This window comes from Nocardia sp. NPDC057455 (genome assembly GCF_042802775.1).
Lineage (GTDB): Bacteria > Actinomycetota > Actinomycetes > Mycobacteriales > Mycobacteriaceae > Nocardia.
Genome location: NZ_JBHVDM010000033.1, coordinates 1 through 57,486 on the forward strand (window position 1 = coordinate 1; position 57,486 = coordinate 57,486).

Genomic DNA, 57,486 nt, shown 5'->3' on the forward strand with positions numbered 1-57,486 from the left:
GCATGCTGCTGTTCGACAATGCCGGCGGTCTGGTGTCGCTCGATGACGAGGCTCGGCACCTGCTCGCCCAGATGCCGCGTGGGCCGATGACGCCGACCGCCACCGGCATCGCGTTGCCGCTGCCGGTCTGGATCCTCAGCACCGCGGGACGGGCCCGATTGACCGGTGAGAGCTCCCGGATCCGCATCCGGTCCAGCACCGGCCGTTGGCTGGTCTGCCACGCCTCCTGCCTGCGCGACGCCGACGGGCGTCCCGGGATGACCGCGATGGTGATCGCACCCGCCAAACCCTCCGAGATCATGTCCCTGGTGGTCGCCGCCTACGAGTTGACCACGCGCGAAATGGAAGTCACCGAACTGATCGCCCGCGGCCTGGCCACCAGCGATATCGCCGCCCAGCTCTTCCTTTCCGCACACACCGTCCGCGACCACGTGAAGGCCGTCTTCGAGAAGGTCGGCGTCGCCAGCCGCGGCGAACTCGTCGCCAAACTTTTCACCGACCACTGCGAACCCCTCTCCGCTCGCAGCACCGTTCGTGTGCTGGACGCTGGGGCGAGGTAGACGTGCCTGAGCATCCGCCCGGTCGGCACACTCGATCGGCCGACTCGAGTCACCGGAGCAGCCCCCGGCACAGGACAGGCGGCGGCGGAAAAATTGCTCCGGTCCGACCGGCGCGCTGCGATCTTCTCGTCGCTGGTGCCCCAGGGCGTGAATGATCGAGTGGTGAAGAAGACGGCGCACCCTGGCAACGAAAGCCCTGCGGAGACCGCAGGCGGCAGCCGCCAGGAACTGGACACCATCGGAAGCTTCCGATTCTGGTTCGCCGACCACCGCTGGGAGTGGTCGGATCAGGTCGCGAACCTGCACGGGTACGCACCGGGGACGGTCGAGCCGACCACGGAACTACTGCTGGCGCACAAGCACCCGGACGACCGTGCCACGGTCGCGGAGACGCTGGCCACGGCGGTGCGGACCGGCGAGCCGTTCTGCAGCAGGCACCGCATCATCGATTTGGGCGGCCGGGTGCATCACGTGCTGGTGGTGGGGGATCGGTTGCACGACTCGACCGGCGCGACCGTGGGAACCACCGGCTACTACGTCGATCTGACCGGCCGGCTGGACGAGAACCGGCAGGAAGTGCTGAAGGAGACGCTGCCGGAGGTCGTGGCCGCGCGCGAGGTCATCGAGCAGGCCAAAGGCGTCCTGATGTTCGTCTACGGCATCAACGCCGAACAGGCGTTCGGGGTATTGCAGTGGCGCTCCCAGGAGACCAACACCAAACTGCGCGACCTGGCGGCCAAACTCGTCGCCGCGGTCGTCGCGGCGGGCGGCGGGCCGGTTCAGCAGCGCACCCGATTCGATCATCTGCTCCTGACCGTCCACGAACGACCCTGATGAATCCGCCCGGGTGATCTCCGGCGCGGAGATTCACCGGGGCATCGGCCGCCTGTCTCGCCGATCGCTCGCGGCCGGTTCACGACTCCTCGATGTCCGGCGCGGGTGCGATGGCCGCCCCGGCCGCCAGCAGTCGCTGCGCCAGCGCGCGACTGCGTCGCCCGAGCTCGGGAGGGTCGAGTACCTCGAAGTCGTGCCCCAGCAGCAGCATGTGCACGAGCACGATGTCGAGGCTGCCGTCGGCGCCGCTGAGTACTTCGCACAATCCGCTGCCGCGCGGTCGCACCGCCGCCGCCGACGCCGGGATCTGCGCGCGCACGGTGTCGGCAGAGGCGTGCACCAGGAAGCGGGCTCGATGCGGGTAGACCCGGCTGGCCACCCCTTCCTGCACGTAGGCCGCTGCCTCGGGCGCCGCACGCGGACGGAAGCGCCACGTCCGTGCGGACACCTCGGTCATCCGGTCGACGCGGAAGCTGCGCCAGTCGTCGCGATCGAGGTCGAAGGCCAGCAGGTACCAGCGGCGGTCGGAGGCGACCAGCCGGTAGGGCTCCACTCGCCGCCGCCGTACCTCGCTCCCGGCGGGGTAGTCGAAGGCCGCTTCGACCTCGTCGCGGCAGGCTCTGGCCAGGCTCATGAGCACGCCCGGGTCGACCGGGGTGCGGCCGCCACCGAAGGACTCCACCGCGCCGGAGAGTGCGTGCACTTCGTGCCGTAACCGGGTGGGCAATACCCGGTCGAGCTTGGCCAGTGCTCGGAGTGCGGCGTCACCGGCGCCCGCGACCGCGCCACCCGCGCCGGCCAGGAGCGACAACGCGGTGACGATCGCTTCCTCGTCGTCGAGGAGCAGAGGCGGAAGGTCCTGCCCCGGGCCGAGCCGATAGCCACCGCCGACGCCCTGGTCGGCATGCACCGGATAGCCGAGCGCGCGCAGGCGCTCGACATCGCGCCGGATCGTGCGCGGTGTGACGCCGAGCCGGGCGGCGAGCTCGGGGCCGGTCCAGACCTCGCGTTGCTGCAGCAGCCCGAGCAGTGTGAGCACCCGCTCGGTCGTGCCCCGCTCGTTACCGCTCGCCACCTCCATATCGCTCAGCCTGCCAGAAATAGCGGACCGATTCTGTCCGCTAGGCATGTCAAGGTGGCGGCATGGACACAGACGAACTCGACTGGAACAAGACGTTGCGCGAACAGTGGGAGTTCCACTGGAACCATCAGCTTCGACCCCGGCTGCACAACCTCACCGACGACGAATACTTCTGGGCGCCGGTGCCGGAGGCCTGGAACGTGTGGCCGCGCGGCACTTCGACTGCGCCCATGCAGGCCGGTGCGGGCGACTTCACGATCGACTACGCCTTCCCCGAGCCGGTCCCGGCGCCGTTCACCACCATCGCCTGGCGTCTCGGTCATGTCATCGTCGGTGTGCTGGCCGCGCGTAACGCGGCCCACTTCGGCGCGCCCGCCGCGTCGTACGAGACATGGGATTACGCCGGCGACGCGGCCACCGCGCTCGACCAGCTCGAGGCCCAGATCGACACCTGGCTGACCGGAGTGCGCGGTCTCGGGGAGGCCGGCCTCCGGGTCCCGATCGGCTCGAAGGAACCCTTTCCCGAGTTGCCCATGGCCGACTTGGTGCTGCACATCCACCGCGAGCTGATCCACCACCTGTCCGAGGTCTGCCTGCTGCGCGACCTCTACCTGTATACCGATTCCGGCACCGTCAGGAGACCCGTGACCACGACGCATCTCGACCCCGAGGAACTGCACCGGAACCCGGCCTTCACACAGGGCGTGATCGCACCCGCCGCTCGGACGCTCTATGTCGGCGGCCAGCTCGGCACCGACCGCACCGGGAAGCTGCTCGACGGCATCGAAGCGCAAACCGTCCAGGCGATGCGCAACGTCCTGACCGTGCTCGCCGCCGCGAACACCGGTCCCGAGCACGTCGTCAAACTCACCATCTACCTCGTCGACGGGGTCGACGCCCAGGTGGGCTACGCGGCGTCGCGTTCGGTGTGGGGCGAACACCGCACCGCCATCACCGTCGTCTCCACGGCGGGACACGCGCGCCCCGGCGCCCTGGTCGAGATCGACGCGGTAGCGATCGTCCCCGACCAGACGGCTCCCGAATCCAGTCGAAACGGCGGATAGCGACTTCCCGGACGGCGAGGTGTTTCCCTCGACGACGTGAGGGTAGGACGTGCGCGAGAGCCGACCCACGACGAAGGAGCTGCCGATGCCGCGTTCGCTTGCCGATCAGACCGAAGCGGAGTTGGGCGGCCGGCGCAGTGTGCTGAGCCTGCAGCGCCGCGATCATCGACTCCTCGATGCCTTGCTGACCCGCATCGACGCCAGTGAGGGCGACGCGCGGCGGGATGCGCTGACCGCACTGTGCCGCCTGGTCTTCCCCCATGCGTTCGCGGAGGAAGCGGTGCTATGGCCGCTGGCCCGGCGGGTCCTGGCCGACGGACAGGAACTGACGCTGCGGGTCGAGCAGGAGCATCAGGAGATCAACGAGCTGTTCAGCGAACTGGAGACGATGGACGCGGACAGCCCCGAGCAGCACGGGCTGTTCGGGAGGATCGAGGAGCTGTTGCGTCAGGACGTACGGGACGAGGAGGACGTATTGCTCCCGAAGTTGCAGGAGGCACTCGACCTACCGGCCCTGCGCCGCGTGGGGTGGGCGTGGCTGGCCGTGCGGGTCACCGCGCCCACGCGGCCGCATCCGAGCGTCGCCCGGCGGCTACCGGGTAATGCGCTGGCAGCGGTGCCTCTCTCGCCGCTGGATCGCTCGCGCGACCGGCTCGACCAGGCGGCTCGCCGAGCACCTGGGCGATGGGCGGCGGGGTGCGCGCAGGCTAGTCATGCCCTGGCGTTGGCGGCGGGGGTGGTGGAGCACCTGCCGCCGTTGCGGCGAGGTGAGCACCCCTCCACCCGCGCCTGAGTCCGATCCGGATTATGCGCACTTCTGAGGTTTGCCACACGGCGAACCGTTCTATTAGTGTGCGCGAATTCCACTGAGTCGCACAGGAATTGCTCAAAAATCCATCTTTTCTCCGGGTTTGCTCCGGATCGGCGGAGGTATCCGCCCGACGGGGAGGAGATCCCGTTCGTCGTCTTGGAGGAATGCATGTTCCGTCATACCGATTATTTGCAGTTCGACGTTCAACCCGAGAAGCCCGACCCCGTGTACGCGCGAAAGCTCCAGGAGCTCATCGGCGGGGCGTTCGGCGAGATGACCGTCACGATGCAGTACCTGTTCCAGGGCTGGAACTGCCGGATGCCCGGCAAGTACAAGGACATGATCATGGACGTCGCCACCGAGGAGATCGGGCACGTCGAGATGATCGCCACCATGGTCGCGCGCTTGCTCGAAGGAGCTCCCGCGACACGCGCCACACAGGAAGCCGCGGCCGATCCGGTAGTCGCCGCCGTGCTGGGCGGAATGGATCCGCAGCAGGCGATCGTCTCCGGCGGCGGGCCCTCGCTGTCGGACAGCAACGGTGTGCCGTGGAACGGCCGATACATCGTGGCCAGCGGCAACCTTCTGGCAGACTTCCGCGCCAACGTAGCCGCCGAGGCCCAGGGCCGCATCCAGACCGCACGCCTGTACAACATGACCGACGATTCCGGCGTCAAGGACATGCTGAAGTTCAACCTGGCCCGGGACACCTACCATCAAAATCTTTGGCTCGCGGCGATCGAGCAGCTGAAGGAGGACGGTTTGGAGGACACCATCACCCCGAACGCACTGTTCGACGAGGAGCATTCCGAGCACGCGACGAGCCTGTGGCACCTGTCCGACGGCACCCAGTCCGACCAGGGCCGCTGGGCGACGGGTGTCGCCCCGGACGGCGTACACCAGAACGGCTTCCTCGCCGACCCGCAGCCGCTGGGCGACAAGGCCTCGGCCCCGCCGCCGGACCCGAAGCTCTACGCCACCTACGACGGCTCCCAGGGCAAGCCGCGCTCGGCTGCGTTCGGCACCGAGGCGGGACTTGTCGGCAAGGTCAAGGACGCGCTGGACCCGAACAAGCCCTGATCGGCAGCCGGCGCCACTCTCGTTCGACGCGAGCGAGGTCGGCGCCGGCGCGGGCGGGTGCCGCAGCCCGCGACGTTGCGCGCGCTTCGATACGTTCGCCGTCGGTCGTGGCCCGTCGGTTCAGCGGTGCGCGGCGCGATGAGCGCTGCTCTGGGACGCCACGATGCGAATCAGATCGCCCAATGCGATCTCCACGTCGGTGAGATGCAGACCCCAGGTCGCGTCCGGGACGGCATACAGCTCGGGGCTGCCCGGCGCGGGAGTCGCCATCAGCGCCGTCGCGCCGCCGTCACGCACGCACTGGAGCCGGTACTTCTCGGCGGGAACCAGCCACGGGGTCGCCGCGACAACGGCGGATGGCCCCTGCCGAAGCGCCACCTCGACGCCGAGCGGGCTGGGCACCGGGTTCGCGCGGAGCAGGGTCGCCGCGGTGCGAGATTCGTTGCGGCTCAGCGAGGCCGGATTGGTACAGGCGATCTCGTAGCCCGGGCCGTACGGCCGTGGCAGCGGCTCCGGGGTCATCGGGTTGCGGCCGAATCGGCTGTCGGGCGGCGGGGTCGTGCCGAAGGTCTGCCAGGCGAGCACGCATCGCGTCTGTCCCTCGCTGTGGCACAGCGGCAGGTACCGGAAGTCGCCGCCGACGTCACCGTGTTCGGGCACCACCACGTTGCCGCCCAGCAGGATCGCCGACAGGATCCGGTCGCGTACCGCCTGCTGCGGTTCGATCTCCTCCCTGATCAGCTGGCGCAGCATGCGCGCCCCTTGCGAATGCCCGATCAGCACGACCGGCCTTGCGCTTTCGCGCTCTGCGAGGAACTGCCGCCATGCCCGCAGGACGTCGTCGTAGGCGATCCGCGCCATCTCCGCGCGTTGCTCGGGGGTGTACGTCCGCTCCGTGGCCAACGCGGTGAGCGTCCGCTGCCGGTACACCGGCGCGAACACCTGACAGACCTGGGAGAATCGGGCCGCCTGTTGCTCGGCGACCGCCCGAACCTCCGGCGTCACGGCGGTATCGGAGTTGGGCGTCGGCTCCGATGACACCGTCGGATACACGTAGAAGCAGTCCACCCCCGAATCACCGGCAGGGGCGGGGTCCTCGCGCAGATCGGGTTGTCCCGCCTGCCGAACCGTCGTCGCCGAACTCCCTCGGCATGGATCATCCGCCCGATCCGGCCTGCACAACCACACGACACCGGCGTCATCGGCGGCGTCCGCCGCCGCGCTCACCGACGACCCCGCCACCAGTCCGACTCCGCATACGACGGCCGCGACCGCCCGCTGCCACCGGCTGTCCCGCATCACGCACACCTCACTGCTTCCGCGCCGGACCACGAGTGCCGGCCTTGCCACACCCGAACGGTGTTTCGGCGCTTTCGTCGGCGTCAGCCTAGCGGCGATCGCACGGGCCTGGACCTCGATCGCTCGTGCACGGTGTACCGCAGCCTCACGGCGCTCGAGGGAGGTCGAGGCTACGCGGCGAAATCCGGCTCGGCCAGCGGACACCGGTGGCGAGTTTCAGCCTGCCCCGGCGGCGTACAGGGGCTCGCGGTGCAGGACCAGCTTGGTGGTGTGCGCCGTGTAGGCATCGGGGGCGTCTTCCCAGTCGGCGGTGACGGTGGTGACTGTTTCAGCGGAAAAATTTGTCGCGCGACGAAATCCAGCACGTCGGGCAGGATCGACCGGACATTCGACACGCCGATCTTCAGCGTGGCGTCGTTGGCGTACATGTGCATCAGCGGAACTCTGGTTCCGGCTCGCAGGTAGTACCCGACGGGTTGGCAGATGCCGCCCGGTGCGAGCGAGCGCAGCGCCAGCTCGACCCCGATGGCGGAAGAGGTGCCCTCCACGGCGATGTCGTAGTCGGTGCGCGGGATGTCGGCGGGCCGCAGCTTGCCTTTGGACGCCGTGAAATGTGCTTGGGCACCGAGCTTTTCGGCGATATCGAGTCGCTCGGGGCGGTGATCGACGTAGTCGACGACCTCCGCACCGTGCCGGACCGTCAATCCGGCCGCGTACAGGCCGATGCTCTGTGCTCGGCGACGCACTCGTGGCCGATGCCGAACGGTCCCCGGAACGGGACGGGTCCGCAGATGCCGGCCACGATCGGATCTATCAATCCGGTTCGCATACCGAGTTGCATCGCCCGCGAGACGTGCCGGTGGATCGGCATGGTGTCCCCATCGCAACGTCCTGCGACGAAGGGGCGAACGAGTGCGTCGCGCGCATCGCGCAACACCGGCGTGGGCCGTTCCCGCCACTCCACACGTCCGGGGCGGAGGAATTGCAGCTCACGCATTCGCGCGCTGCTCCTGTGCGAGCGCGGCCAGTTCCTGGAACTTCACCACGTTGCCCGCCGCCCCCCAGGTGCCCTCGGGCTGCTCGTGGATCAGTACCCACACACGCAGGGCATCGCCCTCGGCGAGACCTGCCGCGACGAGCACTTGCTCGGTGACTTCCTCGATGAGTCCCGCTTTGCGGCGGTCGGACAGCGCGCCTGCCGGGACGGTTACGTCGATCCGGAAACGAGGCAGGTCGTCTCCGAGCGCCGCGAACCCGCCGTCGGCGACCTCTTCGAGACGGCACCAGGCCTGGGCGCGGAAGAAGGGGTTGTCCGGTGCGCCTTCCCACTTCAGCAGGGTTTCGGGCAGGGACTTCAGCAACCCTGAGCGCGCCTCCGCGGAGAGGGTCCCGGACGGCAGCGTGAGCTGGATCATCGGCATTGTTGTGCGCTCCTTCGGTATGTCGGCTCAGCGCTATAACGCTCGTTATAGAGCGTGACGCTACTCTATGACGCTCGTTATGGACAAGGGCAAGCCGGGTCACGGCCGGGCGGCGGGGTTTCGGCGGCGGCGCGGACCGTCGCGTTTGCGCGAGTGGCCGTGTTTCGTCGGTCCAGGGGGACGTAGGTTGCCCGAGGGGAGTCGAGGCAGCCCGGTGTGGAGGCGGGTGTCTCGGGGGCTGTGTGGCTGGCTGCTGTCCACCGGCTGCCCCTTCGGCGCGGCTCGGCTGTAGGAGCAAGATTGAGAATCACCATCAACATGACTGCTGTATCGGGCTGCTGATGTGTGCCTATTTCCTGCTCATATCCTGCACTTCAGGGCGTATTCGCCCGAAAGCCTTCCGTTCCTATGAGAATAATGACTAACATAGCTGCTCGGGTCCCGTTGGCCGATCCGGATGGCCGGACACCTGCCTCCGGCAGATGTCCCGGTCCCGTGCGCGCGGCGCGGATCGAAGCGAAAGGATGCATCGACGCATGCTCAAGAGACTCGACCGAATACTCGGTTACGAGATGAAGGTCTCCGAGTTCCTCGGCACCCTCATCATCATCGGCGTTCCCTACGGGGCGGCCGGGGTGATCTGGACGCTCACCCACACCGGTCATCTGCGCGATATGCACGGCATCGACCTGGTGATGTCGTTCCTGGGGTCCATCGTGTGCTGGCCGGTGCTCACGTTCTCGAATGTGTGCATGACCTGATGATGGCTTTGGTGTGGCTCATCGATGTTCTCGTGATCGTGGTGAAGATCCTCGGTGGGCGGATGAAGGTTCATCCCGTTCTTCGTGCCGGGGTGTGGGTGGCCGTGCTGAGCCTCTTGCTGGCCGGCTGTGCGGTGCTCGTCGCACTGGCGGTGTTGCTGCAACGGTGGTTGGAAGGCCTCACCTAGCGTCCTCTGCCGGCTGGCTGATCGACATCATAAGAGGGGAATGTGCGGTCACTTACCGATTCATCAACCGTCTCACGCAGGCGCGTTGGCACTTGAGTCTGGTGCAAGATTGCAGATCAGAGCGGTGTAATTCGGCGAGATGAGGTGAGCCGAACGACGGGCGGCGGTCTTGCATCACAAATAAATAGTCAATCACTTGTCTCTTGTATGACGTCTGTGCGGTGTGCAACACTTCACACGCTCCGCGCCCTCGAAGGGGCGGCCGCTGGTGCGGCGGACGAGAAATCGAAAGGAACGGCCACCAGTGACTGCCTCGCTGCGATCGCCAGCCGACAAGCAACCGCCACTGGAACCGGGCGAGATCGAGAAGATGGTCGCCGGCGCATCGGGATTGTGGCGACGCCACCCCCAGCGCTCGCTGGAAACGCTGGGCCGTCAAGTCACTTTGGGCCGCGAAGCGATTGTCCAACTGTTCGTTTCGCTGGTCCGGGGACGATTTCCCTACCAGGAGTTCATCAAACAGTGTGCCTTCATGGCCAGTGTGTCGGCCGCGCCGACAGTGTTCGTGGCCATTCCGATCGCCGTCGTGGTGTCCATCCAGGTCGGCGCTCTCGTGAACCAAGTGGGCGCCACGACATTCATCGGGGCGGTCGCGGGATTGGGCATCATCCGTCAAGGCGCGCCATTGGTGTCGGCATTGATGGTCGCCGGTGCGGTCGGCTCGGCCATCTGTGCCGATCTGGGATCGCGAACCATCCGGGAAGAAATCGACGCCATGATGGTGATGGGCGTCGACCCGGTACGTCGCCTGGTCGCGCCCCGTCTCGCGGCGGCGGTATTGGTGAGCGTCTTGCTCTGCGGGTTCGTCGTGTTCGTCGGATTCGCGACCGCCTACATGTTCAATGTGTACGCCCAGTCCGGCACGCCGGGCTCGTTCATCAGCTCGTTCGCCTCCTTCGCCGTGGCCGACGACTTGATCATCGCCCTGGTGAAAGCCGCCATCTTCGGGGTGCTGACCGCGGTGATCGCCTGTGACATCGGTTTGCACGCGCATGGTGGCCCAGGTGGGGTCGCCAACGCGGTGAACTCGGCGGTGGTCAGCTCCGCGCTGATGTTGTTCGCCACCAACATCATCCTGACCCAGCTGTACAACACGTTGTTCCCGGCCAAGGTGGTGTGAGGATGGCGAGCAGCTACACACCCCCGGCGCTGAAGCCGCTGCGCGCCGTCGGGCAGGCCGCGTTGGCACCGGTACACGCCAACCAACGCGTGGGGCACCAGGCCATCACATTCTTCCAGGCACTCGCCGCCATCCCGTTCGTCCTGCGCCACTACCGCCGTGAGGTCGCGCGGCTGACGGCCGACATCGGCTGGGGCAATGGTTCGCTCATCGTGGGTGGCGGCACGATCGGCGTCGTCGTGATCTTGTGCGCGTTCGGCGGCATCATCGTCGGCATGGAGTCGTTCACGGCGTTGAACCTCCTTACCATGTCGCCGCTCACCGGCGCGATCTCCGGCTTCGCCACCACCAGGGAACTCGCGCCGATTCTGGCGACCCTGGCTTTCGCGATTCAAGCGGGATGCAGATTCACCGCTCAACTCGGCTCCATGCGGATATCCGAGGAAATCGATGCGCTGGAGTCCATCGCCATTCGCCCGCTTCCGTATCTCATCAGCACGCGCATGATCGCCTCCACCCTGACCATCATCCCGCTGTACAGCATCGGTCTCGCGACCGCCTATCTGACCACCAAGATCACGGTGCTGTTCCTGGGCGGAACGGCGGCCGGTACCTACGATCACTACTTCTTCCAGTTCCTGATCGGCACGGACGTCTTTTTCTCACTGCTCAAAGTGGTGGTGTTCGTGATGCTGTCGACGTTCATCCAGTGCTACTACGGCTATGTCGCCACCGGTGGCCCGGAAGGTGTCGGGGTCGCGGCCGGACGTGCCATCAAGATGGTGATCGTCGTGATGGTGTTCGCCAATCTCTTTCTGACATTGACCATCTGGGGCATCGATCCCGGATTCCGGATCTCGGGGTAAGGCCGACAATGATTCTGGACCCCAGTGGCCGCGGACCGAGCGCCAAACAGTTGACCCTCGCCGGGCTGGCGGTGCTGACCACGGTCGCGGTTCTGCTGTACCTGCTGGCGCTGCGGTACACCGGCTACTTCGAGGACAAGGTGCCGGTGACCATCGTGCTCACCAGCACCGGCGACGGCTTACCCGGCCGGGCGGACGTCAAGTTCCGCGGCATGGTCGTCGGCCGGGTGGCCGCGGTGGATGTGGTGAACCGCGGTGCCGTGCAGCATGCCGACGTGGATCTGAAACCCGGCGTCGCCGAGACGATTCCGGTCAACGTGACCGCCCGGGTGATCCCGAACAATCTGTTCGGCGTCACGGCGATCGAACTCGTCGACAACGGACCGGAACCGAAGACGCTGCGCGCCGGTGCGACCATTCCGGAGGACACCGGCAGCGAGACGGTGGCGTTGCAGACCACGCTGAATGTGCTGCGCAACGTGCTCGACAACATCCAGCCCGAGAAATTGGGCCGAGTGCTGGCCACCCTCTCGGCGGCGCTGGAGCCCTCGGCGCGTGTGCCCGGCTCGACGATCGAGCGCTTGGACAACTGGATGACCGAGATAAGGGCGACGCCCGGCGTCGACGCACTGCTCGGGGATCTCGGGCGAGCGTCGATCGCGTTGAGCCAGTCGGCTCCCGAACTGGTCGGGGTGCTGTCGGAGTCGGTGACCACCGCCCGCACCCTGGCCGAACGGCGATCGGAACTCATCGACCTGCTGGCCACCGGAAACGCGACGGTCGACACGGTCAACGCGCTGTTCGCCCGTAATCCCGACGCGGGCAAGTTCCTCGTCGCCGGACTGGACGATCTGTTCGGCGGCTTGGCCAAGGACCCGGAAGCCATTCCCTACACCGCCGCGAACCTGAATGTGGCGCTGCAACGGCTGGCCACCACATTCCATTTCGGCCCGGCCAGGCAGATGGTGTGGAAGATGGATGTCTCGTTCACGCCCTTCCAGCAATACACGGCGAAGGACTGCCCGCACTACGGCGACCAGTACGGCCCCCGCTGCGGCGGCGCCACGGTTCCGGACGTGGCGCCGGAGCAGAACTATCCGCCGCAATTGGTGCCGAAGTGGCTCGATGCGGCAGGTCCCGCGCCGGTGCCTGCTTCCCCCGCTCCAATGGGCGCCATGGGTCTGGTGCTTCCCGGCCTGCCTGCGATCCCCGGCCTTCCCTTCCTTCCGGGTCTGCCGTCCATCCCCGGGCTCGCGCCGACGCCGAGCGCCGTCGCGCCGACGGAGCCCGGCACGCAGGATCCCGGCGCGACCGCGAAGCCGATCGCGCTGCGCGGATCCGATGCCGTGGCGGCGATCGTGGGAACGCGGCCGACCGTGGCGCAGTACCTGCTGCTGAGCCCGGTGCTGGCCGGCGGATCGGTCACCGTAGCCGCCGACGACGAAGGGCCGGGTAAATGAAATCAGCCAAGGCGCTGGCGGGATTCAGTGTGTTCGCGGTGGTGGCCGTCGCGCTCACCTGCACCATCTGGTCCACCTTGCAGCGGTCGGTCGCCGGCGACACCCATCGCTATTCGGCGATCTTCTCCGACGTGCTGGGGCTGCGCGTCGGGGACGACGTGCGCATGGCGGGCGTGCGGATCGGCCGCGTGGACAAGATCGATTTCGCCGACGGCTACCGCGCCCAGGTCGACTTCCGGATCGATGACCGCCAGCATCTCACCACCACGACGAAGGCGCTGGTGCGCTACCAGAACCTGATCGGGCAGCGCTACATCGCCCTGGCGCCGGGCAAGGAAGCGGGCGCCGTGATGGCGCCCGGGGCGCTGATTCCGGTGGAACGAACCGAGCCGTCGTTCGACGTGTCCGCACTCCTGTCGGGATTCGAACCGTTGTTCAGCGTGCTGCAGCCCGACCAGGTCAACTCCTTGTCCGAAACGCTGATCCAAGCCCTCCAGGGCAATCAGGTGTCGCTCGGCAACCTCATCGTGCAAGCATCCCAGCTCGCGGGCACCTTCGGGCAGCGCGACGAGATACTGGGGGAAGTCCTGGGCAATCTGAGCTCGGTGATCAGTGGTCTGGCCCATCGCAGCGGCGAGCTCGAGACACTGCTCACGCAGGCCAGGGCGCTGGTGGAGGCCCTCTACTCACAAGGAGAGAGTCTGAAGCACTCGGTCGACCGGGTAGCTCACACGACCGATTCGCTGACCGGGCTGATCATGCAGGTCAAGCCCGGGCTGGCGAAGGCGCAGAACGACGCCACCACGGGTGTCGCGTTGCTACTGCTCAACGGCGCCTCGCTGGACCGGGCCGCGGTCGAACTGCCCGCCGTCCTCAACGGCGTCGCCCGCTTCACCAGCAACGGCGCCTACGGAAACGCCTACCTGTGCAGCCTGGACGTGTCGTTGTGGGGTGTGCTGTTGCCTCCTGGGCTGTTCTCCCAAGTGGGCGGCAACTCGCATTCGGAGGTGTGCCGATGATCAAAAGTATTCCGGCGCTGGGATTCCTGCGGAATCGGTATCTGCGGCTCGGCTTGATCGCGGCGGCCACGGTGGCGGCGCTGTTGATCGGATCGAGCGTATTGACCCAAGCCCGATTGGGAGACAAGACGATTCACGCCGAGTTCGCCCAGGCTGCCGGTCTGCGTCCCGGTGCGACGGTCGACGTATCCGGAATAGAGGTCGGCGAGGTGCGCTCCGTTCGCCTCGATGGCACCAAGGTCCTGGTGGATCTGAAGGTCCGCCGCGATCTTCGGTTGGGGCCGGATGCGCGCGCGGCCATCAAGATGTCGACGATCCTCGGCCGGCTGCACGTCGACCTGGTGCCGGGAGATGGAAAGGGTCTGCCGGGCAACCGCATACGGATCGAGAACACCTCGGTGCCCTACAACCTGAGCAAGGTGATCCAGGACCCGAAATACAAGAACTCCTTCGAGCGCATCGAGCGCATCGATCCGCAGAAGCTTCGGCAAGCGCTGGATCTGGTCGACCAGCAGATGGGGCAATCCCCACAGCTGGCGGTCCAGGCGCTCGACAGTATCGGTGCACTCGCCAAGGTCGTCAGCGATCGGCGTGACGAGGTGGATTCGCTGCTGAAGAGCATGGATCAGGTGTCCCAGCTCGTCTCGGACAACCAGAACAGCGTGCTGCTGTTGCTGACCCGCGGAGAAGCGATCGGCGACGCCGTCCGGCAGCGGCAGGATCTGCTGAAGCAATTGCTCGACAACGTCGCGGCACTGTCGAGATTGCTGCAGCAGATGGGTCTGGAGAACAACGGACAGCTCGCGCCCCTGATCCACGATCTGAACACCATGTCGGAGGGGCTGGAGAAGAACCGCGACAATCTGGACCGCCTCTACGAGAACATGCCCATCGCTTTGCGTCAGTTCAACAACGCCGTCGGCAACGGGCCCTACGGAGACGTGTGGGCGCCATGGTTCTTCCCGGACAACTGGTTGTGTTTCGCTCGAGCCGTACAGGGGTGCAACTGATGAGAACACGACGATTCGCCCGAATCGGTGGGCTGATCGTGGCCGCGCTGGCCACCGCGAGTTGCGCGCTCGTCCCGGACAGCCTGTCCTCGCTGCCGAGGCAGTACCTCGGCGAGCACGTGCGCATCAGCGCCGATTTCGAGAATGTCGCCGGGCTCTACGCGGGCAACGAGGTCGCGGTACTGGGAGTTCCGGTCGGCCGGGTCGACACCGTGGCGGCCAAGGGCAGCTACGTCCAGGTCACCATGAGCTTGGAGAAGGGAACGAAGATCCCGGCCGATGCCATCGCAGCCCTGGTGTCGCCGCAGCTGATCACCAACCGCCACGTCGAACTCGCGCCCGCCTACGGCGGCGACGGACCGATCCTGGCCGACGGAGCGCACATCCCGCTGGCCAGGACCCGGACACCGGTCGAGCTCGACCGCATCCTGCAGAACTTCGACCAGCTCGGCGCCGCCCTGAAAGGCGACAACGACAGCGGCCCCATGGCCAGCCGGGTCCTGTTCCCGCTCCTGGACGGCAATGGCGACCGCCTGCGCGAGACGTTGGACGCACTGTCCTCGGCCTTCGAGGTGACCTTCGCGAACAAGGATCAGATCTCGAACACGATCATCAAGCTGAACGAGATCACCCAGATCATCGCCCAGAACGACCAGACCGTGCGCGATTTCAGCGGCCGCCTCACCGAGTTGGTGCAGCTGATGGGTGACCAGGCGCCCGGCCTGCAGGCGGTACTGCAGCAGCTGGACCAGTTCGTCACCAACACCGGCACGCTGGTCGGCGAGAACTCCGATCAGCTCGCCGGTGCGCTGGAGCGATTCACGACGATTACCGAGCAGATGCGTGCCAACGCCCGCGGACTCACCGAGATCGTCGACGTCGGACCACTGCTGTTCGAGAACCTGTCCAACTCCGTCAGCCGGGAGCACGAAGCGCTGCGCCTGCACGCGCTGACCGACAAGGTTCTGCTCGACAATGAAGTCGTGTCGCAGTTCTGCGAACGGATCCAGCTGCGCCTCGACGGTTGCCGTACCGGGAAGATCCAGGACTTCGGGCCCGACTTCGGGCTCACCGCAGCACTTCTGGGGATCACGAAATGATCGGAACGAATGGGCTTCGACGCACCGCGATGGCCGCCGCGCTGGTCGCGACGGTGAGCACCGCGACCGGTTGCACCGTGACGGTGTCCGATCTGCCGATGCCGAAACCCGGTATCGGAGCGCCGGGCTACACGATTCGCGCGGCGTTCCGTGACGCGCTCAATCTGCCCGATCACGCGCACGTGAAGATCGGTGGGACCGATGTCGGAGTCGTCACCGCGATCAGCACGACCAACTTCATCGCGGAGGTGGAAATGCTGATCAGGGAGGATATTCAGCTCCCACGGGGTACCACCGCCGAACTGCGTCAGGCGACGCCGCTCGGAGACATCTTCGTCGCGATGACATTGCCCGCGGCGCCGGCGGGGAGTGAGAATCTGCGCGCCGGTGACATCATCGGCACGGAGCACACCTCGGCCGCCGCGTCCGTCGAGCAACTGATGATGTCGGTCTCGATGCTCATCAACGGCGGCGGCATCAATCAGGCCGCGAAGATCACCTCCGAGATGGATTCGATGTTCGCCGGTCGCGCCACGGAGTTGGCGCACTTGATCAGCGAGATGACGGCCGTCATCGCCGCGCTGAACCAGCGAACCGGAGACATCGACAACACCCTGACCGGCCTCAACGTGCTGACCGGGGAATTGGCCGGACGGAAAGCCGAGCTGGGCGATGCCGCCGACACGTTCCCGGCGCTGTTGGCCCTTTTCGCCGAGAACAACCAGTCCATCGTCGACCTGCTCGACAAAGTGTCGACGACGATGACCGCGCTCGGTGACTTCACCGAGACGACCGGACCTCGAGCCGTCAGCCTCTTCGACAGCATCCAGCGATTGATGGCGGGCTTCACCCAGATGGGTGACGACCTGGGTGGAACATTGAACGGCCTGCACACCCTGTATCCGTCGTTGATGGCGAGCCTGGATGGTCCCGCCTTGGCGGTCGCCGCGACGGTGTCGTATCTCAGTGTCGGCGCCTTGACCGATCCCAGCGGCAGCAGATTGCCCGAACTCGGCGACGTGCCGGCGTTCATCGGCAGCCTGGCGCAGGTCATCGAGAAGGTGATCGGGCGGGTCACCAGTCCTCCGCAGCATCCGGAGCAAGGGGGAGACCGATGAATCCTCCCTTGTGGCAATGGCTCGTACGGCAACGCATCGTGCTCGCCAACGTGGGATTGGTCGTGGTGCTGGTTCTGGGCGCGGTCTATCTCGGCGCCGAAGTCCTGCGGATCAACCCGCTGCCCAGTACCTATTCGGTGACAGTGGAACTCCAGTCGTCGGGTGGGCTGTCGGCAGGCAACGACGTCACCTTCCGCGGTACCAGGGTGGGGAAGGTCCGCGAGGTGAAAGTCGCGGGCAGCGGCATCGCGGCCGTCGCCGAGATCGACTCCTCGGCGAAGATCCCGGTGGGCGGCACGGTCGCCGTCGGCCGGCTGTCGGCAGCGGGCGAGCAGTACCTGGATTTCCGTCCGGATTCCGATACCGGTCCCTACCTCACCGACGGGGCGTTGGTGGAACGGTCCCAAACGACCGTCCCGGTGACGGTGCAGTCGGTGCTGACCAATCTCAGCGGCTTCATCGGGGGATTGAACCCGGAGCGGCTGACCATCATCGTCGACGAACTCGACAAGGCGCTGGCCGGCGGCCCCGACCAGTTGCGGAACATGGTGTCGGGCATCAGCCGTGCCATGGCCGGGTTGACCGATCTGCTTCCGCAGACACGGCAACTGATCGAGAACCTCGAGGTGATCGCGGAGACGACCTCGCATGCACAACCGGATCTCGCGACACTCACGCGCACGGGTGGTGTGCTGTTCGAGCAGCTGACCGCGGCGGACCAGGAAGTACGTCACCTCCTGGACGAGGGGCCGGTCCAGTTGCGCACCCTCGGCGGTTTCGTGTCCCGCACCCAGGACCCGCTCACCGATCTGATCACGAACTTCGTCGCGATCACCAAGGCCGCCAAGCTGCGCGCCCCGGCCATCTCGGCCCTGTTCCCGGCACTGCGGGTCGGCTCGGAGGCGCTGGGCATACCCGCCCACGACAACGCCTTCCACACGCTGGTCGACATCTGGCCGCGCCCCACGTGCGAGTACGACACCATTCCCGTCGTGCCCACGGACAAGATGACCGACACCCGGATCCGGCTCTACAACTACTGCGTCACCAGCGATCCCGCCCTGCAGGTGCGCGGTTCGGCGAATGCGCCACGTCCCGACATCCCGGACAACGGGTCGACCCGACCGCCGGGCGTCACCGGCGACGAGTTGTCGCGCCCGGTCCCCGGCAACTAGGAGATTCCGATGAAGAGTGAAGACGTCGAGCCGACCGCCGAAGCCGAGTCGCCCGCGACGCAGTCGGAAGAGCGCGCTGTCGAGCCGGTACAAGCCGGCTCCGAGGACACGACGGCTGTGCGGGTGGACGGCGGCGCGGAGTCCGATGCGAGCCTCGCGGCGTCCGCCGGCCGGTGGGATCGACTGCGCCGCCTGCCGATCGGGCGTCCCGGGCCGATCGCACTGCGCTCGGCTGCCGCGATCCTCGTGGGTGTGTCGGTGGCCTCCGCCGGTTACTGGTACGTCCAGAACGACAACAGCAAGGACCTGCTGGCAGCGCAGGAGGACGCGCGCGCCGCGGCCTGCCGTTATGCGCCCATTCTGGCGAACTACGACTCGAAGAATCTCGACGCCTATTTCGCCGCGGTCGGCGACGGCGCCACCGGCGACTGGAAGAAACAGTTCGAGTCCACCAGCGCCGAACTGCGTGAGGTGCTCGGCCAAGGCCAGGTCACATCGGCCACGCGCGACGTGCAGTGCGCGATCCGCGCCGGGGACGAGCACTCCGCCGAAGCGATCGTGGTCATCGGCCAGACCATCACCAGTCTCGGCACCAAGGGCAAGCCCGCGCCGGGGCAGCTTTCGATGGTGATGCGCCTGGAGAAGGTCGGTGACCGGTGGTTGGTGAACAAGGTCAACTCGCCGTTGGCGTTGCCGCCGCAGTCGTGATCGCATGCCGGGCTCGGCTCTTCGCCGCGCCCGCAGCTGAGTCCCGACTATTGCCCCATCTTGGCAGACCGAAGGAACTAGCGGAAACATATGTTCTCGATAGCCTGTAAATAAGCATTTAGCATGCTATTTTGCCTTCGAAACGAGTCGGCAACGTAGTAGAATGATCAGTAACATAGTTGCCGGTTGGCCGTTCGGGCCGTCGACAGGGGAGTCCGATGCGCGCCATTGCTTTCGCGGATGGACGGTCGCGGTGGGGGCGTGTCGGGCTCGGCCGGATTCCGGCTCCGGAATCCACGGGACGTCTCGGCACGGCATCGACCGTCAGCGCTGTGCTCGGAGCGGAGTTGACCGTCTTCGAGTTCCTCGTTGCGCTCTCCGCCACCGGGCTGGTGTTCGGCGGCGTCCGGCTGATGTCGACGCGACTGATTCGCCTGGTCGCGCGACGTGTGAACGCAGATGGAAGGACATCCCGATGACCGCAGTCGCTCATCAATCCGATCGAGACCACGGTGTGCCGCTGACCAAGGACCGCACCCGGATCGGTATCAGCGTTACGCATCAACCGTTCACCAAACGGCCCATCAAGCTCACCGACGCTCTGGACTTCTGGTCCTTCGCCGGTGCCGCGGCGAACGTCGTCATGCAGATGGCCCGGCCGGGTGTCGGCTACGGCGTGGCCGAGAGCAAAGTCGAATCCGGGTCGCTGATGAAGCATCCGTGGAAACGCGCGCGTACGACGACGCAATATCTCGCGGTCGCCATCCTCGGCACCGAGGAAGAGCGCAACGCCTATCGCGAAGCGGTGAATGTGGCGCACCGGCAGGTGCATTCGGCTCCGGGTGCCGCGGTGAAGTACAACGCCTTCGACCGCAACCTTCAATTGTGGGTGGCCGCTTGTCTTTACATCGGCTTCGAGGACACTTACCAGCTGTTGCACGGAAGAATGAACGACGAGCAGGCCGAAGCGTTCTATGCCTCGTCCTCCACCCTGGGCACCACCCTGCAGGTAACGGAGGACATGTGGCCCGCCACCAGAGCCGCATTCGACGAATATTGGAACACCGCGTGCGAGCAAGTCGTGCTGGACGACTATGTCCGGGGCTATCTCGGGAACTTGCTCGAGCTTCGTATGATCCACTGGTCTCTGCGGCTGCCTTTCCGGAGCCTGCTCCGGTTTCTCACCATCGGATTCCTCGCCCCGATCTTCCGGGAACAACTGCGCGTGGAATGGACCGCCGCCGACCAGCGGCGCTTCGAGAACCTGTTCGTGTTCGTCTCCTTCGTCAACCGTTTCATTCCGCGCTTCATCCGCCATGGGGGATCACACGGGCTGATGGTCGACCTGCGACGGCGCATCCGCAAGCAGAAGAACCTCATCTGAGGTCGTCCGCCGGGCGGTGTCGGTTCTCGCGACGGTCGAGACAAGTCGCTCGCTAAACGATTCGGCCGCTGCGGGACTCGGATTTGGCGATCCCGCACGCTACCCGGTACATTCGACAGGTCAAAGCTACCGAGCGATCGGTGGATAGGCACGAATACCCCCGAGCGAGCCCCGAACCGATGCAGACCGGTGCGGGGCTCGGTTGGTTTGCGTGGTCTTTCGAGCAATCCGGCCGCCGCACGCTCGAGCGACGGCCTGCTCCGGTACCGCCGGCGGAAGCCGAACAAATCAGTCCCGCGGTTCTTGCGCCTCATCGGTGGTCAGTTCCGGGGCTATCTCCCGGGTCGCCATTCCACCGTGTCGGTTCTGATCGGTCGGGCCCGGCCTGCCTCCCTTGGGCTCGCCGCTGTTCTGGTCCTTCTTCTCTTTCTCGCGTGCCATGACAAACCTCTTTCCGTGTCGCTTCGATCTACCCGCCCCGGCTCAGTTCAATCGGCGGGGTGGAATGGCCGGTGTAATCACCTCAACGGTGGCCTTGGATCGGGCGTTCGTGCACGGTGAGCAGCACGTGGTCGAAGCGGGTACGCGTCTGCACCCCGGCGCCACCGAAATCGGTCAGCGCGGCCACCAGTTGCTCGGCCAGAACGCGCAACTTCGTGTTCGTCTCCTGCGATCGCCAGGTCAGCACGCGGAACGCCTGATCGGCCGAGATCCCGTACACCAGCATCAAGGCTCCCTTGACCTGCTCGATCACTTCGCGGGCGGCCACCATTTCCGGCAGTGTCCCGTCGATGATTTCCTGGCGTTCCTCGTCGACGGTGTCGGTGACATCGATATAGAACCCCGCCGTGCCGACCACCGCACCGGTGGAATCATGCATCCGATCTCCCACCACCAGTACGTGGTGCACGATCCCCGCGGTATCGATGATGCGGTGGCGGCCGCTGAACGGCTGCCCGGTTCGCACCGCCGTCGCCAGGGTGTCGGCGACCTCGGCGCGGTCGTCGGGATGTTTGTGTGCCAAGAGCAATTCCGTCGTCGGTGTCACCTCACCCGGCGCGTAACCATGCAAGGCCGCGACCTCATCCGACCATGCCCAGCGTTGATCGGCGAACCAGAATTGGAAGCTGCCCGTCCGCTTCGAGATCGGGACCGTCGGCGCCGGTCCAGATGGCGCGTTGTTCGTCACCGAACCGGTTTTCCCCGGTGCGGATTCGGTATGCGCCACGACCGGTCCACCGGCGCGTGAACCGCCTCACGAGCCACGCACTCGCAGTGCGGGACAGAGCACGCCCTCCTCGGGTGTGGCTGGCGGTGATGGTGCTGTATCCCGTGTTGAACGTGTACCCGCAGGAACTGATCCTCCGATCGTTCCTGTTCCATCGGTACGCGCCTGTCTTCGGCGAGGGAGCCGGGTTGGTGCTGGCCAGCGCGGCCGCGTTCGGCTTCGTGCACAGGCGGCTCCCCTTCGCGCGATCGCCGCGCCGCCGGTGTGAGGATCAGCGGGACATGGCGCCATCGCCGGGAGCATCAACGCCGGTAACGCGGGTATCCGCCGCTCTGTGGTGGATTCTTTGCGACGGGCGGTCAGCACGCCTCTGCTGTTCTTCTTCATCCTCGGTGACATCCTGGGGGCGGGCGTCTACGTGCTGGTCGGGGCCATCGCGCGGGAGTCGGGCGGCGCGATCTGGTTGCCGCTGCTGGTGGCGCTCGGTCTCGCCTGCCTCACCGCCGGTTCCTATGCCGAGTTGGCGACCAAGTACCCGAAGGCGGGCGGCTCGGCCCATTACGCGAGCCGTGCGCTCGGGCCCGCGGCCGGGTCGCTGGTCGGATTCTGCATGCTCGCCGCGGGTGTCGTGTCGGTGGCGGCGCTGAGCAGAGCGTTCGCCGCGGATTATCTCGGCGCGTTGGTGACTCTGCCCACCGCGCTGGTCGTGGTGGTGTTCCTCGCCGCGTTGGCGTTGCTCAACGTCTCCGGGATCAAGGAGTCGCTGGGCGCCAACGTGGCTGCGACGCTGGTCGAACTCGGTGGGCTCGTCATGGTCGTCGGGCTCGGCGCGTGGGTGATGATTCGGGGGGATGCCGATCCGGGCCGGCTCACCGCGGTGGGGACAGCGGAGCAGGGCGTGGTCGGCGCGACCCTCGCGGGCGCCGTCCTGGCCTTCTACTCGTTCGTCGGGTTCGAGACGTCGGTGAATCTGGCGGAGGAAGTCGCCGACCCGCGCAAGTCCTATCCGCGCGCGCTCTTCGGCGCGTTGCTCACCGCCGGTGGCGTGTACTTGCTGATCGGGGTGGTGGCCGGTGCGGCGGTACCCACCGACCGGCTGGCGGACTCGAGCGGTCCGCTCCTCGAGGTGGTGCGCCTGGCCGGAGGCGTACCGGACAAGTTGTTCGCGGTGGTCGCCTTGGTGGCCGTGGCGAACGGCGCCCTGCTGACCGGCATCATGTCCTCGCGATTGGCCTATGGCATGGCTCGCGAGGGTCTGCTTCCGCGGGCATTGGGCCGGATCTTGCCGGGCCGCCGGACGCCGTGGGTGGCGATCGGTGTCACGACGGCGGTGTCGTTGCTGCTCGCATTGACCGGGGAGGTGGCCTCGCTCGCGGAGACGCTGGTGTTGTTGTTGCTGGTCGTCTTCGCAGCGGTCAACGTGTCGGTGCTGATCCTGCGGCGCGAGAGCGACCAAGCGGAGCATTTCCGAGTGCCCGTCGTCGTGCCGTGGCTCGGGCTGGCCTCCTGTCTGTTCCTGTTCACCCGGATCGATGGTGCGGTGTGGTTACGGGGTTCCATCCTGATCGGCATCGGAGTGCTGTTCGCGGCCGTGAACGCGATCCGGATCCACCGGTCCGAACCGGACGGTCGTGGTGTCTTCCCGGCCCGGCGCGGAGCATGACGATTCGACTGCGATTCGCGCGGACACGATCAGGTCCTTGCACCTGCATGAGTCCGGTGGTACACAAAATCTATGAGTTCCCGAATAGATTTTCCTCGAGCCGCAACCGGTAGCCGAGTGTAAGACCCGGACACCGTCGCCATGGCGCCGCAGCGCCGATCGCAAAGACGGAGATCGAATCGAAATCCCCGCAACTCGCACCTGTCCCGGAGGTTCCCACGCAATGACCTATTCAGCGCACGGCGGCTCCTTGCTCGGCAGCGGAGTCCACGGATACACCCCACGGCGAGACAACCCACCCCCGGCGGCGCGTCGCGTTCCCGCGGTCCCGGACCGTCCCAGCGAATGGCAGCCCGGGATGCTGTGGTGGGATGCGAGCACAGTGCTGGCGACCTATCCGCAGCCGGAGGCATCCGGACACTGGACTACCGTGCCGCACCTGGTGTTACCGGTCGACCACGGGCGCCTGGCCTTCCGGATCTCGTCGCATTCGAGCGAGGCCCGGTACCTGGCCCGCGACCGCCGGGTCATCGTGCAGGCGGGGGACCGGCACGGTGCGCCGGCACTCGGGTCGCGCCAGCACCAAGGTATGGCCGAATTGCTCCGGACCGGACCATTGTTCGACCAGGTGCGGGCCGGTATGGACACCAAATACGGAAGACGGGTCGGCTTGGCGCGCCTCGCGCACAGACTGGCGATGGGCGCGGCGCCGTACGGAGACATCGTGGTCGTGGTCACGCTGTGGGAGAACCGGCTCCCCGGTCTGTGACCGCGCCCGACCACCGGTGACAACGCGTGATGCCGAGTTCGCCCGCCGCGCCGGATCGCCGCTGCCGAGGCGGTGAGGATTTCGCCGCGCGAAAGCCCGGGCAGCCCGGACGTCGATCGGTGCGCGGCCACGGTCCGTAGCGCTCGACGACGGATTCTTCCCGGACTGGACACGTGCACGGAGTGCTGTCCATACGATGAGGGCGACGTGTCGCGGAAGGCGTGGCGCGCCGTTGGCCGACGGAGGTCGAAGTGAAGGTCCATCTACAGGTCACCGGAGCGCCACGGCAGGCCGCGACCGACGCGCGGGAGCTGGCCGAGACCGGCGCCGACGGCCTGTTCACGTTCGAGGGCCCGCACGACGTGTTCTTCCCGCTCGTCGTCGCGGCCGGGGCGACGTCGCTGGAGCTGATGACGAACGTAGCGATCGCCGGGCCGCGCAGCCCGATGCATCTGGCGCACGCGGCCTACGACCTGCAGGTCTACAGTGAAGGCCGGTTTCGGCTCGGGCTCGGCTCGCAGATCCGCGCCCACATCGAGAAGCGCTACGGCAGCAGTTGGGGCGCGCCCGCGGAACGTACCGCGGAGAGCGTGGCGGCGGTGCGGGCGATCTTCGCCGCGTGGGAAGGCCGGGCGCCGTTGAACTTCCGCGGCAAGTACTACACGCACACTTTGCTGCCGCCCACCTTCGATCCCGGACCGAACCCGTTCGGCCCGCCGCCGGTGCTGATGGGCGCACTCGGGCCGGTGATGACCCGCAAGGCCGCCGAAGTCGCCGACGGGTTGCTGGTGATGCCGTTCAACAGCGAGCGCCACTTCAGAGAGCGCACCCTGCCCGCCGTCGCCGAGGGCCTGCGCCGGTCCGGCCGGACCCAGGACGGCTTCCCGGTGATCGCCCAGGTGATGGTCGCACTCGGACGCACGCAGGAAGCTCTGACCGCCGCGCTGGACGGGGTGGGCTCGCTTATCGCGTTCTACGGCTCCACGCCCGCCTATCGTCCCGTGCTCGAGGTCGAGGGCTGGGCGCCGTTGCACTCCCGGCTCAACGAGTTGTCCAAGACGGGCGGTTTCGCCGAGATGCGGGCGCTGGTGTCCGACGAGATGGTGCGCACGATCGGGGTGGCAGGCACACCGGAAGAGTGCGCGGCGCAGATCCGCACCCGCTTCGGCGCCGGAATCGGGGAAGTGTGCTGCTATTTCCCCGGCTACGCGCCGAACGCGGCGGATGTCGCCGACCTGGTCGAAGCCTTGCACGACGGGCAGGGGCCGTCGCGCGGGTGGGCATAGGGGTCGACGGCGGGGTCGACAACACCGGACCACCCCGGTCACCTGTTCGGCGCATGATGCGCGAAAGCATGGTGAGCTGGGCCTCGAGTCGCTTTGACTACACAGATGCCTGTCCCACCCCTTGCTCGCGGCTACGAAGACTTCGGCGGCTCGATCGGTCGCACCACGGCCGACTCGGCGCCGGATTGGCGTCATCCGCCCACCGCCCCCGAGGGTGCTCCGAACATCGTCGTGGTGCTCATCGATGACATGGGATACAGCGACATCGGCCCGTTCGGCTCCGAGATCGAGACCCCGACGCTGGACCGGTTGGCCGCGAACGGTCTTCGACTGACCAACTACCACACCACCCCACTGTGCTCGCCGTCGCGCGCGTCGCTGCTCACCGGCATCAACGCCCACCGCGCTGGGTTCGGCTTCGTCGCCAATGCCGACCCCGGCTACCCGGGACTTCGACTGGAACTGGCGGATGACGTACTGACGCTGCCGGAAATCCTGCGAAGCAACGGCTACGCCACCTACGCGGTCGGCAAATGGCACCTGGTGCGCGACGCCACGATGAATCCCGCCGCCCACCGGGATTCCTGGCCGACGCAGCGTGGCTTCGACCGGTATTACGGCTCGCTCGAGGGGCTCAACTCCTTCTACTACCCGAATCAGCTGGTCTCGGACTCCTCGGTCGTCGATATCGAGGAGTACCCGCAGGGGTATTACCTCACCGATGATCTGACCGACAAAGCCATCGCCTACGTCAAGGACCTGCGCGCGCACGACGCCGGCAAACCGTTCTTCCTGTATTTCGCCCACGTGGCCATGCACGGTCCGTTGCAGGCCAAACCCGCGGATCTGGCCAAATATCGCGGTCGCTACGCGAAGGGATGGGACGAACTGCGCAGGAGCCGGTTCGCCGCACAACTCGCCCAGGGCCTCTTTCCCGCCGGGACACAGCAGAAACCGCGCAATACCGAACCGGGATACGAAGCGGCGGAGTGGGATTCGCTGACGCCCGCGCAGCAGCGACGATTCGCCCGGTACATGGAGGTGTACGCGGGCATGGTCGACAGCATCGACCAGAGCCTCGGGCGCCTCGTCGACACGCTCGAAGAACTCGGCGAACTAGACAACACCATCGTGGTCTTCACCTCGGACAACGGCGGGACCGCCGAGGGTGGGCCGGAGGGTACCCGCACCTACTTCGCGGAGTTCGCCCACATCACCGATCCGGACTGGGTCGGCGACGTCCCGCACGATGAGGAGTTGATCGGCACCGCGAAGCTGGGCGTCCACTACCCGCGGGGATGGGGCCAGGCGTCCAATACACCGTTCCGCTTCTACAAGGGTCAGACCTTCGCCGGCGGTGTGCGCGTGCCGTTCCTGATCTCCTGGCCAGAGGGACTGCCGCGCGGCGACGATGACAACGGTATCCGGCACCAGTACACCTACGTCACCGATCTCGCGCCGACATTGCTGGAGCTGGCCGGGTTGCGGCGCCCGAGCGTGCGCAACGGCGTGCCTGCCAAGGAGTTCGACGGCGTGTCGGCCGTGGCGACGCTGCGTGACCCACAGGCGGTGTCCGGACACACCGAGCAGTACTCGGAGATGGTCGGCAACCGCGGCTTCTATCGGGACGGGTGGAAACTGCTTTCGCTCTACGAGCCGGGGACCGATATCGATGAGCCGAGGTGGCAGCTGTTCGACGTCCGCACCGATCCGACGGAACTGCACGATCTGTCCGGGCGATTCCCGGAGAAAGTCGCGGAACTGGCCGCCGCATGGGACGAATCGGCCTGGGCGAATACGGTGTTCCCGCTGCTCACACGCCACGATCTGGCTCGGCGGCGGCCGGAGGAGGAGAGATTCTCGGCCCCCGTCCGGCTGCTGCCCGGTACGCCGACCTTGGAACGGTATCGCGCACAGCGACTGATCGCCTATCGGGACTTCGTCATCGAGGCGGAACTCGCCGGCTACGCGTCCGGTGACGAAGGGGTGCTCGTCGCACACGGTGATCCGCTGGGCGGTTATGTGCTCTACGTCGAGGACGGCCGGGTGACATTCGGGGTCAACAGCTACGGCCGCTACGACAGCGTCACGACGCGACCCCTCGCGGCAGGGGCGCGGCGCATCACCGTGCGTGCCACGGTGCGACCCCGGCTGCGGTGGGATTTCACCCTCCAGATCGATGGCGTCCACGTCGCACAACTACTCGACCAGGTCCAGTTGGTCGGCATGTCGCCGTGGACCGGAATCTCCGTCGGCGTCGACGCTCGCGGTCCGGTGGCCTGGGAGCTGCGCGAACGCCGTGGCACGTTCCGCTACACCGGCGCACTGCGCGCGATCACCTACACCCCCGGTCCGATCCAGGTGCCGCGCAACACCATCGAGGCGGTCGAGCGCGAGGCGGAGTTCGTCGCTGAGTGAAGGCCGGCCGTGCATCCCCGGGGCCGAGCGAAGGCGATCCGGGAAGGCGGGTGCAGTCGGAGGGGATCGAGCGCACCCACCCTCGCGCCTCGGCGTCGGCCGAGCAGCGGGCACGGCCGACACGGGCAGCGTCGGGACTGACCGACGGAGACGAATGCGAAAACCCCCGGAAACCCCGACCCGAGACCGACCTTAACGCCGCCGGTCCGGCAATGGCATGGAAAACCGCAAATCGCCATTCCTGAAAACGATTTCAGGTGACTTCAGGCTGCCTTAAGCCGCTGCCTGCGAATGTGATCGGCATCTTCGGATCACAACTCGCATAGGAGGTTTCAGGATGAAAGCCACTGTTCGCCGCGTACTGCCCGGTCGGCGCGGGCTCCTCGCCGGCGCCGCTGTCGCCGCTCTCCTCGTCGGTGGGCCCATGGCGCTGTACGCCGCTACCGATGATCAGGCGCCCGGCCGGCACGGCGTCGCCGCCTACTTGTCCGATCACGACTGGGAACTCACCGCGGCTCCCGCGATCGGCAGGCAGCAAGCCGTCGACAAGGCGCTCGAAGCCGTGCCCGGTAGCACCGTGGTGTCCGCCGAACTCGACGCCGAAGGGGCGACGACGGTGTGGGAGGTCGAACTCCGCACGCCAGACGGCATCGAACACGAGGTGACGATCGACGCGACCAGCGGGGCCGTACTGGGCACGGTGAAACAGGACTGACGGCAGCACAGCGAAGGACAGGGCTCCCAAGACATGGTTTTGCGCAAGATCGCCACGGTATCGACGCTCGCGGTCGCGATTGCCGGCGCCTCGGCCGGACATGCACTCGCCGCACCTCATGACGCCGGTTCGGAAGTCGTCAACTACACCGCCACCAGCTCCGCCGAGAGCGTGGTCGTCCAGGTCGACTCGGGCTCGTTGCAGGCCGAGAACGGAGTATTCGCGATCGAGGCGACCGACGGCACGCTACTCGCGGGCACGCCCCTGGAGTTTCGTGTCGATGATTTCGTCTTCCCGATCGCGGCCGATATCAGCGGCCGGACCGCCACGCTCACGCCGTTGTTCGACATCGAGCACGCGGCGTACCGGCCCGTCGCCCTTCCGTTCGAGGACTCGGCGCACTGGAGGACGCCATACGAGCGCGAAGTCGCGGCTTTCACCCGGCTGAAGGACACCATCGCGTCGGGCGCCGCGATCGGCACCGTCGTCGGTGGCCTCGGTGGCGGCGTCGTCGGCTGTGTGCTCGGAGGCATCGCGGGCGCCACGGTCGCGGCCGCCACGATCGTGGGTATGTTCGGTCCGTTCATTCCGGCCGCCGCCGTCGGCTGCCTGGGCGGCATCCTGGCAGTCGGCGCACTGGGCACGCTCGCCGGTCAACTCTTCGTTACCGCGCCCGTCGCCGTCGCCGCCCTCGTCCAGTACTTCACCACGGTCAACCAGCCCTTCGTCCCGCCGGCCAAGTAGGTTCCGGCCGGACTCACTCCGGAATATCGTGCCGCGCCAGGTCGAACTGCCGGGACCTGGCGCCTCGGGCTGTCTCGCCGGTCGGAGACAGGGCAGCTATGAGATATGAGCACACAACGCGCTACACCCGGCCCCGAGCACCGCGGTGACTGAATGCGATTGCGCCGTAGCCGACCGTATGACGGCGGAGTCGAACGTGTCCGGCGCGGGCGCGGGTTCAGTTACCGCACCGCGCAGGGTGAACCCGTCGACGACGCGACACTGCGGCGCGCGAACCGGGCCGATTCCGCCGATGCGGAGCGGGCGATCATCGACAGCGCCGTCATACGCCTGCTCCGTCGGATGCGGTGACACCGAGCCCTAGTAGCCGCTGACCTCGGCGAAGATTTGTCGCCGATCAGAATCGCGCGGGCGTGGGGGAGCGCGGGAGGAGTCGGTAGATCGACGGGCGCACCTGGGTGAGGCTTGCCACGAAGTAGGCGTGAGCACTGCGACGATGCTCGTGCTGCTGACGATCGAGAACACCGCGCGCCCCGCGCCCAGCAACCCGGTGGCCGATCCGGAGGGGTCCGATTCGAGCGTTTGCTGCAACCGCTGTCGCGGGCGGAATCGCTAGTCGAGGGTTGGGATGAGGGGGGCAACGGTCGGCGCAGTCGGCGAACACCGTGCATCTTCGATGCCGCGACCGGCAATGGATCTCGCGCAACGGCGACACCAGGCACGATGAGGCGTCGAACTGCCGAAACACAAGCTGCGCAGTCGGTTTCCCCATTTCCTTTCGGCCTCGAATGACCGGAGCAGCAACATCATAGCCATCGACGGCCGATACTGGGGAGGTAGCCCATCCACACTCCGTGGTGATTCCTACGAGCCGATCTGATAAGCGACGCTCCGAGAATCGACAGGATCCGGCGATGCCCAAGATCAAGAATTTGAATCCGCTCCCGATGGCCGATATCGGCGGCTCGGATCTCTTCATCCCCTTCCGCATGCCCAGCGGCGAGATCGGATACGTCCTCGGTGACACGTTCTCCGGCACCGAACCGAGAGTCGGAGGACCGAATTGGCGTTCGCCGATGCTGTTGCGCAGCGGTACGCACGATATGTCCTGGCCGATCGAATTCCGGTCGGCGGCGCGGGACGCCCGGCAACTCTGGGATTACGCGCACGACAATCCGCAGTACTCCACGATCCTGCCCTGCGACGCCATAACGATCGGCGGCCGAATCTATCTGTGGGTGATGGTCACCCAGGGATTGGCGAACGAGCGGTGGTGCGAGATCCGATATTCCGACGACAACGGAGAGAGCTGGACCGATACCGCGGTCCGGTGGTCGACCAGCGCCTACGGCGGCAAACGCACCATGATCTCCTGGGAACGCGGTGGCGACGGCTACGTCTACATCATCTCCACCGGCGGGCTCGCGCGGAACAAGAACATGCTGTTGTGGCGGGTACGCGAAAGCCATGACACGCTCGTCGACCCGGCGGCCTGGCAGGGATGGGGCTGGAACGGGCTGGACTGGGGATGGGGCCGGGATCCGGGCGGCGATCCGCGCTTCGGCATCCTGGCCGACGGCACGAAGCTCGGCGAGATCGGAATACGGCGGATTCAGGGGAATTGGGTGATGTCGGGATTCGACGCCGGGGCCTACGGCGCCTTCGTCAAGGTCGCCGCGAGAATCACGGACAACTGGCGCACGGCCTGGACCTATCGTCCGGTGAAAGGGTCTTTCTGGGCGCCGGGCGGCCCGGATATCGTGCCGCGTCTCTACGGTTGTTATGTTCATCCGGACAGCAGATTCGACGGCGCGTTCGGCATGATCGTGAGCGAATGGGCGGAATCCGGTAACCCGTACCGGGGCATGCAATTCCGAATTTACGGAGTGCGGCCCGCCACTCCTATCCAGTCGGCAGCGCGCACCGTCAGCCGGAAATCCGGCGGTTCGTCCCGCGCAACGGATTGGCCACCGGGAACGTGATCGCGGGCAGCGTCACCGACATCCGCACGGTCGTGCCCGCTTCCGAGTGGTCGATATCGAGTTCCTCGGTCAGCGCGCGCATCATATCGATGCCGCGGCCACGATAGCCGGGATCGGCTGCCCGTGGCTTCCAGCTGCCGGTGTCGGTGACCACGATGACGACGGTGTCGATATCGCAGGTGGCCGCCATCCGCACCCGACCGGTGTCGTCGCTGCGATAGGCGTGCTCGATGCTGTTGCTGCACGCCTCGTTGGCCGCGGCGACCAGATCGGCGGCCAAGTCGTGCGGCACCGCCGCGGCGGCCAGCCATCCCTTCAGCGTTCGCCGCAGCACCGCGAGTTCGTTCGCGCGCGCGGGCACGTCCAGCCGCAGCGGCGCGGGCGGCTGGCGGTAGACCACCATTGCGACGTCGTCGTCGTAGCCCGCGGCGGGCCGCAGGCGCGAGAGCACCGCGTCGGCCACTTCACGGGGCAGGCGCCCCGGGGTGTCGGCGAGTACCGCGGCGATCTTGGCGAACCCTTCATCGATGTCGACGCCGCGCTGTTCGACCAAGCCGTCGGTGAACAGCACCAAGGTGGAACCGGGGGTCAGCGCCGTGGTGGCCTCCGGCCTGCGCGGCGTATCGAAGGTCGCCAGCGGCACCGCCCGCCCGCCTTCCAGCATCCGGCCGGTCGTGGCGACGTCGGCGAGGATCGGCGGCATGTGACCGGCATTGCTGTAGCGGACCAGTCCGCGCACCGGGTCCAGCACCGCGGCGCACACCGTGGTGCACATGGCGCCCGGGATGCGCGCGGCGACGGTGTCGAGTTCGGCGAGCAACTGCGCCGGTCCCGCGCCGCGCAGCAGCAGCGCGCGGGCAGCGGTCCGCAATTGGCCCATCACCACCGCGGCCGACAGGCCACGCCCGACGCAGTCGCCGACCACCACGCCGATGGTGCCGTCGCGCAGCGGCACCACGTCGTACCAGTCGCCGCCGATCTCCAGCGGCGGCAGAGCGGGCTCGTAGTGCACCGAGAAACGCGGCGGCAGATCGATCGGGCCGAGCATGGCCCGCTGCAGGGTCAGCGAGGTGGCGCGGGCCTGGTCGAAGTTGCGCGCCCGCTGGACCGCGAGACTGAGATGGCCGATCAGCAGGGAGAACAGCGTCCAGTCGGCGGCGCTGATCGCCCGGGGCGCGGCGAAGCGTAACCACATCGCCGCGTCGCCCGTCTCGCCGAGCGGCGCGACGATGCCCACGGAACTGTCGGCCCCTTCCGGAATGGCCAGCAGGCTGCGCGGCGGCCTGCGCCTGGCCCGATCCAGCAGTGCGCGCGAGCGGTCGTCGAGCGACGCGGCGCCGTCGTGTGACGCGCCGTCGGCGCCCACACCGGAGATGTACACCTCCGGCACGGCGTTGCGGCTCGGCCACACCGCCACCACCGCGGTCTGCGCGCCCACCGTGCTGCGCACCTCGTCGAGCCCGACGGCGAGCACTTCGACCACACTGGTGGCCGCGCCGACGGCGGTGGCCAGCCGCGACGCGGCCTGGTCGCGTGCCTGCGCGTCGTGTTCGGCGGTGATGTCGCGCAGGGTGCCGACGAAGATCCGCTCGTTGTCCTCGGGTTTGATCAGCGCGCTGGTGCTCACCGCGAGCCACACGTTCCGGCCGTCGCGGTGACGGATCGGGATGACGAAGCGCTGCGCCTCGGTACCGAGGTCGGGATAGCGCGGCCCCTCGGGACTCGACCACGGATGCGGCAGCGCGTAGGGCACACCCGCGGCGCCGTAGCCGGTCAAGGCACCGAACGCGGTGTTGACCTCGATGATGGTGCCCTGCGCGTCGGCGACGAAGAAGCCGTCCTGCAGCGATTCCACCAAGGCGGTGCGGAACGCGTCGCGCCCGGCGAGATCGTCGGCGCGGGAACGCTGCTGCTCGTAGCGCCGGGTGCCGTCGAGATAGCCGCGGGTGGCGATGTCGAGCGGAACGAGGGTCTGCAGGAGGAATTCCAGCGCGGTCTCCGGCAGGCGGGCCCCGGAGTCGCCGCCCTCGGCGGAAGTCTCCTTCTGTCGCTGGTCCTCCACGTCCTGGACCACCCGGAAGTGGTTCTCGGTGAGATCGAGCAGGCTGATGCCTTCGACCAGGGCGCGCCGGCCCAGCTCGTACCCCTCGGCGAGGCCGGCCTGGGTGGACGAGTCCATGTGCCGCCGTAGCGCATCGGCGTAGGCGTCCAGGAAGTCGGCCAGCAGAGCGCTCATCTGGCTGCCCCTGCTCCAGCCGCGCCGCGGTGCCGCGCCGCGAGCACCAGCGCGTCGTCGGTGTCCTTGGCGTGCCGGGCGAGCATGTCGGCGGTGATGTCGGCGGTGGATTTGGAAAGGTCGATGTCGGCGGTGGATTCGGTGACGATGCCGTCGGTGGACATCAGTAACAGGTCACCGGGACGGACCGCGACGGTCTGCGCCTGGAGGGTCGCCGGGAGGCGATAGCCGACGATGCCCGCCGTCAGCAGGACGGTCGCGTGTACCCTCAGGCCCGCGGGACCCGCGGTCAGCACCTGGGATTCGACATTGCCGACCCCGAGCCAGCGCACCGTGTCACCCTCGTCGAACAGGGCCAGCGAGATCGCCGCCCCCCTGGTGTCGGCGATCGCCCGATGGCACAGCACCATCAGCACGTCCAGCGGTTCGGCGCGATTCTCCGACAGCACTCGCGTGGCGCGATCGGCCGCGTCCGCCGCGGCGGCGCCGTGCCCGAGCCCGTCGAGGACCGCGAAGAGGACGGTGCCCCCGCCGGCGTCGAGGACCACGCCACGGTCACCGGAGACCTGTTGACCGGGCAGTGCGCGACCGGCCACCGCCCACTCGATCCGGCCGATGAACCCGTCCTCATGCACCGTTCGGTACCCACTTCCACATTTCCACCAGCGTGCCGCGACCCGGTGCCGAATCCACGGTCAGCCGGTCCATCAACCGCCGGGCGCCGGGAAGACCGAGCCCGAGCCCGCGTCCGGTGGAGTAGCCGTCCTCCAGGGCCCGGGCGATGTCGAGGATTCCAGGTCCCTGATCCTCGGCCTGCACCACCAGGGCTTGACGACCCTCGCGGTCGTCGACGAGCAAGCGAATTTCCCCGCTACCCGCGTAACTGGTGATGTTGCGGGCGATTTCGGAGATCGCCGTGGAGATCATCGTGCGATCGGTCAGGGTGAATCCGAGCTTTGCTGCCAGTTCGCGTCCGGCTTGACGTGCGGTCACGATGTCTCCGGACACCCTGACCGCGATCACCACGTTATCAGCGGCCACTGTCACGACCGTCTCGCTGGCGACGGGCTGGGATCTTTCGGTCCAACCAGGCGAGTCCCTCTTCCAGATCGAGGGCGGTGTGCATGTCCTCGAAGGTGAGGCCGAGTTGCACCATGGCGAAAGCGACTTCGGGTTGCAGACCGACGATCACCGTTTCGGCGCCGCGCAGCTGCGTCATGTGCGCGATGGTACGCAACGATCTCGCGGCGAACGAATCCATCACGTCGATGGCGGTGACATCGACGATGATGCCGTGTGCCCGATATTTGCTGACCTGTTTCATCAGGTCGTCCTGCAGGCGCTCGGTATCGGCATCGGTCAGAGCGGACTGAACCGACGCGATGAGATACGTACCCTGTTTGAGAATCGGAACCGGCATGTGGGGCGCCCGATCAGCGGCCGTCGCGTTCGGTAACCCGTTCGGTGACGCGGGAAACCTCGTAGCCCAGCAGCCGTTCCGCTTCTTCGATGCCTCCCTGCAGGTCGCCGACCGCGTTCATCTTCGACAGGTCCAGACCGATGGTGACCAGGGTGAGCGCGATCTCCGAGGACAGGCCGGTGATGATCACGTTCGCGCCCATCAGCCCGGACGCGTCGACGGTCTGCACCAGGTGGTTGGCCACGGTGGAGTCGATCTGGGGCACACCGGTGATGTCGATGACGACCACTTTCGCGCGGTTGGCGCGGATGGCGCGCAGCAGCTGCTCGGTGAGCTGGCGGGCGCGCTGGCTGTCCAGCACGCCGATGATGGGAAGGATCAGCAGCTGCTCACGCACCTGAAGTACCGGCGTGGACAGCTCGCGGATGGCTTCCTGCTGCTGGCGGATGACCCGCTCGCGCTCCTGGACGAAGGACACGGTCACCGTGTTGGCGATGCGGTTGGCGGCCGGTTCGTAGGCGTCGAGCACCTTGTTCAGCAGTTCGAAGTCCGACTGGTACTTCTCGAAAAGGCTGCGTGCGAGCACGTCGCGCAGGAGCAGCACGATGCCGATGACTTCGTCGGTCTCGACGCCTCTCGGGATGATGCGTTCGGACAGGTCGCGCGCGTAAGCCTGGAGCGCTTCCACGCTACCGGTCTCGAGCACGTCGACGTAGCCGTCGTAGATCGAGGTCGCCTCGGAGAAGATCTCCTCCGGGGTCATGGCGGTGAGTAGTTGGGCGTCGGCGATGCGGCGGGCCCACTCTTCGCGCAGCGCGGTGCGGTTCTGCCGCAGGTGCTCGACGAGCTGCGGCAGCAGTTGATCGATCGGTCCCGCGGTCAGGGAATCCGCCGAAAGGCTGATGGACACCTCGGACATGGAAACTCCTGCCCCTTTCGACGGGTCTGTCGGGAAGTCGTGCGTTCGGCTGCTCGCCGATACCGAGCCTAGTCATACCCCAACGAGGTCGCCGGTGAAACCTGACGTTAGCCCGCCGGAAGATCCTGATTCCGCCCGCCCGGTGCAAATCCCCTTGCCGGTGCCGCGAGCGCCTCGTCGAGAGACCCGGTGCGGACGGCATCGGCCCTGGACGACCGGTCGATATCGCCGACCGGACGTGGCACGACTCACGTTGTCGCCAGACGGATGAGCCCGCGACCGGATCGGCGGAGGCGAGTCGGTGCTGGGGGTCGGCGAGTCGGTGCCGCATCCGGAAAGGTTGATGCGGTAGCCGGGGATGCTGTTGAGGGGACAGTTGTCGCCGGCCACCCGCCCGCGATCGGTCGCGTAACTGTGTCCTGTTCCGCCGAATTCACGGCACCGGAGCGAACCCGCGTTCCAGCCCGGCGAGCGCCTGGTCCAAATACACCGTGAGGTCCGCGTCCGCGCGGGCGAGCCAGGCGTCGAAGGCGGCCCGCGCCGCCGCCAGCGTGGTCCGCCCGACGGCCAGCGGGATGAGCCCGTCCTCCGGTTCGCCCAGCCGCCCCGCCGCGAAGACGCTGACCGTGCGCTCCCAGGCGTCGTAGTGCGCTCCTGCGGTGGCCGACAGCGCGGGGACGGTGGCCACCAGCTGCATGCGGGTGCGCAGTTCGGGGACGTCCTCGGCGCGATATTGGTTGGCGCTCACCACGACTCGGCGCACGGCGGTCATCATCGGAACGTCGTCCGGCACCGTCGCGAATGCGGCGCGCAGCGCGGCGACCTCGTCGTCGAACTGCCACCAGAGCACCTCCGCCTTGGTGGGGAAGTAGCGGAAGAAGGTGCGCCCGCTGATACCCGCGGCGGCGGCGATCTGCTCGACGGTGGTCTCGTCGAAGCCTCGTTCGGCGAACAGCCGCATGGCGATCACTTCGAGTTCGCGTTTGGTGGTGCCACGTGGGCGGCCGCGCGTGGCCCGGTTCTCCAGCATCGTCTGATTGTGCTCGGCTGCCCCGGCCCCTTGATTATGTCAGTGACTGACGATAATCTCGCGGCATGTTGGCGGATCTCACCTGGCCCGAGGCGGGCGTGCGCGCCACCGCGGGTGCGATCCTGGCCGTCGCGGTCGGCGCGACCGAGCAACACGGCCCGCATCTGCCGCTGTCCACCGACACCGACGTCGCCGCCGCGTTGTGCGCGCGGCTGGCCGCGACACGAACCGACGTGCTCGTCGGACCGGCGATCCCGTACGGCGCCAGCGGCGAGCACGCGGGCTTTCCCGGCACGCTGTCGATCGGGCAGGCGGCGCTGGAACTGCTGGTGGTCGAGCTGTGCCGCTCGGCGACCGAAACCTTCGACCGGATCCTCCTGGTCAACTGGCACGGCGGCAACATCGAACCACTGCGCAGGGCGACGAATCTGCTGCGCACCGAGTCCCGTGACGTGCGCCTGTACCTGCCGCGCTACGACGGCGACCCGCACGCGGGCCGGTCGGAGACGGCCTTGCAACTGGCCCTGGCACCCGAGCGCGTGCGCGGCGACCGCGCGGCGGCGGGTGACACCCGTCCGCTGGCCGAGTTGTTGCCGCTGCTGCGCACCGGCGGAGTGCGCGCGGTGAGCGCCAACGGCGTGCTCGGCGACCCGGCGGGCGCGACCGCCGCCGAGGGTGCGGCCCTGCTCGATCACCTGGCTACCGACCTGCTCGACCGAACCCGGCTCTGGTGGCCGGAGAACTCCCCCGAAAGGACCGGAAGATGAATCCGTGGTTCGAGACCGTCGCCGAAGCGCAGCGACGGGCGAAGAAGCGCCTCCCGAAATCGGTGTACGGCGCGTTGATCGCAGGCTCCGAGCGCGGCCAGACCATCGAGGACAATCAGCGGGCGTTCACCGAACTGGGTTTCGCGCCGCACGTGGCCGGGCCGATCGGCGAGCGCGATCAGTCGACGACGGTACTGGGACAGCAGCTTTCGATGCCGGTGCTGATCTCGCCGACGGGGGTGCAGGCGGTACACCCCGACGGTGAGGTCGCGGTCGCCAGGGCGGCCGCGGCGCGGGGCATCCCGATGGGCTTGAGCTCGTTCGCCAGCAAGCCGATCGAAGAAGTGATAGCGGCCAATCCGGCCACGTTCTTCCAGTTGTACTGGTGTGGCGGCAAGGAAGAGATCCTGCAGCGGATGGACCGCGCGAAGCGGGCCGGAGCGGTCGGGTTGATCCTGACGCTGGACTGGTCGTTCTCGCACGGGCGGGACTGGGGCAGTCCGGTCATCCCGGAGAAGCTGGATCTGCGCACCATGCTGAAGTTCGCGCCGCAGACCCTGGCGCGTCCGCGCTGGCTGGCGACCTATGCGCGGTCGGGCAGCATTCCGGACCTGACCGCGCCGAACATGGCCATCGGTGGCGCCGCGGCGCCGGGTTTCTTCGGCGCCTACGGGGAGTGGATGGGCACGCCCGCGCCGGATTGGTCGGATGTGCGGTGGATCTGCGAGCAGTGGGAGGGCCCGGTGCTGCTGAAGGGAGTCATGCGGGTCGACGACGCGCTGCGTGCCGTCGACGCGGGTGTGGCGGCGATCTCGGTATCCAACCACGGCGGCAACAACCTCGACGGCACCCCGGCCGCGATCCGGGCGCTGCCGGTGCTCGCGGACGCGGTGGGCTCGCAGGTCGAGGTGCTGCTCGACGGCGGCATCCGGCGGGGCAGCGATGTGGTGAAGGCCGTGGCGCTGGGTGCGCGGGCGGTGCTGATCGGGCGCGCCTACCTGTGGGGGCTGGCCGCCAATGGTCAGGCCGGAGTGGAGAACGTGCTGGACATCCTGCGCGGCGGCATCGATTCCGCACTGCTGGGTCTGCGCAAGACGAGCGTCGGCGAGCTGGACCGCTCGGACGTTGTGGTGCCCGCCGGATTCGAGCGCGCGCTCGGATTGCCCGAAACCGCCGCAGTGGCAAGCGCTCCGGCCGATCACGCGGCGCCGGCGGCCACGCCCGCCTGAGCGGTCAGCTCTCGGCCGCCGATCGCCGGTGGTGCGCGAGCAGGGTGTCGTAGATGTCGGCCAAGGCGGCCAGCTGCTGGCGATCGAGGATGTCGATCATGTGCCTGCGCACGCTCTGCACGTGCGCGGGCGCGGCCCCGGTGAGCACATCGGCGCCGCGTGAGGTGAGTTTGGCGGCGGTGCGGCGGGCGTCGTCGGGGATCGGCTCGCGCACGACCAGCTCCCGCTTCTCCATCCGGGTGATCTGGTGGGAGAGCCTGCTCTGTGACCATTCGAGTTTGGCCGCGAGGTCGGCGAAGGTGAGCCGATGGTCCGGCGCCTCGGCCAGATAGGCCAGGACCGAATATTCGACATAGGTGAGGTTGGACTCCTTGGTGGAATCCCGCCCGACCGCCGCGGCGATGAGGTCGCGCGTGCGCACGAAACCCACCCAGGCGCGCATCTCGACGTCATCGAGCCAATGGGGATCGGTCACGATAGCGCTCCAAACTCTGACGTGTCTCGAGATCGTTGCGCGTCGCGACGTGCGGCGCGCGAACGGTCTGCGCGCGGCCGGACTGGGGCGCCCGGGCGCTTTCTCACCAGACGAGAGGTAGCATCACCGGGGTTGAACGTGCAACCTTTTCGGGCAACTGTCCGAGATAGGGTTGCCTAACCAGCAGGGGGTTGAACGGTGGTGGCTAGGCTCGCTGTGCTCGTGGCCAGCCCGGCCGTTCGTGGCGTTCGGGCCCATGTAAAGGAGTGCGACTGGTGACCGCGCCGGACTTCCGTTATTCAGACCTGCTGCCCATCGGCGCGGACGACACCCCCTACCGGCTGCTCACCACCGAGGGCGTCAGCACGTTCGAACACAACGGGCGCACTTTCCTGCAGGTGGAACCGGAAGCGCTGCGGTTGCTCACCGAAACCGCGATGCACGACATCAGCCACTTCCTGCGCCCGGCGCATCTGGGTCAATTGCGCAAGATCATCGACGACCCCGAGTCGAGCGGTAATGATCGCTTCGTCGCGCTCGATCTGCTCAAGAACGTCAACATCTCCGCGGGCGGCATCCTGCCGATGTGCCAGGACACCGGCACCGCGATCGTCATGGGCAAGAAGTCCGAGGGCGTGCTCACCGGTGCCGACGACGCGGAATGGATCAGCCGGGGCGTATTCGACGCCTACACGAAGCTGAACCTGCGCTACTCGCAGCTGGCGCCGATCACCATGTGGGACGAGAAGAACACCGGTTCCAACCTGCCCGCGCAGGTCGAGCTGTACTCCGCCGCGGGCGATCCGGCGAACCCTTCCTACAAGTTCCTGTTCATGGCCAAGGGCGGTGGGTCGGCGAACAAGTCGTTCCTGTACCAGGAGACCAAGGCCATCCTGAACCCCACGCGGATGCTGGAATTCCTGGACGAGAAGATCCGCTCGCTGGGCACCGCGGCCTGCCCGCCCTACCATCTCGCGGTCGTGATCGGCGGCACCAGCGCCGAGTTCGCCCTGAAGACGGCGAAATACGCCTCCGCGCACTATCTGGACAACCTGCCCACCGAGGGGTCGCTGTCGGCGCACGCGTTCCGCGATGTGGAGCTGGAGGAGGAGGTCTTCAAACTGACCCAGTCCTTCGGCATCGGCGCGCAGTTCGGCGGCAAGTACTTCTGCCATGACGTGCGGGTCGTTCGCCTGCCGCGGCACGGCGCCAGCTGCCCGGTCGCCATCGCGGTGTCCTGCTCGGCGGACCGGCAGGCGCTGGCCAAGATCACCGCCGAGGGCGTGTTCCTGGAACAGCTCGAGCGTGAGCCCGCGCAGTACCTGCCCGAACAGACCGACGCCATCCTGGGCGGCGACGTGGTGCGCGTCGACCTGAACCGGCCGATGGACGAGATCCGCGCCGAATTGTCCAGATACCCGGTGAAGACCCGGCTTTCGCTGAGTGGCCCACTGGTCGTCGCCCGCGACATCGCGCATGCCAAGATCAAGGAGCGGCTCGACGCGGGCGAGCCGATGCCGGACTATCTGCGCGACATGGCCGTCTACTACGCGGGCCCGGCCAAGACGCCGGAAGGCTACGCGTCCGGTTCCTTCGGCCCGACCACCGCGGGCCGGATGGACTCCTACGTCGACCAGTTCCAAGCCGCGGGCGGCTCGTTCGTCATGCTCGCCAAGGGCAACCGGTCCGCGCAGGTCACCAAGGCGTGCAAGGAACACGGCGGCTTCTACCTCGGTTCGATCGGCGGACCGGCCGCCCGGCTGGCACTGGACTGCATCAAGTCGGTCGAGGTGCTCGAATACCCCGAACTGGGCATGGAAGCCGTCTGGAAGATCGAGGTCGAAGACTTTCCCGCGTTCATCGTCGTCGACGACAAGGGCAACGACTTCTTCGCCGAGACGCAGAAGCCGATCGCGCTACGCGTGCGCACTCGCTCGACAGAGCGCGTCTGACTCTTCCTCGACCGCATGCGGCAGGACGCGGACACGCCGATGTCCTGCCGATCACCGGGTTCTCGGCGTCGTCGCAGCGGGCACGCTTAACGGAGTACATCGTTGATTCCGGCACCGATGCAGGTCGAGGAGAGCTATGAGCATGTCCAGACCAGTACCGACCGCGTTGTGTATCACCGAGTCGGCCGCCCTTCGGTTGGCCGATCGCGCTGCCCGAGAGGGAACCAGCTGTACCGCACTGCTCGACCGGCTGATCCGCGAGGGCGTCGACCAACTCGAACACCCGGGGATCGTCTTCCGCGGTCCGCTCGACGATCGCCGCGCCGCGCTGGCAGCGGGCCCGGAGATCTGGGAAGTCGTTGCGCGCCTGCGCGAGTTGGGCGGCCCGGCGGAACGGCGGATCGCCGTGCTCAGCGCGAAGTCGAATCTGAATACGAGCAAGATCAGGTTGGCGCTCGCCTACGCCCGGGCGCACGGCGGCGAGATCTTGGAGCGCATCGCGCGCAACAAGCAAGCGGCGGAGTCGATTCGCCGAGCAGGCATGCGGATGGCCGCGCCGCCGTGGCGTTCGAGTGCGGTGAACAGTCCGCCGCGGGCGTGATCCGGCCGGATCGTCCGAGGCGGTCGGTCTCCACATAGCTGGGGAGGGAATGTGAAATTCCCGACATCTGAATATCGCGCCAATGCACGGGCGGCTGACGACAGGAGTCGACAGCCGCCCGCAGTGTGCTTGAGGCGCAGTTGTGTTCGCCGTGTCCGGGGCCGCGGCCGACCTGTGCGGGGTGCGTCGCTGTGTGGTGGAGTCGGCACGGGCAGGCGCGACATACGGGTTGAAAAGGACAATCTCGCTTCGCCAAAGTTCTTTCCGGCGGCTCGATCTCAGCGACTCGTCGACCACAAGACGTGCACAAAGCGCTCGAAATTCCCATGGATCCCGGCAATTCGGATGCGATACCCGTGCTGCTGTGGATGTGATCCACAGCACTGGAATAGATTGTGGACAAGAAGTCTTCCAAGTCGGGCGAAATATTTGCCACCTGAGGGCAATTGGGGGCATTACGGACATACCAGATCCCTATTATCCCAAGCTGTGGAGTTTTCTGTGGAATTCGCTGAGAGTTGTCCACACCGCAGTGGTGTGCATGTGGAGCGGCCCGGCGCGGGGGAGAGCGGGCAAGCCGCGTCGCGTGGGCCGCGTTTCGCGATGCATGTCGGCCGCTGCGAAGGGAGGTCCATACCTCCCGCGGCGAAGATGCCGCGGACCTGGCGATGGGCCCCGGCGCTCGATGCGGCCGGCGCCGTGCCGCACGAGGGATCCCGTTGCACGGCGATCGGGGCATACCCGGCATAGGTGACCGCAGGCGATAGCATCGCCGCATGGTGCTTGGGAAAGCTGGGCGGAGTCGGATGCTGGTGGGTCTATCGATGGCGCTACCCGCGCTGATCGCGACCGGTGCGCCGGCGGGGCAGGCGCGGGCCGACGCCGCCGTCGTCATCGAGCAGCGGGAGTCGGTGGGGTCGGCGGCCGGAACCGAGGGGCTCGATCCCCCGCTGGCGCTCTCCTACACCCTCGCCGAACGCGAGGCGCACGCGCAGGGTGTGCCCCTGTCCATCACCTCCGGATATCGGACGCCCGCCGAGCAGCAGGCGCTGTGGGAGGACGGGGTGGCAACCTACGGCGCGGACGACGCGCGCCGCTGGGTGCTGCCGCCGGAGGAATCCACCCACGTCTCCGGGCAGGCTATCGACGTCGGTCCGCAGCAGGGCGCGCGGTGGCTCGAGGTGAACGGCTATCGATGGGGGCTGTGCCGGATGTTCGAGAACGAATATTGGCACTTCGAGTTGCAAACCGTGCCCGGCGTGCCGTGCCCGCCCATGCTGCCCGACGCCAGCGTGCGGTGACCGGCACGTTTCCCGTCGGCCGCCGTGTCCGGTAGGCACTGCCCGACGATGACGCCGACCGCGAGGCTGCGGTGACAGCACCGGCCGACCGGGGAGCGCGCTAGACCATCGGGTCGGGAACGGCGGTGATCAGCCCCCCGTCGACGAGCAGGTCTTGCCCGTTGACATAGGACGCCTCGCCGGATGCGAGGAAGGCGACGGCGTCTGCCACGTTCTCGGCGGTGCCGACGCGCCCCGCCGCCACCGTGGCGCTGATCGCGGACTGCGCTTCGGCGGAGACGTTGGCGCGGAACGACGGCGTCGCGATGTAGCCGGGACTGACCGAGTTCACCCGGATGCCCCGGGGCGCCAGTTCGGCGGCGAGGCTGCGCGCCAAGTTGTGCGCGGCCGCTTTGGTCGCCGAGTAGAGGGAGGCGCCGGGGACCCCGCGATGCAGCGCCCAGGACGCGTTGACGACGATCGCCCCGTGATCCGCCACCAGGGGCAATGTCTTCTGGATGGTGAAGAACACCCCTTTGAAGTTGGTGTCCACCACGCGGTCGAACTCGGCTTCGGTGATGGTCTCGGTCGGCTGGAAGGCCGCGATGCCCGCATTGGCGAAGACGACGTCCAGCCGTTCGTGCCGTTGCGCCACTGCCGCGACGAGCCGGTCGAGATCGCCGAGGTCGGCCGCGTCACCGGCCACCGCGAGAACGCGATCGGCGCCACCGAGCTCCGCGGCCGCGGCATCGAGGCGGCCTTTGTCGCGGCCGGTGATGACGACGTGCGCGCCTTCGGTGAGCAGGCGACGTGCGGTGGCCAGGCCCATGCCGCTCGATCCGCCGGTGATCAACGCGATCTTGCCGTCGAAGCGATCGATGCCGACGCCCACGAGAACCTCCAGAGAATATCGAATTGTACGAATGCTTACGTACAGTTCGACTGTATGTCAACTGTCGCGCTAATCTGGTTCGCGTGATCGCGGCACATCCCGAGCGAGAACAGATCCAGCTGACGAATGTGCTCACCGCGCTGGGCAACCCGCTGCGGCTGCGTGTGGTGCGGATCCTGGCCGACGGCGGCGAGCACACCTGCGGCTCGGTGCTGCCGGACGTCGCCAAGTCGAACCTGACCCACCACTGGCGGGTGCTGCGCGATGCCGGAGTGATCTGGCAGCGGCCCTCCGGCCGGGAACTGCTGCTCTCCTTGCGTCGCGAGGACTTGGACGCCCGCTTTCCCGGCCTGCTGGACATTTTGCTCGCCGCCGCAGACCGCGAAACAACGGTCTGAGTCGCCCGCGAGGACCCTGCGCCTCCGCGTGCGGTCAAGTCACCGGCGTGAGTTCCAGCCCGCCTTCGATCGTGGTGGGAACCCGGCGGCGATCGGGGGAGCCGAGCGCGGCGGTGAGATCAGTTCCGTCGTGTTCGGCGAGCAGGTCGCCGCTGTCCCACACCAGCAAGGTCGCGCTGACGGTGTTCTCGGCCGCCGCGTGCGCCAAGTCGTAGTGCGCGCACGCCGGGACGTGCGGATAGGTGATCCACAGGTCGTAGCCGGTCATGAACAGATCGAGGTCGAATTGCACGCTCAAGCCGAGCAATTCACTGCGGCCGTTGTCGTCGACGCCCGCGAATGCCTCGTCCAGCGCCAGCAGGCGGGGAGCCTGCGGGTCGGCCGAATCGAGCATGACGTGCGCCGCGGCGAACAACGGCAGGTGCAACGACACCGACTGCTCCCCGCCCGACAGCGCGCTGTGCCTGGCCACGGTGAGCTTGTCCTCGCTGCCGTCGGCGGAGATCAAGGTGAACGAGAACACCCGCCAGGTGCGGTAATCCAGCGTCGCGCCCAGGATCTCGGGGTAGGAGCGCTCCGGATGCGCGGCCCGCGCCGCCCGGATCCCGGCGGCGAAGTGCGCCCGGATCGCCGCCAGGTCCTCCGCTGTCAGCGCCGAGGCATCCCGGTCCAGCAGCTTGCACATCGCCCGCGCCGCGTCCGACAAACTGTCGGCGAGCACCCAGTGCACGCCGATGGTGTTGCCCGAGGACATTCGCCGCTGCTTCATCTCCGCGCCCATTCTGGTGATGAGATCGCGTGCGTCGCTGGTGCGTTCGTGGATCTGCTGGGCCAGGCCGGTCAGCAGAGCATCCTCCAGGATGCGCCGCTCGGCGTCGGTCAGCAGAAGTTCCTGGTCACGGCGCGCGGCATCGATGCGGGTGGCGAAGTCGGCCAGCGCGGAGATGCCGTGCTCGTCGTGCACCTGGACGACGGTGAGGCCGTCGGCGGCGTCCCATTGCAGCCGGTAGTCGCGGCCAGAACCGGCCAGCGCGGCGTCGAATTCCTGCAATGCGGCGGTCACCGCCGTGCGCGTGGACTTGCGCGTCACCTCGCCCGCGCGCACCGACGCCGTGGCCGCGGTGAGGCTGTCGAACAGCGCGTGGACTTCGTCGGGCAGGATGCGCGGTACTGCCTGCGGCCCCGCCGCGGAGATCCGGTACAGCAATTGCTCGGGCGTCGACCACGCGGCGTCGCTGCCGGGCCAGCGGCCGTCGGGGGCCGCACCGAGCAACGTGAGCAGATCCGCCTGAGCATAAGGCGCGAGAGCCTTTACCTCCGCCAGCACTTCGGTGAGCGCGGTGGCGAGGGACTCGTGCGCGGTCCGGTAGGCGGCTTCGGCGTCGCCGACCGCCTCGATGGCCTGGTTGGCGGCCTTGCGCGCGGCCTTCTGCTCGGACTTGGTCGCCTCGATCCGCTGCCGGGCCTGCTCCAATTCGCGATCGATGTCGGCCGCGCCCGCGCCGAGGGCCTCGCGCAAGGTCTCCAGTTTGCGCAGTTGTTCCTGGTAGCCGGCGCGTGCGGCCTCGGCCTCTTCCGCGAACGCCTCGGCCAGGTCGGCGGCCTCGGTCAAGCGGTCGGCGGCCTCGCGTTCGCGCTCCCGTTCCCGCTCGTGGTCGCCGCGCAGCCGCAGCAGTCCCGTGCCGGTGTTCTCGAAGTGCCGGACGGCGGCGGCGAGAGCGTCGATCTCGTGGGCCGTGCGCGGGGTGCGGTGAGCGGTGGCGGCGGCGCGCAGCTTCTTCTCCGCGGCGGACAGCTCCGCGACCGCTCGGTCGAGATCGCGCTCGGCGTGGGCGGCGGCCTCCGCACGCGATCGCAGCACGCCCGCGGCCTCGGATACGGCGCGCAAGCCCGTGGTCACCGCGGCCGGTCGCGCAAGCGCCTCGACTGCGGCGGAGATTCGCGTGAGTTCGGCCGCGGCGGCGGCCTCCTGTTGTTGGGCGGCACGCCGGTCCTCGTCCACGGCCGCCACGGCCGCGGTCAACTCGGCCGCACGGATCTCGCGGCGCCTGGCTCGCGCGGTGGCGCCGATGAATTCGGCATCGGTCTTGCGGTGCCTGCCGATCTGCACGCCTTGCCGGAACGCGCCGTCCACCCCGATCGTCACCGTCCCGCTCGGCTCGCCCGCCCCCTCGTGCAGGGCGATGGAGGCGAGGACATCGGCGACGACTTGCCGCGGCACCACCACGGCGTCGGAATCGTCCTCTATGACGAGCACGTCGGCGAGTGTGCGGCCATTCGGGCGCTCCGGCGCGGGCAGCGGCACCAGGAACTGATCGGAGTCGTAGTCCGGCGGCAGCTCGCCCTCTTGGCAGATCCAGGCATCCAGCAGATTCGCGGCGTGCAGCGCGGCCTCGATGCCTGCCGCGGTCTCGGGCGTCACGTCGTCCGCGAAGCGCACCAGCCGCCACAGCTCGGCGCCGGGCCGGTCGCCGGGCCGGCCGGAGCGGCCGGCGAATGCCGGTGGCGCGTCGTCTCGCCGGGCCATCACCCGTTCGAGTTCGGCGCTCAGCTCGCTGCTGCGCGCCGCGGCCACGGCCGCGCGGGAGCGTGCCTCTTGGCGGCGGCTGCGGATCTCCTCGAGCAGTGGCGCGCTGCGCTCGGTCAGCACCTCGCCGATGGTCGGCGCATCCGAACCGGCTTCGGCCAGAGCCGAGTTCAGCGCCTCGAGAAGACCGGCGCGCACCGGGGTGTAGACCTCGCTGTGCTCGTCCCACCAGGTACGCAACGCGGCCGCGGCCTCGGACCGGCGCAACGCGACCGCCGCTTCGGCGTGCGCGACCTCCGCCGCGGCCGCGTCACGCAGTTCGCTCGCACGCTCGGCCAGCCGCTCGGCCCTGATGCGTTCGGCGGCAGCGGTCTCCATCGCCCCCACCGCTTTGCGGACCGCACGCACGTCGGCGTCGCGTTCCTCGGCGTGCCCGCGCACCGCCGCGGTGAGCTGCTCGGCCCGTGTCGATTCCGGCGGCGGCGCCCACGCGATCCCCGCCTCCTCGGCAGCGGCGCGCAGGTCGTCCTCGCCGCGGGCGAGCGCGGCGGCGGCGGTGCGCTCCGCGGTTCGCGCGCGTTCGGCCTCCAGCGTCCGCTGGTCCAAGGTCTGGCGGGCCTTGAGCGCTTTGTCGGCGTGCGCACCCGCCGAGGTCTCCAGGCGCCGCACCGCGTCGGCCAGGTCGTCGAGTTGCTGTTTGCCCTCGTAGGCGCTGGAGCGCTGCAGGTTCTCCCGATCGGCGAGGGCCTGCTCGTAGGCGCGGTCGGCGTCCTCGGCGCGAGCCTCGGCGGTGGTGCGCTCGGTCTCCCTGCGCTCACGCAAGGCGGTGGCGGCGAACAGCGCCGTGCTCGCGTGGGTCACCGCGTCGAGCCGTGCGCGTACCTGGTCGACATCGGTCCTGGCTTGGACCGCGAGATATCTGCGGTACACCTCGACGAACGCCCGCGTCGCGGTGTCGGCGTGCACCAAACCCTCCAGGGTGCGGCCGACCTCCTCCATATCGCTGAACGACCGGGCGGCGTCCAGGATCAATTGCTCGTCGAGCGGGCGCAGGCCGTCGGTGAGCGCCTGCGACAGGCCGCGCGGGTCGAGGTTCTTGGCGAGCTGCGGGCGGCGCAGCGTGAGGATCAGATTGATCAGCTGGTCGTAGCGCTGTGCGCCGAGACCGAACATGCGCGCGTCGATGGCGTTGCGATAGTCCACCGGCCGGTCGACGATCGAATCGGTGCCGATCTGCTCGGCGAGCTGCTTGCGAGTGAACGGCCGGTCGTCCGGCCCGATCAGGGAGAAATCGACACCGACCCGGCCGTCGGCCACGAAGTACCAGCGGGTCACCTTGTCCGAGGAACGAGTGGCGCGCATGCCGATGCCGACGGTGACCGTCTCCGGATCTTCCCAGCGACCGCGCGCGAATTCCATCCAGACATAGGAATAGGCCGAGTCCTGCTTGCGGTAGAGCAGGTTCGACTTCATCGTGCGTTCCTCCCCGGCGAACGGATTGAGCCTGCGCGGCTCGATCCGTCCGTCCAGCACGAACGGGAAAAGCACCTCCAGCGCTTTGGTCTTGCCCGACCCGTTCGGCCCGCGCAGCACCAATCTGCCGTCGGCGAAACAGAACTCCTGGTCGCGGTAGTCCCACAGGTTGACGATCCCGGCGCGGGTCGGGGTGAACCGCACTCCGCCGTGAATGAGCGACATCCCTCAGTTCCCTTCCGTACCGGTACCGTCGGGCCCGTAGGTATCGGCCGCGGTGACGAACAGTTCCGCGGCCCGTTTGGTGCGGACCGTCACGACCGCGCCACGGTAGCGGGCCAGGGCAGGCAGCACGAGCAGTCCGTCGTCGACCACCCGGACCAGCCGTAGCCGCTCCAGCAGTGCCACCACCTCGGTGGTGAGGCGCGCGACGTCGGCCTGCCACTGCGCGGCGAAGGTCGTGCCGTAGCGGTCGGCCAGTGCCTGCACCGTCTCGCGCAACCAGGCCTGCTCGATCAGCGGATAGCCGGACGGCGCCTGCCGCTCCTCCTGCCCCTGTGCCTCCTCCGGCGGATCGAGGTCGTCCGCGGGCGATGCCGGTGAACGCGTCTCGGCCAGCGGCGTGAAGACCGTGGCTTCGGGGATGGCTTCGTCGAGCTGGTCGGCCAGTGCCGCATCCGCGTCCGAAGCGGCGTGACGTCGCGGCAAAGGGTGGTCGATATCCAGTACCCGGTCGGCGATCTCACCGGACAGCAGCAAGGCGACCTGCGCGAGCGTACCTGTCCCCGGAAAGCGGACATCCGACAGCCGCCCCGAGGTGTCGATCAGCGCGACCCCCTCGGCACGGCGTTCGGCGCGCAGACCGGTGAACAATTCGACCTCCGCGACGACCCGCTCCTGGGCGAGGACGGGGCGCTCTACGGGCGCGAGGTCCTCGGCGTACACCACCGGCTGTTCGACCAGCGCCCTGCGCACCCGGCGCGCGATCTCGGCGGTGGTCGGCGAGTGCGCGGAAACACCGGTGACCGTAGACTCCTCGCCGAGCAGCCCACGCACGCTGTGCAGATGCTGCAATGCCCGCGGCGGCCGGAACAGCGCGAAGACGACCGGCCGGTCGATGTCGTAGAGCGCCTCGCAGGTTTCCGGATCGCTGGCCCAGCCGCCCGCGTCGCCGTCCGCCAACGCGAGCGCGCCGCGCACGGTCAGCCAGCCCACCGCGTCGACGAACGCGTCGCGGTCGGCGGCTCGGTCGGTGGCCAGCTCCAGCCCGTCCACCCGGCTCGCGTAGGCCGCGACCTGATCGGCCAGCTCGGACAACGTGATCTGGTCCCCCGCGCGCCCAAGCGCGGCGAGCGCGAGGGCGAGGTAGGCGTAGCGGCGGCGGTCGAAGACGCGCTCGCCGGGTGTGCGCGCGGGCCTGCCCGCGTCGAGGCGGTCCAGTACCGGGAAGACCCGTGCCGTCGTCTCGGTGACTTCGAGCCGATAGCCGAACAATTCGGCGAGATCCTCGCGCAGTTCGGTGGCCCAGCGCCGGATCAGCGGCAGCGCGATCCGATCCGGATAGGTGCGGGTCACCAGGTGGTTGGCCAGGACGACGCGGGCGGCGCGTTGATAGTTGTCCAGCGCTAGCGCATCGATGGTGCGTCCGTGCATCAGCGGCGCTCCCCGCGCGTGCGCGACCGTATTCCGGTCGTCTGCTCGATCTTCAGCGCCCGATTGTTCAACCGAAGCAGCCCGCGGGTAGTGCGCACGACGGTCGGACCGTCGTGTTCGGACACCGTCAGGGTGACGCCGCTGTCGGAGCCGGTGGTGCCCGCGACCCGGCCGCGCACCGGAACCCACGCGGTCGACGCGGCGTCCAGCAACCGCAGCAGCACTTCGGTTTCCCGTTCGTCCAGCACCCGCTCATGGATGTCGCCGCAAGCCAGCGACCGGGCGGCTTCGGCGCGGGCCCGCTGCGCGTCCAACTGCGCCTCACGCAGGCGCCGGATACCCGCGTCGTTGCGGTGGATGCGGGCGGGCGCACCCGCCGAGGGCGGGCGCCCGGTCTCGGCGAGCGTGCGTGAGATCTCCAACGGCGGTGCGTCCCACCAGGACCGGATCGCCGGAATAACATCGGCGTCCGGGTGTTCCATCGCCAGGTGCCGCGGCTTGCCCAACCCGAACACCGCCTCGAACAGCGCGTGGGCGCTGTCCGCGGTCGGCGCCGCGGTGAACCAGCCGGCCAGATGCCGCAGTGCCGACTCCCGGCTGACCCCGCCGCGCCGCGTCTCGGTGACCCGCCGTAGCAACGACAGCACCGCGGCGATGGCGCTCATGGTGGCCTCGCGCAGCCGCTCCGCTTCCGTCGTGCCCGCCTGTTCGCCGGACGCGACGAACCAGGTTCGCAGTCCGTCCCACCTGGCCTGCCAATCCGATCGGCGTTCCTCGATGCCCAGCAGCACTCGTTCGTCGCACCGCGCCGCCCGCACGATCAGGTCGTCGACACCGGTTTCCTCGATCTCGGCGATCGCGGCCGCCAGCCGCGGGGTGAATCGGGCCAGGTCCAGGCTGAACTCCCGCATGTGCGCCAGCAGCGCGTCCTTGTGCGCGAGAAACGATTCCGGGGTGATCTCCGTGGTGCGCACCAGGTCGCCGAGCCCCAGATAGAAGTGCGCGGCGCGGGCGGCCAGGTCGGACAGCGCGGTGTCGAGGCGGCGCAACGTGCGGTAGACGCGTTCGGCGTCGCCCGCTCGGTTGGCCTCGGCCAAGGTGTGCAGATCGGCCAGCAGTTCCGGCAGGACCAGGCGTGACAACGAGGCCTCGTCGAGGCGCGCGCTGAGCACACCGGCGACCGCCCGGTATGCCTGGAATCCCGCTTGGGAGAACTGGTAAACGTAGTGCCGGTTGCGATATTCGGCCAGTGTCGCGGCGCGGGTTCCGTCGTAACTGCGCTCCAGCACGCCCCATTGGTGCAGCTGGTCGAGCAGCGGTCCGATCTCGACGGCGGTCAGGTGTGAGGCCGCCGCCAGGCTGACGGGCGCCGGGGATCGGTCCGGCACGCCGGCTTTCGGTTGCGGTCGTCCACCTGCGCGCGGATCCGAATGAAGCGTTCGCGATTTCTCGGCGTGTTCCACATCACTGGTCGTCGCGACCGGTTGGTTTGTGGTGACCAGATCGGGCGTGCGCAGCGAGTTTCCGTTGCGTCCGACCCACTCCGCGACGTCGTCGGCGTGCAGCAGCACCACGTACGCCGCTCGCGCACTGTCGAACGCGCGCAGCACCCGCAGGTAGTCGGCGCGCCGCTCGGCGGTGGCGAAGGAGAACAGCCGCAGGCGGTCGTCCCAGCGGGTATCGGCACAGCCGTCAGCGGAGTCGGTCACCGGGAACAGGGTAGTAGCGGGGCGATCGCCGCTCGCACGACGATCCGGTGTTCGGCGTGGCCGCGTCCGGTCCGGCACTGTTCGCCGCGGCCGCGGCGCAGGTCGGCTCACTCGACGGACATCGAGCGCATCTGGTCCAGATACGCGCGGGTGCGCGGATCGCCGGGGAAACGCTCGATGATCTCGCGCGCCACCTCGCCCGCGATCCACATCAGCGACGGCAGGGAGCGCCTGCTGCCCGCGAACGCGCGCATGCCCTCGGCCACCGCCAACTCCAGGTCGCGGTCGCGCACCGCGACCACGGCCAGCGTCAGATGTGCCTCGGAGACCCGCATCGGGTTGCGCACCGTGCCGTCGGGCCGGCTCGCGTTGCGGATCACATCGCGCGCGTAGCGTTCGGCGAGCCGATCCTCGCCGGCGACGCGGCAACAGTCCATCGCGTAGAAATCGAACTTGTTCGCATCGATGACGAAATGGTTGTCCAGATTTGCTGGATGTTCGAGTCGCTCCAAAATAGCTCGACCCTCGTTCAGCGCGATCTCCACCTCGCGCGGATTGCCCAGCCTGGCCCAGGCTTTGGCCCGCTGGGCAGCGAGTTGGACGCCGACACGCAGGTGCTGGCTTACTTCCAGCGTCGGCTGCACGGCCTCGATGACACCGCGGTAGTTACCTTGGGTCAGCGCGAACCACGCGGTCATTTCCGCCGCCCACGCGGCGATCTCGATGTTCTCCGCCTCCTGTGCCAGCGATTGGGCGGCGCGGCGGGTCGCCTCGGCGGCGGTGCGGCGGCCCAGGTCGTAGTCCACGCAGCCGACCAGCAGCGCGACCCATCCCGCGAGAACGAGGATTTCGCGGTGCTGGGCCAGGGTCAGGCGACCGTCCAGCAACGAGGTGATCCTGCGCAGCCACGCCGTGCCCTCGGTATGCAGGTCGTGCGGGTCGGCGTAGGAGTATTCGCAGCACAGGCGTTCGGCGGTGATGCGGATGGCCTCCAGCGTCACCGAGGACACATCGGACATGCGCAGCCGTCCGATGAACTCCAGCGTGTCCATGCCCGTGGCGGAGAGCAATTCGTCGTCGCGGTTCGGTCTGACCTTGGGGAAGAACGCCGCGGTCACCGTGTCGAAGGTGGCGGCGATGATGGGCGCGTAGAAGTCGTCGGGGCGTGATTCGCCCGATTCCCAACGGCGCCAATTGCGTAGCAGAGTACTGTCGGTCGGCAGGTTGTGCGAAGACTTTCCACGCATCACGCGAACAGCGTCGGCTTGCGACCACCCCCTCGCGTCACGCTCGGAGCGCATTCGGACAGCCCAGACGGGTCGATCGTCGGTAGCGGCCACGTCTGTAGTATCGCACCAGTTAACGTTTGGTGGCCCCAAGAGGGCAGGCAGATGTCCGTGTGTTGACAGCTACATTCGCGCCGCCGCATTGTGCATGCTGGTCATGGCGCCAGAAGTTAGCCAGCCCCTCCTGTAAGAGCAACTGCAAGTACATCTGCTCTTGCACGAAGCGCAAATACCCCGTAAAACGGGTGGATCCACATAAGAGAACAGCGATCCCAATCCAACGGAGGTTCGGGTGGAAGCGTTGATCTATGGATACTTGCGTGACGACCTGGCCGATGGCCACAGCAAGGAGCTCGAGGCGGCGATGAGCAGCCTCGCCCGCGAGGAAGGGCTGTGCTTCGCCGCAACGTTCCATGAATCGACCGGCGGTGACGGGACGGCTTTCGCCGAGCTCACAGCGGAACTCAAGCGCGCGGACGCGCATCATGTGGTGGTTCCCTCACTCGATCACTTTGCCGGTCAGACGATTCCGCGCGACATCCTGATCGCCAAACTGGCCCAGGACGCGGCGGCGCGGGTGTGGACCGTGGAGAGCTGACCGCCGCGACCGAATTGCCCGGTACCGCACCGATCCCCAGCGTCGCAGCCAGGTAGCCGCGCCGGCCGCGACCACACCCGCTGCAAGGGAAGCGAACAGCCCCGCGAGCCGGTGCTGTTCGAACAGCGGGTACACCTGCCAGTGCAGCAGATAGACGAACAGCGAACCGTCGGCCAGCACCGCCGCGCAGACGGCGACGGCAGCGGGAACCCGGACCGCGGACAGCCACACCAGTGCCAGCAAGCCCGCCATGATCAGTCGTTCCCGCTCGGGAACGCCGAAATATCCAGGCACCGCGATCAGTACGACGGCACTCACCGTCATCCGCTGCCACATCGACGTCGCCTTCGCCGCCGCCCAGCCGAGCGCGAAGAGCCACACCGCCAGCGGGGAGAACGGGACGTCCTTCGCCGAATACGAACCGAACGCCTGGTATCGGAAAACGAGGCACAGCGCGACCAGCGCCATCGCGAACCAGAACGGCTCGGCGCGTTGCCACCGGTCCACCACGGGCATCCGGAGCAGCAGCGCGGCGGCCAGCGTGAAATACACGAGCACCTCGAGAAACCACAGGTGCCCGGCGGTGGCGCTGTCGTGCGGGCCCAGAATCTTGTTCAGTAACAGGACATTCTGCCAGCCGTAGTAGTCACTGAATGCCAGCGTCAGCGCGACCCAGAGCGCCGTGGGCGCCGCAATGGATCCCACAGCGCGCAGCGTGTGCCGCAAGCGCTCGGCGGGTGGCGCCGCGGTTACGGCGAACCGCGCGAAGTTGAATCCGGCCACCCCGAGCAGTACGTGCGCCGCGCCCCACCGCACGAACACTTCGGCGTGCGCGCTCACGATCAGTACGATGCCGAGCGCTCGCAGCAGTGTTGCGGTGTCGATCGCCCGTCCGAAACGTTTGCGACCTCCCGGTATCTGCTCCAATTCCGCCACGGAGGTGGTCGGCCAGTCGGTGGGCAGGCTGCCGAGCGCCCGCTCCAGTCGTGCCGCGGTGGTCACGTAGGTCAGCGAATTCCCGCCGAGATCGACGAACGTGCTGTCCGCGTGGATCCGCGCGGGGTCGATGCCGAGGGTGGCGGCGTAGAGGGCGCGGATGTCACGCGCCTGCGGCGCGGATCCGGCCAGCAGGCGGATGCCGGTGTAGTCGGGTTTGCCATTCGGTAGCCGCGGTATTCGCTCGACCGGGCGGACCCGGATGGCGGCGGCGGGCAGGCCGGACAGGCGCGCGGCGAGTTCGGTCGGATCGGACCGCGGGGTCTCCACCGCGACGACCAGGTGCGCGTCGTCGTCGGCGCAACACGCCCTGAATCCGGCCGCCGTGAGCCCGGATTCGAGCCGCTCCAGATCGATGCGCAATCCGAAGATCTTGGCGAACCGGCTGCGTCTGCCGACCACCTGGTATAAGCCTTCCGGGGTGCGCCGGGCCAGGTCGCCGGTGCGCAGGGACTCGAGCGTGTGACCGAGTGCGAGGTCTCCGGCCGACTTCGCGTACCCCATCATCACATTGGCTCCGTGATAGACGAGTTCGCGCGATTCGTCCCCATCGTCGGATTCCTCGATCGGCTCGAGGGTGAATTCGCCGCCGGGGATCGGTATCCCGATGCAGTCGGGGTGCGCGCTCGCCAGATGCGCGGGCAGGTACGCCATCCGGGCGGTGGCCTCCGTCTGGCCGTACATGACCACGAACTCCCAGCCGTTTTCCTGGCCGAGCTCGGCGTATCGGCGCACTCGCTGCGGCGCCAGCCTGCCGCCCGCCTGGGTGACGTAGCGCAGGTGCGGCAAAGCCATGCGGGCGAAACCGATCCGATCGAGCAGATCAATGGTGTAAGGGACCGCGGCGAAAGACGTTGCGCGACACTCCCGGAACGCGCGCCAGAATTCCTTGTCCAGTACCGACCGGTCGGTGAGCAAGAGACTCGCCCCGCGCAGCAGATGGCTGTGCACCACCGACAGGCCGTAGCAGTAGAACATCGGCAAGGTGGTGGCCGCGCAGTCCTCCGGGCCGATGGACAAGTACTCGGCGATGGCCGCGGCGTTGGCGCTCAGGTTCGTCGCCGAGAGCCGGACGAGCTTCGGCGATCCGGTGGACCCCGAGGTACTCAGCAGCAGCGCGAGATCAGGATGCAGCCGATGCGCCGAAGTCTCCCGGACCATGCGGGCGCGGCCTTCCTCGACGAGGACATCGGGATCGTAGGCGTCCCGCAACTCACCAGTGATCTTCTCGGTGAGCAATACGACGCAACCTGCGCTGAGCGCTCCGAGATACGCGACGAGCGAGGCGAGGTCGTTGCGCGCGGCGAGCGCGACGAGGCGCCGGGCCGGGCCCAGTTCGGTCGCGTAAGCCTCGACGAGCGCCGCAAGCCGAGCGTAAGTGACCTGCCGCGCGAATTCGGGCACGGTAGCGCCGTCCGTGCCCGCATGGTCGGGGCAGTGGACGGCGATCCGGTCGTCGAAGGTGCGCAGACGCTCGACGATCGGATGGACGGTCACCGGCGAAAGTGTAGGAGGCGGCCGTTCCCCGGCCTGACGGCGACCCCCTGGCGAACTTCCGGTGAACGGCAGTCCCTCCCGAACACGCCGCCGCGCCGCCGATCAGAGACCGAAGCTGCCCGGACCTCGTCTGCGCAGGTACTTCTCGAATTCCGCCGCGATGGCGTCGCCATCGATCTTGGCCATCGCCTCGTTCACGTCGACCGCCGCGTCCCCGCGCTCCTCCAGCGAGCGCACGTACTCGCTGATCTCCTCGTCGCCCACGGTCATCTCGTTGACCGCGGTCTCCCAGTCCTCCGCCTGCTTGGGCAGTTCACCCAGCGGCACCTCGATGTCGAGCACGTCCTCCACCCGGTGCAGCAGCGCGATGGTCGCCTTCGGATTCGGCGGCTGGGAGACGTAGTGCGGGACGGCGGCCCAAAACGACACCGCCGGGACGCCCGCCTTCACGCACTGGTCCTGCAGCACGCCGGTGATCCCGGTGGGGCCCTCGTAGCGGGTCTGTTCCAGGTTGAACCGCTCGGCCGCCTCCTTGCTGTAGGCCGAGCCGGTGACCGGCACCGGTCTGGTGTGCGGAGTATCCGCGAGCAAGGCGCCGAGGATGACCACGGTCTGCACCCCGAGCTGCTCGATGAACTCGAGCAGGTCGCCGCAGAAGCTGCGCCAGCGCATGTTCGGTTCGATGCCGCGCAGCAGCACCACGTCGCGGTCGCTGCCGGGCGGCGAGCAGACCGACAACATCGTCGACGGCCACTGGATTTCCCTGGTCACCCCGTCCACCTGACGCACGGTCGGCCGGTTGACCTGATAATCGTAGTAGTCCTCGGAGTCGAGTTCGGCCAACGGCTCGGCGTCCCAGATCAGTTCCAGATGCTCGACGGCGCCGCTGGCCGCGTCACCGGCGTCGTTCCACCCCTCGAAGGCGGCGACCAGTACCGGATCCCGCAACGTCGGCAGTTCCGGATCGGGAGTTTCACTGGCGTTCACCCGGTCAGCCTACGGCGTGCGGCGATATGGCGTGTCGTATGGCGGCCGGACCGGGTGGCGTGTTCCCGCGAGCGAATGCGGCGGTGCCGCGGCGGGCGTGTGGTCCAGGCCACCGGGCCTCGACGCGGTGGCCTGGAACGTCCACCCCGCCCACTACGCTGGAACGCATGTCTGCGTCCATCCCCGCCGAGTTCGACACCACGCTACTCGACACGCTGCGCCGCCGTGTCGTCATCGGCGACGGTGCGATGGGCACCATGCTGCAAGCGGCTGATCTGACCTTGGACGATTTCCGCGGGTTGGAGGGCTGTAACGAGATCCTCAACGACACCCGCCCCGACGTCCTGCGCCATATTCATCGCGCCTATTTCGAAGCTGGCGCCGACGCGGTCGAGACCAACACCTTCGGCTGCAACCTGCCCAACCTCGCCGACTACGACATCGCCGACCGGATCCGCGACCTGTCCGAGCGCGGCACCCGGCTGGCCCGCGAGGTCGCCGACGAGATGGGCCCGTCCGCCGACGGTACGCCACGGTACGTGCTCGGCTCGATGGGGCCGGGCACCAAGCTGCCCACGCTGGGGCACGCGCCGTTCGCCGCGCTGCGCGACGCCTACGCCGAAGCCGCCCTCGGCAT

52 protein-coding genes and 1 pseudogene (1 of these 53 only partly in view) are annotated in these 57,486 nt (G+C 67.8%); 33 read left to right on the plus strand and 20 right to left on the minus strand.

The window, feature by feature from the left end; genetic code table 11:
• On the plus strand, positions 1–560 hold a 560-nt coding region (locus ACFU5M_RS15800), incomplete at its 5' end, for a LuxR C-terminal-related transcriptional regulator (RefSeq protein ID WP_379049245.1).
• Between the two features lie 162 nt (positions 561–722).
• Entirely contained in the window at positions 723–1,394 is a 672-nt protein-coding gene (locus ACFU5M_RS15805) for a PAS and ANTAR domain-containing protein (protein ID WP_379049247.1), read from the plus strand.
• A gap of 79 nt (positions 1,395–1,473) precedes the next feature.
• On the opposite strand, the gene ACFU5M_RS15810 is transcribed toward ACFU5M_RS15805, so the two are convergent.
• Positions 1,474–2,475: a helix-turn-helix transcriptional regulator gene (locus ACFU5M_RS15810; RefSeq protein WP_379049249.1), complete on the minus strand. Its 1,002-nt coding sequence runs from the start codon at positions 2,473–2,475 to the stop codon at positions 1,474–1,476.
• A gap of 62 nt (positions 2,476–2,537) precedes the next feature.
• Here ACFU5M_RS15810 and ACFU5M_RS15815 point away from each other — a divergent pair.
• The 4 genes and pseudogenes from ACFU5M_RS15815 to ACFU5M_RS15830 form a co-directional block, all read left to right on the plus strand.
• A pseudogene (locus ACFU5M_RS15815) lies at positions 2,538–3,122 on the plus strand (DinB family protein); the annotation flags it as partial.
• On the plus strand, positions 3,120–3,539 hold the full coding sequence (locus ACFU5M_RS15820) for a RidA family protein (RefSeq protein ID WP_379049347.1): 420 nt from the start codon (positions 3,120–3,122) through the stop codon (positions 3,537–3,539). The pseudogene ACFU5M_RS15815 and the gene ACFU5M_RS15820, both read left to right, overlap by 3 nt.
• Positions 3,540–3,624: 85 nt before the next feature.
• Positions 3,625–4,332 carry a hemerythrin domain-containing protein gene (locus ACFU5M_RS15825; protein WP_379049250.1) on the plus strand — a complete coding sequence of 236 codons (708 nt, stop codon included), beginning with the start codon at positions 3,625–3,627 and terminating at the stop codon, positions 4,330–4,332.
• A gap of 186 nt (positions 4,333–4,518) precedes the next feature.
• Positions 4,519–5,430, plus strand: coding sequence for a manganese catalase family protein (locus ACFU5M_RS15830; protein ID WP_379049350.1), 912 nt, complete (start codon positions 4,519–4,521; stop codon positions 5,428–5,430).
• Between the two features lie 120 nt (positions 5,431–5,550).
• Here ACFU5M_RS15830 and ACFU5M_RS15835 read toward each other — a convergent pair whose 3' ends face one another.
• From ACFU5M_RS15835 to ACFU5M_RS15845, 3 genes are all read right to left on the minus strand, one after another.
• On the minus strand, positions 5,551–6,729 hold the full coding sequence (locus tag ACFU5M_RS15835; protein ID WP_379049252.1) for a DUF3089 domain-containing protein: 1,179 nt from the start codon (positions 6,727–6,729) through the stop codon (positions 5,551–5,553).
• Between the two features lie 170 nt (positions 6,730–6,899).
• Positions 6,900–7,475, minus strand: a complete 576-nt coding sequence (locus ACFU5M_RS15840; protein ID WP_379049254.1) for a zinc-binding dehydrogenase — start codon at positions 7,473–7,475, stop codon at positions 6,900–6,902.
• 243 nt (positions 7,476–7,718) lie between these two features.
• On the minus strand, positions 7,719–8,150 hold the full coding sequence (locus ACFU5M_RS15845; RefSeq protein ID WP_379049256.1) for a 4-oxalocrotonate tautomerase family protein: 432 nt from the start codon (positions 8,148–8,150) through the stop codon (positions 7,719–7,721).
• Between the two features lie 536 nt (positions 8,151–8,686).
• Between ACFU5M_RS15845 and ACFU5M_RS15850 the strand changes: the two genes are divergently transcribed.
• From ACFU5M_RS15850 to ACFU5M_RS15905, 12 genes are all read left to right on the plus strand, one after another.
• Positions 8,687–8,911 (plus strand): hypothetical protein, encoded by a 225-nt coding sequence (locus tag ACFU5M_RS15850; RefSeq protein WP_379049258.1) that lies wholly within the window; start codon positions 8,687–8,689, stop codon positions 8,909–8,911.
• Positions 8,911–9,099 carry a hypothetical protein gene (locus ACFU5M_RS15855; protein ID WP_379049260.1) on the plus strand — a complete coding sequence of 63 codons (189 nt, stop codon included), beginning with the start codon at positions 8,911–8,913 and terminating at the stop codon, positions 9,097–9,099. Before ACFU5M_RS15850 ends, ACFU5M_RS15855 begins: the two co-directional genes overlap by 1 nt.
• A gap of 370 nt (positions 9,100–9,469) precedes the next feature.
• On the plus strand, positions 9,470–10,279 hold the full coding sequence (locus ACFU5M_RS15860) for an MlaE family ABC transporter permease (protein WP_379049352.1): 810 nt from the start codon (positions 9,470–9,472) through the stop codon (positions 10,277–10,279).
• A gap of 2 nt (positions 10,280–10,281) precedes the next feature.
• Complete coding sequence (locus ACFU5M_RS15865) at positions 10,282–11,145, plus strand: ABC transporter permease (protein WP_379049262.1); 864 nt, start codon at positions 10,282–10,284, stop codon at positions 11,143–11,145.
• 8 nt (positions 11,146–11,153) lie between these two features.
• The gene (locus ACFU5M_RS15870) at positions 11,154–12,605 is read left to right on the plus strand and encodes an MlaD family protein (protein ID WP_379049264.1); all 1,452 of its coding nucleotides are present in this window, start codon (positions 11,154–11,156) and stop codon (positions 12,603–12,605) included.
• On the plus strand, positions 12,602–13,624 hold the full coding sequence (locus ACFU5M_RS15875) for an MlaD family protein (RefSeq protein WP_379049266.1): 1,023 nt from the start codon (positions 12,602–12,604) through the stop codon (positions 13,622–13,624). Before ACFU5M_RS15870 ends, ACFU5M_RS15875 begins: the two co-directional genes overlap by 4 nt.
• A complete protein-coding gene (locus ACFU5M_RS15880) occupies positions 13,621–14,634 on the plus strand; it encodes an MCE family protein (RefSeq protein ID WP_379049267.1) in 1,014 nt (337 codons plus the stop codon). Before ACFU5M_RS15875 ends, ACFU5M_RS15880 begins: the two co-directional genes overlap by 4 nt.
• Positions 14,634–15,734 carry an MCE family protein gene (locus ACFU5M_RS15885; RefSeq protein ID WP_379049269.1) on the plus strand — a complete coding sequence of 367 codons (1,101 nt, stop codon included), beginning with the start codon at positions 14,634–14,636 and terminating at the stop codon, positions 15,732–15,734. Before ACFU5M_RS15880 ends, ACFU5M_RS15885 begins: the two co-directional genes overlap by 1 nt.
• Entirely contained in the window at positions 15,731–16,852 is a 1,122-nt protein-coding gene (locus ACFU5M_RS15890; protein ID WP_379049270.1) for an MCE family protein, read from the plus strand. The genes ACFU5M_RS15885 and ACFU5M_RS15890 overlap by 4 nt, the downstream gene beginning before the upstream one ends.
• On the plus strand, positions 16,849–18,027 hold the full coding sequence (locus ACFU5M_RS15895) for an MCE family protein (protein ID WP_379049272.1): 1,179 nt from the start codon (positions 16,849–16,851) through the stop codon (positions 18,025–18,027). Before ACFU5M_RS15890 ends, ACFU5M_RS15895 begins: the two co-directional genes overlap by 4 nt.
• A 9-nt stretch (positions 18,028–18,036) precedes the next feature.
• A complete protein-coding gene (locus ACFU5M_RS15900) occupies positions 18,037–18,735 on the plus strand; it encodes a hypothetical protein (RefSeq protein WP_379049274.1) in 699 nt (232 codons plus the stop codon).
• A 475-nt stretch (positions 18,736–19,210) separates the two neighbouring features.
• Positions 19,211–20,119: an oxygenase MpaB family protein gene (locus ACFU5M_RS15905; RefSeq protein WP_379049276.1), complete on the plus strand. Its 909-nt coding sequence runs from the start codon at positions 19,211–19,213 to the stop codon at positions 20,117–20,119.
• A gap of 288 nt (positions 20,120–20,407) precedes the next feature.
• Here ACFU5M_RS15905 and ACFU5M_RS15910 read toward each other — a convergent pair whose 3' ends face one another.
• Positions 20,408–20,560: a hypothetical protein gene (locus tag ACFU5M_RS15910; protein ID WP_379049278.1), complete on the minus strand. Its 153-nt coding sequence runs from the start codon at positions 20,558–20,560 to the stop codon at positions 20,408–20,410.
• Between the two features lie 82 nt (positions 20,561–20,642).
• Positions 20,643–21,347: a PAS and ANTAR domain-containing protein gene (locus tag ACFU5M_RS15915; RefSeq protein WP_379049279.1), complete on the minus strand. Its 705-nt coding sequence runs from the start codon at positions 21,345–21,347 to the stop codon at positions 20,643–20,645.
• 334 nt (positions 21,348–21,681) lie between these two features.
• Here ACFU5M_RS15915 and ACFU5M_RS15920 point away from each other — a divergent pair, with 334 nt between their 5' ends.
• From ACFU5M_RS15920 to ACFU5M_RS15950, 7 genes are all read left to right on the plus strand, one after another.
• Positions 21,682–23,010 carry an APC family permease gene (locus tag ACFU5M_RS15920; RefSeq protein ID WP_379049281.1) on the plus strand — a complete coding sequence of 443 codons (1,329 nt, stop codon included), beginning with the start codon at positions 21,682–21,684 and terminating at the stop codon, positions 23,008–23,010.
• A 223-nt stretch (positions 23,011–23,233) separates the two neighbouring features.
• A complete protein-coding gene (locus ACFU5M_RS15925; protein ID WP_379049283.1) occupies positions 23,234–23,779 on the plus strand; it encodes a hypothetical protein in 546 nt (181 codons plus the stop codon).
• Positions 23,780–24,030: 251 nt separating this feature from the next.
• Positions 24,031–25,065, plus strand: coding sequence for a TIGR03617 family F420-dependent LLM class oxidoreductase (locus ACFU5M_RS15930; RefSeq protein WP_379049285.1), 1,035 nt, complete (start codon positions 24,031–24,033; stop codon positions 25,063–25,065).
• Between the two features lie 105 nt (positions 25,066–25,170).
• A complete protein-coding gene (locus tag ACFU5M_RS15935; RefSeq protein ID WP_379049287.1) occupies positions 25,171–27,483 on the plus strand; it encodes an arylsulfatase in 2,313 nt (770 codons plus the stop codon).
• A gap of 337 nt (positions 27,484–27,820) precedes the next feature.
• Positions 27,821–28,198, plus strand: coding sequence for a PepSY domain-containing protein (locus ACFU5M_RS15940; protein ID WP_379049289.1), 378 nt, complete (start codon positions 27,821–27,823; stop codon positions 28,196–28,198).
• 33 nt (positions 28,199–28,231) lie between these two features.
• Positions 28,232–28,942 (plus strand): hypothetical protein, encoded by a 711-nt coding sequence (locus ACFU5M_RS15945; protein ID WP_379049291.1) that lies wholly within the window; start codon positions 28,232–28,234, stop codon positions 28,940–28,942.
• 914 nt (positions 28,943–29,856) lie between these two features.
• Positions 29,857–30,924, plus strand: coding sequence for a DUF4185 domain-containing protein (locus tag ACFU5M_RS15950; protein WP_379049293.1), 1,068 nt, complete (start codon positions 29,857–29,859; stop codon positions 30,922–30,924).
• Here ACFU5M_RS15950 and ACFU5M_RS15955 read toward each other — a convergent pair.
• The 6 genes from ACFU5M_RS15955 to mftR all read right to left on the minus strand — a co-directional run bounded on the left by ACFU5M_RS15955 (position 30,869) and on the right by mftR (position 36,529).
• Positions 30,869–33,160, minus strand: coding sequence for a SpoIIE family protein phosphatase (locus ACFU5M_RS15955; protein WP_379049295.1), 2,292 nt, complete (start codon positions 33,158–33,160; stop codon positions 30,869–30,871). The two genes, ACFU5M_RS15950 and ACFU5M_RS15955, sit on opposite strands and share 56 nt — an antisense overlap.
• Positions 33,157–33,795, minus strand: a complete 639-nt coding sequence (locus tag ACFU5M_RS15960) for a SpoIIE family protein phosphatase (protein ID WP_379049296.1) — start codon at positions 33,793–33,795, stop codon at positions 33,157–33,159. Before ACFU5M_RS15960 ends, ACFU5M_RS15955 begins: the two co-directional genes overlap by 4 nt.
• Positions 33,788–34,201, minus strand: a complete 414-nt coding sequence (locus ACFU5M_RS15965) for an ATP-binding protein (protein WP_379049298.1) — start codon at positions 34,199–34,201, stop codon at positions 33,788–33,790. The genes ACFU5M_RS15960 and ACFU5M_RS15965 overlap by 8 nt, the downstream gene beginning before the upstream one ends.
• Complete coding sequence (locus tag ACFU5M_RS15970) at positions 34,191–34,580, minus strand: STAS domain-containing protein (RefSeq protein WP_039798459.1); 390 nt, start codon at positions 34,578–34,580, stop codon at positions 34,191–34,193. The genes ACFU5M_RS15965 and ACFU5M_RS15970 overlap by 11 nt, the downstream gene beginning before the upstream one ends.
• Before the next feature lie 13 nt (positions 34,581–34,593).
• Positions 34,594–35,499, minus strand: a complete 906-nt coding sequence (locus tag ACFU5M_RS15975) for an STAS domain-containing protein (RefSeq protein WP_379049299.1) — start codon at positions 35,497–35,499, stop codon at positions 34,594–34,596.
• 433 nt (positions 35,500–35,932) lie between these two features.
• Positions 35,933–36,529, minus strand: coding sequence for a mycofactocin system transcriptional regulator (gene mftR, locus ACFU5M_RS15980; protein WP_379049301.1), 597 nt, complete (start codon positions 36,527–36,529; stop codon positions 35,933–35,935).
• Between the two features lie 65 nt (positions 36,530–36,594).
• Here mftR and mftE point away from each other — a divergent pair, with 65 nt between their 5' ends.
• Positions 36,595–37,296 (plus strand): mycofactocin biosynthesis peptidyl-dipeptidase MftE, encoded by a 702-nt coding sequence (gene mftE / locus ACFU5M_RS15985; protein WP_379049303.1) that lies wholly within the window; start codon positions 36,595–36,597, stop codon positions 37,294–37,296.
• Positions 37,293–38,525 (plus strand): pre-mycofactocin synthase MftD, encoded by a 1,233-nt coding sequence (gene mftD, locus ACFU5M_RS15990; RefSeq protein WP_379049306.1) that lies wholly within the window; start codon positions 37,293–37,295, stop codon positions 38,523–38,525. The genes mftE and mftD overlap by 4 nt, the downstream gene beginning before the upstream one ends.
• A gap of 4 nt (positions 38,526–38,529) precedes the next feature.
• On the opposite strand, the gene ACFU5M_RS15995 is transcribed toward mftD, so the two are convergent.
• Positions 38,530–39,000, minus strand: a complete 471-nt coding sequence (locus ACFU5M_RS15995; RefSeq protein WP_379049309.1) for a MarR family winged helix-turn-helix transcriptional regulator — start codon at positions 38,998–39,000, stop codon at positions 38,530–38,532.
• 275 nt (positions 39,001–39,275) lie between these two features.
• On the opposite strand from ACFU5M_RS15995, the gene ACFU5M_RS16000 reads away from it, so the two are divergent.
• From ACFU5M_RS16000 to ACFU5M_RS16010, 3 genes are all read left to right on the plus strand, one after another.
• Complete coding sequence (locus ACFU5M_RS16000) at positions 39,276–40,952, plus strand: fumarate hydratase (protein ID WP_379049311.1); 1,677 nt, start codon at positions 39,276–39,278, stop codon at positions 40,950–40,952.
• 142 nt (positions 40,953–41,094) lie between these two features.
• Positions 41,095–41,553 (plus strand): hypothetical protein, encoded by a 459-nt coding sequence (locus tag ACFU5M_RS16005; protein ID WP_379049314.1) that lies wholly within the window; start codon positions 41,095–41,097, stop codon positions 41,551–41,553.
• 809 nt (positions 41,554–42,362) lie between these two features.
• Positions 42,363–42,854: a M15 family metallopeptidase gene (locus ACFU5M_RS16010; RefSeq protein ID WP_379049355.1), complete on the plus strand. Its 492-nt coding sequence runs from the start codon at positions 42,363–42,365 to the stop codon at positions 42,852–42,854.
• A gap of 100 nt (positions 42,855–42,954) precedes the next feature.
• Here ACFU5M_RS16010 and ACFU5M_RS16015 read toward each other — a convergent pair whose 3' ends face one another.
• Entirely contained in the window at positions 42,955–43,725 is a 771-nt protein-coding gene (locus ACFU5M_RS16015) for a glucose 1-dehydrogenase (protein WP_379049316.1), read from the minus strand.
• An 83-nt stretch (positions 43,726–43,808) separates the two neighbouring features.
• Here ACFU5M_RS16015 and ACFU5M_RS16020 point away from each other — a divergent pair, with 83 nt between their 5' ends.
• Entirely contained in the window at positions 43,809–44,123 is a 315-nt protein-coding gene (locus tag ACFU5M_RS16020) for an ArsR/SmtB family transcription factor (protein WP_379049318.1), read from the plus strand.
• Between the two features lie 34 nt (positions 44,124–44,157).
• On the opposite strand, the gene ACFU5M_RS16025 is transcribed toward ACFU5M_RS16020, so the two are convergent.
• The 4 genes from ACFU5M_RS16025 to ACFU5M_RS16040 form a co-directional block, all read right to left on the minus strand.
• Positions 44,158–48,348 (minus strand): TIGR02680 family protein, encoded by a 4,191-nt coding sequence (locus tag ACFU5M_RS16025; protein WP_379049321.1) that lies wholly within the window; start codon positions 48,346–48,348, stop codon positions 44,158–44,160.
• Between the two features lie 3 nt (positions 48,349–48,351).
• The gene (locus ACFU5M_RS16030) at positions 48,352–49,776 is read right to left on the minus strand and encodes a TIGR02678 family protein (protein WP_379049323.1); all 1,425 of its coding nucleotides are present in this window, start codon (positions 49,774–49,776) and stop codon (positions 48,352–48,354) included.
• Positions 49,776–51,437 carry a TIGR02677 family protein gene (locus tag ACFU5M_RS16035; protein ID WP_379049358.1) on the minus strand — a complete coding sequence of 554 codons (1,662 nt, stop codon included), beginning with the start codon at positions 51,435–51,437 and terminating at the stop codon, positions 49,776–49,778. The genes ACFU5M_RS16030 and ACFU5M_RS16035 overlap by 1 nt, the downstream gene beginning before the upstream one ends.
• A gap of 155 nt (positions 51,438–51,592) precedes the next feature.
• Positions 51,593–52,864 carry an XRE family transcriptional regulator gene (locus ACFU5M_RS16040; RefSeq protein ID WP_379049325.1) on the minus strand — a complete coding sequence of 424 codons (1,272 nt, stop codon included), beginning with the start codon at positions 52,862–52,864 and terminating at the stop codon, positions 51,593–51,595.
• A gap of 199 nt (positions 52,865–53,063) precedes the next feature.
• On the opposite strand from ACFU5M_RS16040, the gene ACFU5M_RS16045 reads away from it, so the two are divergent.
• Positions 53,064–53,369, plus strand: coding sequence for a hypothetical protein (locus ACFU5M_RS16045; protein ID WP_159844034.1), 306 nt, complete (start codon positions 53,064–53,066; stop codon positions 53,367–53,369).
• Here the strand turns inward: ACFU5M_RS16045 and ACFU5M_RS16050 are convergent.
• Together ACFU5M_RS16050 and ACFU5M_RS16055 are read right to left on the minus strand one after the other, a co-directional pair.
• Positions 53,271–55,862 (minus strand): AMP-binding protein, encoded by a 2,592-nt coding sequence (locus tag ACFU5M_RS16050; RefSeq protein WP_379049328.1) that lies wholly within the window; start codon positions 55,860–55,862, stop codon positions 53,271–53,273. The two genes, ACFU5M_RS16045 and ACFU5M_RS16050, sit on opposite strands and share 99 nt — an antisense overlap.
• Before the next feature lie 102 nt (positions 55,863–55,964).
• Entirely contained in the window at positions 55,965–56,849 is an 885-nt protein-coding gene (locus ACFU5M_RS16055) for a PAC2 family protein (protein WP_039798445.1), read from the minus strand.
• A gap of 167 nt (positions 56,850–57,016) precedes the next feature.
• Between ACFU5M_RS16055 and metH the strand changes: the two genes are divergently transcribed.
• Positions 57,017–57,486, plus strand: the start of a protein-coding gene (gene metH / locus ACFU5M_RS16060; RefSeq protein ID WP_379049330.1) for a methionine synthase. 3,127 nt of this gene lie beyond the right edge of the window; 470 of the gene's 3,597 nt are visible here — the first part of the coding sequence; the start codon lies at positions 57,017–57,019; the stop codon falls past the right edge of the window.

Coding starts and splice junctions, on each gene's coding strand:
- ACFU5M_RS15855 (WP_379049260.1), top strand. CDS start 8,911: ATGATGGCTTTGGTGTGGCTCATCGATGTTCTCGTGATCGTGGTGAAG.
- ACFU5M_RS15885 (WP_379049269.1), top strand. CDS start 14,634: ATGAGAACACGACGATTCGCCCGAATCGGTGGGCTGATCGTGGCCGCG.
- mftE (WP_379049303.1), top strand. CDS start 36,595: ATGTTGGCGGATCTCACCTGGCCCGAGGCGGGCGTGCGCGCCACCGCG.
- ACFU5M_RS15950 (WP_379049293.1), top strand. CDS start 29,857: ATGCCCAAGATCAAGAATTTGAATCCGCTCCCGATGGCCGATATCGGC.
- ACFU5M_RS15880 (WP_379049267.1), top strand. CDS start 13,621: ATGATCAAAAGTATTCCGGCGCTGGGATTCCTGCGGAATCGGTATCTG.
- ACFU5M_RS16025 (WP_379049321.1), bottom strand. CDS start 48,348: ATGTCGCTCATTCACGGCGGAGTGCGGTTCACCCCGACCCGCGCCGGG.
- ACFU5M_RS15940 (WP_379049289.1), top strand. CDS start 27,821: ATGAAAGCCACTGTTCGCCGCGTACTGCCCGGTCGGCGCGGGCTCCTC.
- ACFU5M_RS15845 (WP_379049256.1), bottom strand. CDS start 8,150: ATGCCGATGATCCAGCTCACGCTGCCGTCCGGGACCCTCTCCGCGGAG.
- ACFU5M_RS15865 (WP_379049262.1), top strand. CDS start 10,282: ATGGCGAGCAGCTACACACCCCCGGCGCTGAAGCCGCTGCGCGCCGTC.
- ACFU5M_RS15905 (WP_379049276.1), top strand. CDS start 19,211: ATGACCGCAGTCGCTCATCAATCCGATCGAGACCACGGTGTGCCGCTG.
- ACFU5M_RS15945 (WP_379049291.1), top strand. CDS start 28,232: ATGGTTTTGCGCAAGATCGCCACGGTATCGACGCTCGCGGTCGCGATT.
- ACFU5M_RS15830 (WP_379049350.1), top strand. CDS start 4,519: ATGTTCCGTCATACCGATTATTTGCAGTTCGACGTTCAACCCGAGAAG.
- ACFU5M_RS15935 (WP_379049287.1), top strand. CDS start 25,171: ATGCCTGTCCCACCCCTTGCTCGCGGCTACGAAGACTTCGGCGGCTCG.
- ACFU5M_RS15970 (WP_039798459.1), bottom strand. CDS start 34,580: ATGCCGGTTCCGATTCTCAAACAGGGTACGTATCTCATCGCGTCGGTT.
- ACFU5M_RS15810 (WP_379049249.1), bottom strand. CDS start 2,475: ATGGAGGTGGCGAGCGGTAACGAGCGGGGCACGACCGAGCGGGTGCTC.
- ACFU5M_RS15900 (WP_379049274.1), top strand. CDS start 18,037: ATGAAGAGTGAAGACGTCGAGCCGACCGCCGAAGCCGAGTCGCCCGCG.
- ACFU5M_RS15835 (WP_379049252.1), bottom strand. CDS start 6,729: ATGCGGGACAGCCGGTGGCAGCGGGCGGTCGCGGCCGTCGTATGCGGA.
- ACFU5M_RS15925 (WP_379049283.1), top strand. CDS start 23,234: ATGACCTATTCAGCGCACGGCGGCTCCTTGCTCGGCAGCGGAGTCCAC.
- ACFU5M_RS15850 (WP_379049258.1), top strand. CDS start 8,687: ATGCTCAAGAGACTCGACCGAATACTCGGTTACGAGATGAAGGTCTCC.
- ACFU5M_RS16005 (WP_379049314.1), top strand. CDS start 41,095: ATGTCCAGACCAGTACCGACCGCGTTGTGTATCACCGAGTCGGCCGCC.
- mftD (WP_379049306.1), top strand. CDS start 37,293: ATGAATCCGTGGTTCGAGACCGTCGCCGAAGCGCAGCGACGGGCGAAG.
- ACFU5M_RS15870 (WP_379049264.1), top strand. CDS start 11,154: ATGATTCTGGACCCCAGTGGCCGCGGACCGAGCGCCAAACAGTTGACC.
- ACFU5M_RS15875 (WP_379049266.1), top strand. CDS start 12,602: ATGAAATCAGCCAAGGCGCTGGCGGGATTCAGTGTGTTCGCGGTGGTG.
- mftR (WP_379049301.1), bottom strand. CDS start 36,529: ATGCTGGAGAACCGGGCCACGCGCGGCCGCCCACGTGGCACCACCAAA.
- ACFU5M_RS15895 (WP_379049272.1), top strand. CDS start 16,849: ATGAATCCTCCCTTGTGGCAATGGCTCGTACGGCAACGCATCGTGCTC.
- ACFU5M_RS15825 (WP_379049250.1), top strand. CDS start 3,625: ATGCCGCGTTCGCTTGCCGATCAGACCGAAGCGGAGTTGGGCGGCCGG.
- ACFU5M_RS15975 (WP_379049299.1), bottom strand. CDS start 35,499: ATGTCCGAGGTGTCCATCAGCCTTTCGGCGGATTCCCTGACCGCGGGA.
- ACFU5M_RS15955 (WP_379049295.1), bottom strand. CDS start 33,160: ATGAGCGCTCTGCTGGCCGACTTCCTGGACGCCTACGCCGATGCGCTA.
- ACFU5M_RS15890 (WP_379049270.1), top strand. CDS start 15,731: ATGATCGGAACGAATGGGCTTCGACGCACCGCGATGGCCGCCGCGCTG.
- ACFU5M_RS15910 (WP_379049278.1), bottom strand. CDS start 20,560: ATGGCACGCGAGAAAGAGAAGAAGGACCAGAACAGCGGCGAGCCCAAG.
- ACFU5M_RS15860 (WP_379049352.1), top strand. CDS start 9,470: ATGGTCGCCGGCGCATCGGGATTGTGGCGACGCCACCCCCAGCGCTCG.
- ACFU5M_RS16030 (WP_379049323.1), bottom strand. CDS start 49,776: ATGCACGGACGCACCATCGATGCGCTAGCGCTGGACAACTATCAACGC.